The following is a 57,671-nucleotide window of genomic DNA, read 5'->3' on the forward strand; positions in this document are numbered from 1 at the left end:
CCCGAATGGAATGAACGGTGTCCAATTTTCAGGCTTTACATATTTTGCGCCTGCTACGATAAAGGCGATAATAACTGCTAATTTGATAAGGACCATAACATTATTAATGCGTGCGCTTTCGCGTATACCAAAACTTAAAAGCCCAGTAATGAGAAGTAAAATACAAACAGCTGGTAAATCAATGAGACCACCTTTTCCTGTACCAGGAGCCGAGGAAATAATGGTGGGAAGGTGTATATTGAACCCTTGAAGCAATGATTGTAAGTATCCAGACCAGCCAACAGCTACCGCTGCAACAGCGAGTAAATATTCGAGCATTAAACACCAACCAACGATAAAGGCGACAACTTCTCCGACTGTCATGTATGCGTAAGTATACACACTTCCTGAGACAGGAATAGAAGAAGCAAATTCGGCATAACAAAAGGCTACACAAGCACAAGTAAATGCAGCAATAAGGAATGATAACATAATACCAGGGCCAGAATGTTTTGCCGCTACGATACCTGTTAATACAAAAATCCCTGTCCCAATTACGGCGCCGATTCCTAAAAACGTTAAATCGAGTGCCGTTAATGTTCTATCTAGCTGTCGTGGTGATTCAGTACTAAGCGCTTTTTTTCGTAATAATGACTTCACTTTGGACTCTCCTCCCGTTTTTCATCTCCATAACTGCGAATAGTGTGAATCCATTGGAAAAGAGTACGTCAGTGAATAAAGGTACAGTTATGGTATGTAGTTTTTTGAAATTTCTGGATTAATTTTATTATAATTCAGAATATTTTGTCAAATAAAAATGTGACAAATAATATTCAAATGAATAGGGGAAACTACTTGCAGGAATGGACGAGGGTTAACAGAGTGACAAAAACACTCATTAAAGTTTCACTTTATCCCGCATTAACTGCCCGTAAATGCCCGATTGGTTTAACTAATAATCAGTGAGGATGGGGAAATTCCCCACTGATTAAAGTTTCACTTTATAAAGTAGGAGAAGATGTTATGTTATTTTATTTTGAACTTGTCGTCATTTTACTTTGTACGAAATTAGCTGGTGATATTAGCGTTAGACTTGGCCAGCCTTCTGTACTCGGTAAATTAATCGTTGGTATTATTATCGGTCCTGCTGTGCTAGGTATTATTAATAGTTCAGAACTTATTGATGAGCTTAGCGAAATCGGTGTTTTGCTACTTATGTTTATGGCAGGACTCGAAACTGATTTAGAAGAGTTAAATCGTAATTTAAAATCTGCATTCGCAGTAGCGATGGGAGGAATTATTTTCCCATTCCTTGGTGGGTATTTAGCAGGGCTTGCTTTTGGAATGTTACAGTCGCATGCGATCTTTTTAGGGTTATTACTTTGTGCCACATCGGTTAGTATTTCTGTTCAAACGCTAAGAGATTTAGGGAAAATGAATACGAGAGAAAGTACGACGATTTTAGGTGCAGCCGTATTTGATGATGTAATTGTCGTTATTTTATTAGCGTTTGTCATGAGTTTTTTAGGCACACAAGATGTAAATGTAACGCTAGTCATTGCAAAGAAAATTATCTTTTTTGTAAGTATTGTTTTCATCTCTTGGAAATTTGTTCCATGGATTATGAAAATGCTCGTACCACTTCGCGTAACAGAAGCATTAATTAGTGCAGCTCTTATTATTTGTTTCTCTTTTTCGTATTACAGTGAAATGATGGGGATTGCAGGTATTATTGGGGCATTTGCAGCAGGAATTGCGATTTCGCAAACAGAGTATAAGCATGAAGTGGAACATAAAATTGAACCGATTGCTTACGCGATATTCGTACCGGTTTTCTTCGTAAGTATTGGAATGGAAATTACATTTCAAGGTATCGGAAGCCAACTTTGGTTCATTATCATTATGACGCTCATCGCAATTTTCACAAAGTTAATCGGATCAGGTTTAGGAGCAAGATTAACAGGGTTTAACTTACAATCTTCTATCAGTATTGGTGCGGGAATGGTGTCGCGCGGGGAAGTAGCGCTTATCATTGCAGCAAATGGACTTGCGGCGAATTTGTTAGCGAAAGAAAATTTCACAGCGATTGTTATTGTTGTTATATTGACGACAATTATTACGCCGCCGCTTTTGAAGAAGTATTTTGTATAGAGAGGAAGGGCTTATCTGATGTAGGTAAGCTCTTTTTTTATTGCAAAATGCAGTGGTCATGTAGCATGAATGGATTGTAATTATGATAAAATCTATGTATGTGATATGACAAGGAGAGGGAAGTGTGAAGATTACAAAGGGGAAAGTTATAGGTGTAATCATACTTATTGCACTATGTATACCATTTACTGCATGGAAAGAGTCAAAAGTGAAAAATTTTCCAGTTTCTATTTTTTCTTCCTATGTAGAAGACGAAAACCCGAAAGACTATAAGTACACTGCTTTTGTACCTGACTTTGCAATTTGGATACATGGATGGGAAAAACAGCGATCTGAAGGTGAAATAACGTCATATAAAAAAGGGGATCGAACTGTAATTGTTCACCATCCACCTGGCAATGATGGTTTTTATCTATATGATACAAATGATATTAGAGAATATACGCAACCGTAAGAAGTGGAGGTTAAATAGTGAAAGCTTCAACACTACTATTTAAAATTGAAAGTAATATGGATCAATTTTCACCAGCTGAAAAGAAGGTTGCCATGTACATAATGGAGAATGCTGAGATTGTTCCGAATTTAACGACGAAAGAAGTGTCAACGAATGCAGGTGCAAGTGAGGCGAGTGTTGTTCGCTTTTGTAAATCGATTGGAATCGGAAGCTTTAAAGCATTTAAGATAGCGCTCGTTCGTGAATTAACGATTGCTGATTATAATATTAATGATTTTTCAGTGATGAATACGGAAGATGGACCGTACGATTTGTTTAATAAAGTTACATATGTGAATAAAGCTGCAATTGAGGCGAGCGTTACTGCGATAGATAAAAAGGAACTTGAGAAAGCTGCAGATCGTATTGTAAATGCGGATAAAATTATATTTTACGGAGTAGGCGGATCGGCTACTCCGGCGATGGACGGGGCTTATAAATTTACAAGGCTCGGATTTACAGCGATGATGCTATCTGATTTTCATATGATGTTGCCACTCGTCACGAATTTAAAAGAGGGAGATATATTTGTGGCGATTTCAACTTCTGGGCGGACGAAAGATGTGCTCGAAATGGCGCAATATGCGAAGAAGCGAGGGGCTACAGTTATTGCGATTACGAAGCTAGATCAATCATCTCCTTTATATAAAGCGGCAGATATTCGCCTTTGTATGCCGGATGTAGAGCAAGACCATCGCATTGCGAGTATTGCTTCGAGAATGACGCAACTGAATATGATTGATGCTTTATATGTGATTACTTTCAATCGAATTGGTAATAAAGTATTAGATCAATTTATGGAGACGAGAGAAGAAGCATTACGGTTACGGAAATTGAAGTAGAAGAAAAGATGGGGAGACTCATCTTTTTTATTATCTTTGACACAAATATGTCATGTTGTGAAATTTTATTTCATAAAATAAGAAAGAGTTATTGATTTTTAGTTTCTTAAAGTTATAATAAAAGTGTGAAATATAATTTCGAAGAGGGTGGCAATATGTTAGAGAATTTATCGACAGAACACCGTAATGAGAAAACGATGAATCTAGATGAGATGAGTATAAAAGAAGTGTTACAAAGTATGAATGAAGAAGATCGAACTGTTGCGTTAGCAGTTGAAAATGAAATAGAAGAAATTGAAAAGGTTGTACAAATTGTTACTAAGTCTTTTGAAGAAGAAGGCCGTTTAATTTATATTGGGGCTGGTACGAGTGGCCGTTTAGGCATTTTAGACGCAGTAGAATGTCCCCCGACATTTGGAACAGATGATAAAATGGTTCAAGGATTTATAGCAGGTGGATTGAAAGCGTTTACTAAGGCGGTGGAAGGTGCCGAAGATCGTGAAGAGTTAGCAAAAGAAGATTTAAAAAGTATTGGATTAAACGAGAAAGATACGGTTATTGGAATTGCAGCAAGTGGTAGAACACCCTATGTAATTGGCGGATTGAAATATGCAAGTAGCGTGGGAGCAAGTACAGCTAGTATTTCCTGTAATAAAAATGCTGAAATAAGTAAATATGCAAAACTAAATGTGGAAGTGGAAACAGGCGCAGAAATATTAACAGGCTCAACACGGTTGAAGGCTGGCACAGCGCAAAAGTTAGTACTCAATATGATTTCTACAGCGTCAATGATTGGTGTAGGAAAAGTATATAAAAACTTAATGGTAGATGTTCAATCTACGAATGAAAAGTTAGTAGAACGATCAAAACGAATTATTGTGGAAGCAACAGGAGTTAGTTATGAAGTAGCGGCAGAGTATTACGAAAAAGCAAATCGTAACGTGAAAGCTGCTATCGTTATGGTATTACTACAGTGTGAGTATGGGGAAGCAAAAGAAAAACTACAAGAAGCGAAAGGGTTTGTGAAGAAGGCATTATAAATAATAGGGAGGGGAATTCTATTATGAAGAAAGAAGAGAGACTAGCCAAAGAAATTTCAGAGCAACTTGGGGGAATCAAAAATATTCGTGGCATTGCTCATTGTATGACGAGGCTGCGATTAACGCTTCATGATGAAAGTAAAGTGAACATGGACCTTTTGAAAAAGGTTGAAGGCGTTATGGGCGTGATTGAAGATGACACACTTCAAGTTGTTGTTGGACCAGGGACAGTAAATAAAGTAGCAGCTGAAATGGAAGTTTTAACAGGATTACGAATTGGTGAAGTTGCAGATCATCACCTTGAAGATATCGGTCAAGAGATAAAGTCAGAGATGAAGAAGAAAAATAATACACCAGTGAAGAATTTTTTACGAAAAATAGGTAGCATTTTTATTCCGTTAATACCTGGTCTTGTTGCTTCGGGAATTATAAACGGAGTTGCTAACTTTGCAAAAAACGCAGGTGCTGATCCGAATGCAACATGGCTACAAATGTTACTACTCATTGGCGGCGGTATCTTTACATTCTTAGGAATTTTAGTCGGTTGGAATACAGCGAAAGAATTTGGCGGGACACCAGTTCTTGGGGCGATTGCGGGTATTTTAATTTTCAATCCGGCGATGGCAAATGTGAAATTGTTTGGTGAAGCAATGGTACCTGGGCGGGGCGGCTTGTTTGCAGTTATTTTTGCGGCGTGGCTTATGGTAGTAGTTGAGAAAAGAGTACGAAAAGCAGTGCCGAATGCAGTTGATATTATTGTAACACCGCTTATTACTGTATTAGCTGTAAGTATAGTAACGATGTTAGCGATTCAGCCAGCAGCGGGGTTCTTATCTGATGGTATTACGAGCGGTATTAACGCAATTTTAAATGTTGGTGGGGCATTTGCTGGAGCAGTGCTTGCCGGAACATTTTTACCTCTCGTTATGGTCGGATTACACCACGGTCTAACACCGATTCATATGGAGTTTATTAATCAAACTCACGTAACACCTTTATTACCAGTACTCGCGATGGCTGGCGCTGGGCAAGTAGGAGCAGCAATTGCGATTTATGTGAAAACAAAAAATAAACGCCTTCGTAATGTGATTAAAGGTGGATTACCAGTAGGATTTTTAGGAATTGGCGAACCGCTATTATACGGGGTTACATTGCCACTTGGGAAACCGTTTATTACTGCTTGTTTAGGAGCGGCTGTCGGTGGTGCATTCCAAGCTGTTATGAAAACGGCTTCACTCGGAATAGGTGTATCAGGATTATCATTAATTCCGTTAATTGCTGATAATAAATATTTATTATATTTCCTTGGATTAGTCGTTGCATATACGTTCGGATTCATCTTTACGTACTTCTTCGGCTTTAAAGAAGAAATGGCAGAAAACATATAGAGAAAGGGATTCCTTTCTCTTTTTTTTATATTAATAGAAGGAGAGATTCATATGATAGGAGTTTCAATTTATCTTTCAAAAGAGCGAGTAGAGAAACAAGAAGCATGGTTAAAACTAGTGAAAGAAAACGGATTTTCATCTGTTTTTACATCTCTTCACATTCCAGAAGATGATCCGAATACGTATAAGGAGTTAATTCAAATACTTGGGAAACAAGCCCTCGAAAATGAAATGGAATTAATGGTTGATGTCTCTCCAAAATCGTTAAACCATTTAGGGATGACGTATGCAAATGTGGAAGAGTTATTAGAATTTGGCATTACTGGTTTACGAATGGATTACGGTATTACGCCAAAAGAAATCGCACGTGTATCTCATAAGATGAAGGTAGCTTTAAATGCGAGTACGATTACAGAATCATTTTGGAAAGAGTTACTTGCGGAAAATATACGAGTAGATCGAGTAGAAGCGTGGCATAATTTTTATCCACGTCCAGAAACAGGACTAGCCAAATCATTCTTGCAAAAACAAAATAAATATTTACATGAGTGCGGAATAAAAACGATGGCGTTTATTCCGGGAGATGGTGAAAAACGCGGTCCGTTATATGAAGGTTTACCAACTTTAGAAAAGCACCGCTATATGCGGCCACTTGAAGCGTATTTAGAACTTGTGCAAGAGTGCGATGTTGATAAAGTGCTAATTGGAGATATAAGCGGGAGCCTAGAGAGTGTACAAGAAATCTCGAGTGCGAGTGGTGGGATTATTCCAGTGCGATATGAGTCATTTATAAATGCAAGTGAAGTATTAAAAGTGGTAGAGCAAGTGCATAAAAATAGGTTAGATCCGGCTCGTGATGTAATTCGTTCTGTAGAATCGCGCGAAGAAAATAAAGTTGCATTACAACCGATGAATACAATTTCAAGAAAACGAGGCAGTATTACAATTGATAATGAATTGTACGGTAGATATGCTGGTGAAATGCAAATAGTTATAAATGATTTACCTGAAGATAGGAAAGTGAATGTTGTTGGAATGGTGATGGAAGAAGATGTGTCTTTATTGTCTTATATAGGTGCTGGGAAAAATTTTCAACTTTTTTCTAAGTAATAGAGCGAAAGCTTGAATTAGCACTATTTTATAAAAAACATTATCTGCAAAAAGGATAATGTTTTTTGGTTTCTTTAAAAAAGCATTTGACGAATGAAAAGAAATACCGTATTGTTTTGTCTTGTGAATAAATGTTCACCATAACGAAACAAAAAGGGAGAGTTCAGAATGAATCAATATATTGGTAATTTAATTATTCGTATCGTATTAGGAGTTACTTTTTTTGCACACGGTTTAGCAAAGTTTCAATCAGGTATAGATAACGTAGCAGGATGGTTTACAAGCATCGGTTTACCAGGTGGTCTTGCATATGGCGTAGCAACAGTTGAATTAGTTGGTGGTATATTATTAATTATCGGTTTAGGCGTGAGGTATGTAGGATTGTTATTCGCTCTTATTTTGGCTGGAGCTATCGTAAAGGTAAATGGAGCAGCAGGCTTATTAGGAGATGGAAAGAATCCGGGATATGAATTAGATCTTGCATTATTATCAATGGGTGCGTATTTATTCGTTGTAAAAGCAGAAGGATATGTAGATCGCTTCTTAAAAGAGAAAGTAATGAAAACGAAGTAAATTTTATTTTTTTAGTGTTGACTTGACGACTTGGTGTAACTATAATGATTACATCAAGTCGATTAGTAATAAAATGATTCGTATATTTTTTTATTCTAGTTGTAACTAAGTTAGTTACAACTAGAATAAAGCTTAAAGAATAAAGGAATATAAAAGAGTAAATAAAAAGTGGAGGAAATAACATGTCAAAATTACATTTAGAGGTTTTTACAGGATCTGAGCAAGCATTTCAAGTTACATCCACAATTGTATACGGAGAAAAAGATGCAATTCTTATCGATGCACAATTTTTATTAAGTGATGCGCACCGTTTAGCAGCTCAAATTATTGAAACAGGAAAGAATTTAACTCATATTTATGTGACTCATTTCCATCCAGATCACTATTTTGGATTAAATGTATTACATGAAGCATTTCCAGAAGCGAAGATTGTTGCATTACGGAATACTGTTGAAGATATTCGTAACACATTTGAGAAGAAAGTGGAACAGTGGAAACCATCTATTGGGCATAATGTTCCTCATCAACCAATTGTTCCAGAGGAATTAACAGAAGAGAAATTGATTTTAGAGGGAAATGATTTAATCATTAAAGGTGGTTTGCAAGGTGATACACCGAATAATAGTTATGTATGGATTCCATCATTAAAAGCCGTTGTTACAGGCGATATCGTTTATAACAATACTTTCGTATGGACGTTAGAAACAGATGCTGAAGCTCGTCATAAATGGTTAGAAACATTAAGTGAACTTGAAAATCTTCATCCTGAAATTGTTGTAGCGGGTCATCGTGATTATGACGTACCAAATACAGGAGACGCGATTAAACATACTCGTAAATATTTAGTTGCATTTGATGAAGTTCTTGCAGGAAATCCTTCAAGTGAAGAAATTCAAACGGCAATAAAGGAGCGGTTCCCGCGCGTTAAAGCGTTAGAAATTGGACTTATTTTAGCGGCAAACGCGTTTGGGGCGAAAAAATAATGAAGCAAAAAACAAATTTAGAAATTATTCAAAGCACGTATGAAGGATCAGCTTCTTCGAATGCAAAACATTTAGCAGAAGCATTTTCTGAAAAAGTGGAATGGACAGAGGCAGAAGGTTTTCCGTACGGCGGAACGTATATAGGTACAGAAGCTATAATGGAAAATGTATTTAGTCGTTTAGGATCAGAATGGGATGATTATAAAGCGAGTGTAAAGACGTACCATGAAGTAAACGGAAAAGATGTGATTATTGCTGAAGGTGTTTACTCAGGAGTTTATAAAGAGACGGGAAAATCATTTGAGGCGGAATTTGTTCATGTGTGGCAGCTTAAAAATGGAAAAATCGTGAAATTTAAGCAATATGTGGACAGTTACATTGTACGAGAAGCGATGAAGGCTTAAAATGAAATAAGGAAACAAATGGAATCGACTATGTGCAGGCGATTCCATTTGTTTATGTAATTATTAGGGGGAATGGGGAGTACATAATATGAAAAAATGGATAATAGGGACAATTACAATGATTGTAATTGCGGTAGGAGCTGTATTCGGTGTTACTAAACTTCTTAATTATATAGAGGAGGAGGAGAAGAGCCTTAAAGTACAAAAAGTAATGGATCAACAGGAGAAGAAAGTAAAGGAAGAGAAGCCACAAGTTAGTGAAGATGAAATTATTTCTACAATGCATAGGATGGTACATCAAAAAGTGAAATCCTCTGAGAAATGGGGATTTATCGAAATGACAAATAAGGAAATTAGTAGTGCGAAGAACGCAGTAGAAAGCAGTACTAATTTTAAATATAAATCAAAGCTACTTTCTACTTTAGAGCGTTGGGAGAAAGGGGATTTTTCACAGACGGTTGAGGAGCATAACTTTTTGTGGGAAATTCAAGGTGGTGATACCGGAAAGGCAACAGAACGTTTATCGCCAGAAGAAGAAAAGCAGTATGTGAAAGAAATGAAAGGTAAATAAAAACATCGCCACTTTGGTGGCGATGTTTTTGATTAAGAATGTTTTCGCATTAAAGTTCTAGTTGGCTGAACAGCAACGGTTTTGAAATGAGAAAATAAATAACACCCTGTCACGACGATGATTGTACCGAAAATTTGAATCCATGTTAATTCTTCTCCAAGGAAAAGGAATGCTAAAATAGCTGTGAAAATTGGATTGAAATTTAGAAAAATCCCCGATGTAGTAGCGCCTAATTTCTGTACACCAATATTCCAAAACACCATACAAAGTACTGTTGAAATGAGTCCTGTATATAAAAGTGATGTTATGAAGGAAGAGTTGATATTGGAAACAGTGAAGCTACCTATGTTAAATGGAAGCAATAAAATGACACCAAAAATGCCAGAATATAATGTAGCCATTAGCGGTGTAACTGTTTTTGTCGCCCATTTACTACAAACAGAATAAATGCCCCAAATACAAACTGCTGCAATCATCCATAAATCCCCGCTATTAAAATGTAGTGAAAATAAAAGAGCAAAATTTCCTTTTAAAAGGACGAGCATAACCCCGAAAAATGAAAGAATCATAGAAAGAATTTGAAGTGTATTTACTTTTTCTTTTAGAAATAGCACAGAAAATAATGCAATTGAAATAGCGTTCAATGTAGAAATAAGACCTACATTCGTTGCGGATGTTTTTTCTAGTGCTAAAAATTGAAAAATGTTGAAAAGGGCGACGCCTGTAATTCCCATAATTACTAACGGGATTATAGCAGCACGCGGTGGAATAATTTTCTTCTCTTTAAACCATACGAGTGGTAATAAACAAACAATCGCAATCATCCATCTTAAACTTGTCAGTGTCATCGGAGACGCATGATTGACAAGTGATTTCCCAACGATAAAATTTCCTCCCCATAATAAGCTTGTTAATAATAGTAAAAAGACGTAAAAATAAGGCATACTAAAAACCCCTTTGTTGAAATAAGAATGAACTGTAAATAATTTTAGCATTTTTCTTTATTATCTAATATATTCTTTTGTATAATGGTAAAAACTCGATAAAATGTTTCGTTAGAAATCTTATTTACAGAAAAATATTCAGTTTTATATAAGTTATGAGATGTTTCTTCGAATAATCGTCGGTAAGAAAAAAGGGGGAATTTTGATGGAGTCATCTGTTATTAAAGTGCTTGATGATTTGGATGTGAAAATTTTAGATATATTGCAGAAGGAGTCACAAGTAAGTAATGCAGAACTAGCACGCCGTGTTAATTTATCTCCAGCTGCGATGCATGCACGAATAAAAAGGTTAGATGGGGAAGGTTTTATTGATAAGAAAGTAGCAATTTTAAATCAAGAAAAGCTTGGATTTGATTTATTATGTTTCATTTTTATGAGCACGAATATTCATCAGTATGAAAAGCTTGAAGTGTTAGAACGAGAATTAGAATCTATGCCTGAAGTGTTAGAATGTCACTGTTTAACAGGAGAGTATGATTATTTATTAAAAGTTGCAAATCGTGATCGTAAGGAACTGGAGCATTTTATTAGGAAACTAAATAAATTAGGGATTACACGTATACAGACGAGTTTAGCACTTCGTGAAATTAAATATTCGACGGTATTGCCGATACGAAATGAGGAACCGAGCATCGATTAAGTTGCTTGGTTTTTTGTTTGTGTAAAGTGAAACTTTAATCAGTGGGGGTTTTGTTCATCCACCACTGATTATTAGCCTTCACCAATCGGGCGTTTAGGGGCAGCCCGACTCCCACCTACCTTCTTTGCTTCAGCCGAATTTTGAGGTGGGAGTCTTACTGCCCGTTAATGCGGGATAAAATTCAGAAAAGTGATTGACGGAGAGAAAAGAGAGATGTATTATTATATGAAATTATGAATTAAAATTCATATAATGTTATAAATATTAACACTGGGGCAAGGGGATATAATATGAAAATCTTTAAAGCGGTTACAAGTGATGTGAAAGAAATTTATAATCTCATTGAAATGTATGCAAAAGAAGGAGTTGTTTTGCCGCGTTCTCTTTTGTCTCTCTATCAATATTTACAATGTTTATATGTTATGAAAGAAGGGGAGGAAGTCGTTGGAGTTGCTGGTTTGCATGTGTTAGGAGAGGACCTTGCAGAAGTACGATCGTTAGTAGTTTCGCATACATATGCAGGAAAAGGGATAGGGCGTAAGTTAGTGAATCATGTAATGAATGAGGCGGAAAAGATAAAAGTGAACAGGGTAATTTCTTTAACATATGAAACAGAATTTTTTCAAAAGTGCGGGTTTGATTTTGTGAATAGACAAGCATTGCCAGAAAAAGTGTGGATTGATTGTAGACATTGTCCAAAAGTTGATTATTGTGATGAGGTGGCGATGATACGGTATGTGGGGTGAAATTTTTAGAGAGAAAAAAGGCCCACTATTATTTAAGAAATAGTGGGTATCTATATTTTAATCAGAAATGAGATGTTGTTAAGAATTTGAATTCGTTTGTCTCACTGCAAAATTAAAAATGGGATTTTTAAGCTCATAGTTATAAGTAGAACCATCGACAAGCCCTACAACTTTATCGCTATCATAAAGGTCGAGCATAAATTGTGCCATTTGTTTTGCAGTGTGGAATTTTGGTACAACATTATCGTATTGGAATTCATCAATATCAAATGAACGTTTTGCGAATTCTGTTTCAGTTGCAGCAGGAGCTAAAACTTTTGCTTGTAGTTTTGCACCTTGTTCTTTCAGTTCGTGAGATAGTCCTTCTGTAAATGCACTTACATAAAATTTCGTAGCGCAATACGTAACAGCATTGGCAACAATCGTATATCCACCGCCTGATGAAACGTTAATAAGCTGTGTTCCTGCGGTCATTGAATAATCTCGAACGAAAAGGGAAGATAGTATTGTTAGTGCTTCTATATTTACATGCAACATCGTTTCTATCTTGTTTAAATTTTGTTCAGCAATTGAGGCGAAATTACCAAAACCTGCGTTGTTAATCCACGTTTCAATTTGAAAACTTTGTAGACCTTCATAAAATTTATAAACTTCTTCAGTGACTGATAAATCAGTTCTTCGAATGACAACATCCAATTCCGGATGCATTTCGTTAATTTTCAATTTTAATTCTTCTAATTCTGCTTGTCTTCGAGCTACAAGTATTAAGTTTTTTCCACGAGATGCAAAGGCTAAAGCGGATTCATAGCCAATTCCTGAACTAGCACCAGTAATAACAGTATATTTCATATAAAAGCCTCCTAAATTCAAATTAATTTATCATGGTTAGATTGTATTTGTTAGAGTATACTCTAAGTCAAATGTTTTTTATAATTTGGATAAGGCAGTAAAATATATGAGAGTAAATGGCGTGCGGAGGGAGAATGGTTATGTACACAATTAGCGAGGTAGCTAAATTATTAGGAGTGAGCACACATACATTACGTTATTATGAAAAGGAGAACATATTAATTGCAAATCGCGATGCAAATGGGAATAGATTGTATGAAGAGTCACATATAAAGTGGTTGCAGTTTGTAATGAAATTAAAACAAACACAAATGCCGATAGCGAAAATAAGAGAATATGCTAGATTATATTTAGAAGGAGAGCATACAACCGAAGCTCGTTTACAACTGTTAGAAAATCATAAAAAATCTATTCGAACTCAAAGAGAAAACTTAGAAATTACAGAGAAGATGCTCGAAAATAAAATTATTGCATACAAAGACTCGTTGAAAAGTAAATAGCGTACAAAATATTTCGTTCTTTGTTGCATGTTGAAAAGGGAGTACAGGTCTTTGTTTTGGAATTTATCTATGAGTATTTAATTATAATGTGCCGATAAATTAAAAAAGAGCAGTTAGCTAAAAGCAACTGCTCGATTCAAAGGGATCTCCAAGGGGGAATGGAGAAAATATTATGTTACTACCATTATTGACAGATTATTAAGAAATATACATGTGTATTTAAGAAATTTAAAATATTTTTTGGTTAATAGAATCCGGGTGTTGACACTTTATCAATTGGTCATGTAGAATGTTTATGAATGACATTCAGTCATTTTTTCTGTGAAAGGGTGTAGATAAGCAACTTTTATATGTAGTTAGCTTAATAACGGAACAAATATAAGGATAAATGAGGATGATATTGGTTTTTTAAATAGTAGTTAGAGTGAGATTATATTTTTTAAATTAAAAATGACTGACGGTCAGTCAGTAAATAATAGAAGGTGAGAGATATGAAAAATAAAGCTTGGTTATATGTCATATTAACATGTATCTTTGAAATTTTTTGGGTGTTTGGTTTTAATACAGCTCATACTTGGTGGCATTGGGTCATTATTGTAGGAGTTATCGCTGTTGATTTTTACTTCCTATCGAAAGCGTGCGAACATCTTGCAACAGGGACTGTATATGCTGTGTTTGCCGGAGCTGGTACGGTAGGTACTTTCCTAATGGATGTATTCCTTTTCGGCGGCAGTTTCAGTATAGGAAAACTATTCTTTATCGTGATGGTCGTAGCGGGCGTTATCGGTTTAAAATTAGCTGATAATAAAGAAGAAACCGCGGAAGAAATTGTGAAAGGAGCTGCTTAAAAATGGGTTGGATTTTCGTATTTTTTGCTGCAATTAGTGAAATAGTCGGTGTGATAGGCCTTAAAATGTATAGTAAAGATAAGACGTTAACAAATGGAGCGATTTATATAGGTGGATTTGCAACTTCCTTTGCATTCTTATACACATCTTTCTTGTTCTTACAAGTAAGTGTAGCTTATGCGGTTTGGATTGGCATTGGAACAGCAGGAGCTGTTTTATTAAATATGTTTCTGTTTGGTGAATCGAAAAGTAAGGCACGTTTGATTAGCGTAGCTCTTATCGTATGTGGAGTTACGGGATTAAAGGCTCTTTCATAAGAAAAGGATATTAAAGTTAAATCTCCTAACGATTTGTTGGGAGATTTTTATTATGAAAAGTGCACGATGATTGACAGTACAGCTAGTTATTTTATAAAATGAGTGACAGTCATTCAATACGCGTGTGAAAGGGTTTAGATGATGAATAAAAAAGAAAAAATTGTCTATGCAGCTATTGAAGTGTTTCAGGAAAAGGGCGTTGAAAAAACGAAGATTTCTGATATCGTGAAATTGGCTGGCATTGCACAAGGAACTTTCTATTTATATTTTCCTTCTAAGTTATCTGTTATGCCTGCAATAGCAGAAGTGATGGTTGAGAAGATGATACTTGCAGTGAAAGAAAAAGTACAGAACGATTCACCTTTTTCAAGTAAAGTTGAGCAAGTAATAGATGCAGTATTTACCTTTATAGCTGAATATCGTGAAATACAAGCATTAATGTATGCGGGCCTTGCATCAACTGAACATATAAAAGAATGGGAAGCTGTATATGAGCCTCTTTATATATGGCTAAGTGACTTTTTAAGTGAGGCAAAAGAATCAGGTGAAATTCGTGATTCGGTTCACGCAGAGCGAACAGCGAAGTTATTTATCGCTCTTGTTGAATCAGCAGCGGAACAAGTTTATTTATATGATCATAAAGATGATGAGCAAGTCGAGCTACAAAAGGCAGAAGTACTAGATTTTTTAACACATGCACTACATATAAAGAAGTAGTAAGATGAACCTGTCTGAAAAGGTAGGTTCATTTCTGCGGGAAACTGAATGATAGTCATTCACCCTGTGTTTATGTATGTGTGGAAGGATAGAGTGAAATTCTAATGAGTGGGGACATCTTTACTCAGTATGAGCCACAAATAGCAGGATAAAGAAAAAGCTTTTTGGGCATTATTTTTGAGAGGAACTACGGGAAGAGGTGTTAAAAATTGAAGAAACCGATAAAAGAACAAAAGATGGTATTGATCATTCTTTTGAGTAATATATTTATCGCTTTTTTAGGGATTGGATTAATCATTCCGGTTATGCCATCCTTTATGAATGATATGAATTTAACAGGAAAGACGATGGGTTATCTCGTTGCAGTGTTTGCGATGGCGCAGCTTATTACTTCACCTATTACGGGTCGTTGGGTCGACATTTACGGTAGGAAGAAAATGATAATCATTGGATTATTTATTTTTGGTGTTTCAGAGCTTCTTTTTGGATTAGGTACAGATGTGTGGATGCTTTATGCAGCGAGGGTGTTAGGCGGAATTAGTGCCGCGTTTATTATGCCGGGTGTTACGGCATATGTTGCTGATATTACTTCTATTCAAGAACGTCCAAAGGCGATGGGCTATCTTTCAGCAGCTATCAGCACCGGATTTATTATAGGGCCTGGAATCGGCGGGTTTATTGCAGAATACGGTATACGTGTGCCGTTCTTTGTGGCAGCAGTGATTGCCTTTGTTGCATGCGTGATTTCTATATTTATTTTGAAAGAGCCGTTAACGAAAGAAGAACTTGCAGAGATTTCTGCTAATACGAAAGAATCCAGCTTTATCGGAGATTTAAAGAAATCATTAAATCCAATGTATGCAATCGCATTTATTATTGTATTTGTACTCGCATTTGGATTATCAGCATATGAAACTGTTTTTAGTTTGTTTTCTGATCATAAATTTGGTTTTACACCGAAAGATATTGCTGCAATTATTACGATTAGCTCCATCTTTGGGGTAGTTGTGCAAGTATTTATGTTTGGCAAATTGGTTGACATGTTCGGTGAGAAAGTATTAATTCAAATATGTTTAATTGTAGGTGCAGTATTAGCATTCGTCTCAACTGTAGTCTTTAATTATTGGAGTGTACTTCTCGTTACTTGCTTTATTTTCCTAGCATTTGATTTACTTCGTCCAGCTTTAACGACGTTTTTATCAAAAGCAGCTGGAAAAGAGCAAGGATTCGTTGCTGGTATGAACTCAACGTATACGAGTTTAGGAAATATCGCAGGACCAGCGATGGGCGGAATATTATTTGATATAAACATTAATTATCCATATGCATTTTCAGGTGTTGTTTTAATCGTTGGTCTCGGCATTACATTTATGTGGAGAGAGAAACAGCTAGCTCAAAGTTTTGCGAAGTAATGTAGTGAATAACGAAAAGCCTCTTACTATTTTTATGGTAAGGGGCTTTTCGTTTATAAACTTAATCCAAACCGCTTTAATTCAATAAATATCCCCTCTAATTGCTTTCCTTTATCCGTTAACGTGTACTCTACGCGAGGTGGAACTTCTGGGTATACTTTTCTCGTTATAATCCCTTGTGCTTCCAATTCTTTTAGGCGAAGTGATAATGTTTTCGGACTAATCCCGTCCATTGATTTTTGTAAATCGCTAAATCTTAATGTTCCTTCGATAAGAAGATCGCGAATGATTAAAAACGTCCATTTTGTACTAATTACGTCAAGAGTTTTAGCGATAGGACAAGGTATACCAGGTAAACCTTTCGTTAATACAACTGGATCTATATTGCTCATGGAAATAGCCTCCATAAAAATTTTTTTAATGAATTTGCCTTATCGTATCACAAAACTATCTTTTTGGTAACTATATGAAAAAAATATCACTACTTCCATAAAGGAAGTTACTGCATATACAATAGCAATAAGAAATACAAAGGGTTTGTATGAAGAGGAGGTGATTTCCATGGTTATGAAAAAGCTGTTTATGTTACTTAGTTTTTTTGTCATTTGTATTGTGCTTGTAGCATGTAGTGGTGAGCAAAAAACTGAAATTCAGTTATTAAAGGAAATGCCGAAGCCAAAAGCAATGACAATTGATTCTTCATTAAGTAAAAAGGAAGCGACAGAAATCGTGCATGCAGCTCAGCGTTTTTATGCATTTTGGGATACAGGTAAAGAGGAGCTTATTCCGCAGACGGTTACTGAAAATTTTTTCGATAACACACTGCCGAAAGGTCGACCACAAGGCACTGAAGGATTAAAGCTTGCGGCGCAAAATTTTCGCAAAGTCGTTCCTGATATACATTGCGAGATTGAAGATTTATTAGTGGTTGGTGATAAAGTAACAGCTCGTCTTTCTTTTACAGGAACTCATAATGATAAGAAAATCAATTTTTTTGCAATTGATATTTTGCATGTGAAAGACGGAAAGATAACGGAAGATTGGCATTTAGAAGATAATCTTACGCTGAAGCAGCAACTCGGCTTAATAGCTGAAGAGTAAAATAAGGGAGAGAAAAGTGATGAAAAATATATTCATTATAAATGGGCATGAAAAATACGGTACGAAAGAAGGACGATTAAATAGAACGTTAGTTGATTATATGGTAACTGTGTTAAGTGAGAATCATTATGTGAAAACAACAACGATTCAAGATGGATACAGTATTAAGGAAGAGCAAGAAAAGTTTTTATGGGCTGATGTTGTAATTTATCAAACACCTATTTACTGGTTTAGTGTACCGGGATTATTTAAAACGTATATGGATGAAGTGTATGAATACGGTTTGTTCTTTAAAGGTGCAGATGAATACGGAACAGGTGGTTTATTAAAAGAGAAGCAGTATATGTTTTCTACAACTTGGAATGCACCTGAAAAAGCATTCGGAGATAAGACGAAGTTCTTTGAAGGAGAAAGTTTAGAATCAGCACTTAGTCATTTACATCGTGTGCAGAAGTTTCTTGGTATGAGTCCGTTAAAGAGTTTTGCTTGTTATGATGTGGTGAAAAATCCTACTGTTGAGAAGTATTTAGAGAACTTGAAGAACCATTTAGAAGAAGTCATTCAATAATTACAGTCATAATATGTAGGCTTATTCATTTATACAATTGGATTTACAATACTCGGAGTGAGCTATAGTTTATGGATCTTATTAATCGCAGGGATTTTCCAAACTGTAGGAGAGATGATGTATGTGCCAGTTCGTCAATCTATTATGGCAGATATGGTGCCGAATGAGGCAAGAGGCTCTTATATGGCGATTAACGGAATGGTCTTTCAAGTTGCGAAAATGAATGGTGCATTAGGTGTTATGCTAGGGTCATTTATTGCATCTTGGGGCATGAGCGCTCTATATTTCATCGTTGGTATGAGCAGTATTTTATTATTTATGAAGGCGATAGGGAAAGAGAAGTATCAGAATGAAGGAAATGTTTCTCAGATTGGATGAAACTATATAAAAGCGAACCAGTTATACTGGGACTCGCTTTTTATATAATTTTTAAAACGGATCAACTTCAGCTAAATCAGGATTGGCGTTAGGGTTTGTTAATAAGGTTTTCAGCTCACCTACTTCTGAGAGAGCGACGAGGATATAACCACTAATAAGGACGATGAGTCCGATGACTCGTAATGTTTGCAATTTAATGTCACGGCTATTTTCTTCTGAGTTGTTTTGGGGCGTTGCAGGCGGATTGTTGTTCATAATAGAGCTCCTATCTTTTTTATTTATATGTGCGAAATCATTATTTAACTTATGGATAAGAATTGTATAGTCATTTTCACTATATGAGAACTGCCTATGAAAAGTGATTAGAAATTTTGGGACGAGAAAAGAGGCTGTCTCAAAAAATCATTAAAGATGAAGAAATGTTTCATATGGTGTTAATTTTGTTTTTTACAAATAAAAAGGTTAACCAAAGTAGTTATTTAGCTACTTTGGTTAACCTCTAATAACTACCCTAATATACGCAATGATTCTTCAATAAACATTGGGATGTCCTCCGGTTGTCTACTTGTTACTAGCTGATTTTGGCATACAACCACTTCTTTATCATGAAAATTTCCACCGGCATTTTTCAAATCGACCTCAATGGATTTATATCCAGTCACATCGCGTCCTTCAAGTGCTTGTGCAGTGATGAGTAATTGGGGGCCGTGACAAATAGCAAAAACAGGTTTTTTCGCATCCATAAATGCTTTGCTGAAGCGAACAAAACGTTCATCTGCACGAAGTATATCTGGGGAAAATCCGCCTGGTATAAAGAGGGCATCAAAGTTCTCTGGAGAAACATCATCAATACTTTTATCAATTAAGACTTCACTTTTTCCTTGTTTACCGTGTACCGTTTTACCTTTTTCCATTTCAATAGTTGTTAATTCGTATCCCTTTTGATTAAAAGCTTCTACTGGCTCTGTGTATTCTGTGTCCTCGAAATAATCCGTTATTAAAATAGCAATTTTTTTACTCATTGCAATCAGCTCCTTATATTATATAATCGGTTCCAGAATCGTCCTTGAGCAACGCCTTTTATAAAGTGAAACCTTAATTCATATTTCTTCATTCCCTCCAGTTCCTTTGCCCTGTTAATTTAATAAATACCCTTTTTATTAGGACGTAAACATGTATTATCGTTTTTGTATGTAAAAATCATAAAATATCGGTTGTTTCAGTGATTCTTGTTTGAGGAAGAAAAATAAAAAAGCCAAGGAGGTAATTTATTTTCTCCTTGGCTTTTAAGATAATTCTTTTCGTTAAAACGAAGAAACGCGTTGCTTCGTTTTTGGTACAATAATAAATTTGATCCAGATTAACCCGATAATCATAATGATAAGACTATGTGAAAATTGCCCTGTAGCAATGAGTATAATACTTGAAAATACAATGAGTTGAATACTTAGCAATATAAAGATTAAGCGGAGAAATTGATTCATTCGTTTTTCAGTATCAATTGGATATAATGCTACAATAATATTTCCCGAAAAATATTTCCACAGAGAACGAAGCTGCATAGAAATCATATATAGGACGATATAAGCGATAGCACCTTTTACATATATATTCGGAATGAAATATAGAGCGAAAGCACCGATCAACCCTAAGCGAATATATATACCGAAATAATCATTACCGCGTAAAAATGCTAGTGTATGTAAATAGAAGAAAGTTGCTCGTTTTTTATGTAATAAAGGTTCAATCCAATTTGTAAGCCATTTTCTTTTATTTACTTGCTTATTCAGTTGCGGAACATCAGTGAAGATGCTAGCGAATTGATAGAAACGTATGTCCATTTTTTCTTCTTGCTCAATTATGTATTCCCACGGTATTCGCTTTGTGGGCTGTTTTTTTGTATATAGGAGTAGGAAGGCAAGAAGTAATAGTAAGCCTCCTAGCACAATGATATTTGCAGTATAAAACAGCATGTAAATGATCAGGGCGTTACAAGCAATGCGAATGATAAACCATATGCTTTTTTCATAACTATCACGCCACATCCAATGTATGTATATGTTCCAGCCCTTTAGAATCATTAAAATTATAAAGATTGTACATAAGAAAGGTACGGTTAGTTGTAATGATTGCATGGCAAGCGGTACGATAACAAGGAACGTAAATATAAGCGGGAAAAGCTGAATGATGTAATTATATAGAAGAGATTTTTTAAAATAAGATGTTAATTTCTCTTCTAATGCAAGTAAATAGACAGCGTCCGGTTTTTGAATAAATGTGCGAACTTGGCATCTCGTTACAATGAGTGTAAGTACGATCGTGATGAGTAATAAAGATATTCCTTTAGAAGGATCCGTTTTAAGAAACTTAGCGTAATAATATGCACCTACACATGAGACGAAGATGAAGCTATATAGTAAACCGTTAATCATACGTGCAAAGTATGTGATGGCATTTTGAATATGTTGTTGAAAGCGAGAGCTCCATAGTGATTCGATTGACATGTTTTTCACCTCTTTTTTCTATTATATATGTTTTATAAAGTAAAAAACGAGCAAATTGCGTTACGCAACTTGCTCGTTTTTCTTTTCTTTATTTTTTTTCTGATCACGATTCATTAATGGATAGAAGGCAAAGCCAATCCCGAATAAACCAATTCCGAGAAGAAATGTTTTTATATCGGATGCTCCTGTTTTAATAACCCATAGTGCATAGCAAAGTGCGATAACTGCAACTACACCATCCATAATTCTTGAACCCATTTCATTTTTATATGTTTCACCAGTTGCGACTAGTTTTAACTGGAAGATTGGTGAAACGAGATATGGAATGAGGTAGGCCAGTGTTGATACGGTAATAACGAATGTATAAGCTTCCGCAATTGTTCCTGATAATGTTGAGAATAAGAACACTTGCGACATAATGTTTGTTAATCGTAGTGAATGAATTGGACTTCCTTTTTTATTCGTTTTTGCGAAGAAGGAAGGGAAGAAACCTTCTTTTGCTGCTTGATAAGGTACTTCTGAGCTTAATAAAATCCAGCCTAATATTGAACCGAATAGGGAAGTAAGAGCAAGTAATGCCATAAGTTTCCCGCCGCCATGACCCATTGCAGCGTTTAATGCATCTGCTAATGGACGTTCAGAAGCTTGTAATTTATCAACGTGAAGTACACCCATTGTTAAAATTGTAATTCCTAAGTAAATTGCAACTGTGATAAGTAATCCTGTAACAGTTGCGCGTTTTACCGTTTTTGGAGAGGTAGCTCGGTTTGATAAAAGAACGGCTGATTCAATCCCGATAAATGCCCAAAGTGTTGTAAGAGCGGCTAAATTTACTTGTGAAAGGAGACCGTGTGATACGCCTTCTTTATCGATCATCGGTGTGTACCATTGTCCAAACTTTGAAGCTTCGAACGCAAACAACGTAACAATGATGAATAGAAGGAATCCAGTTACTTTCGTTGTTGTTGCTAAGAAGTTTAGTTTCCCAGCTCCGCTTACACCGTTTGTTAATATTAAATGAGTTCCCCAAAGTAAGACGGAACAAATAGTAAATGTAATGAGCTTTCCAACTTCAATATCGAACGAGCCGATTGAAAATAATAGTCGCGTATCTTTCATAATCGGGAAGAAGAGTGATAAATATCCCGCGAAAGATGTAATGATGGCAACGTTACTTGCCCAGTTTGCAACCCAATATCCCCATACCATGCTGAAACCAGCCATTTTCTTTCTTTTTGGTGTTGAGAATAAAGCATATGCATGACTTTGTGGTCCTGTCGTTAAATCAGGACGACGAATTGCTAAATTACCGAAAACAAGAGCTAGCATTAAAACACCAAACCCTGTTGTTAACCAAGCTAAAGTGACACCGAGTGGGCTTGCTGTTTGTGCTAACGTACTTGGCACCATGAAAATACCAGCGCCAACCATGTTACCGACAACGAAAGCTGTTAGTACCCAAAAGCCCCATTTTTTTTGTTGCATAGAAAATACCTCCAAAGTTAGTATAACCAAGTCAAGCGAGGAGATATGTATGTCTTCCTGATAAGGAAGAGAAGTTCCAAACAAAACAAAAAAAGCACGTAATCTGCCGCTACATGCTTTCTATCTTATAAGAAACCCACGACATACCTCTCGATAGCTCTCCACAAACGAAACGTTTGTGACAGTTCTGCACTTATTAAATGCAGACCCAGCAAGCGTGTATGGTGGACACGACTTACTTCGGCAATCATTCCTTTCTCATTTCTTCATCAATGCCACTACATCTCCTGAAATGATACTCTTAATGACTGCAACCTCTACCTCACCGAGATACGAATGAGGATTTATGTATTAAATTAACATGTTTAAGAGTAACAAATGTATTTTTATACGTCAATGGATATAGTAATAATCAGATTATAGAGAAGAATTCGTTATTAGGTTCTGGAGGGTTTTAACTAAAAAGCAGCTGACCTAAATATTAGATCAGCTGCTACATATAAGATTAAACTAAGTTTAATACAGTTACTTTTTGACGAGTCATAGACTCAAGGCTCTTACGAATACCTTGTGCGCCCATACCTGAACCTTTTACACCGATGAATGGGAAGTGGTCAGGGCCGCGCTCTGTGCGTCCGTTAATTTGAACAGAACCAGTGTCGATTTTGTTAGCAATTGCAAATGCTTTGTTAATGTCTTTTGTGAAGACACTTGCTTGCAGACCGAACTCTGATTTGTTAGCAATTTCAATCGCTTGTTCGTCAGAAGAAACACGGATGATTGGAAGGATTGGGCCAAATGGCTCTTCCCAAGCAACTTTCATTTCTTCTGTTACGTTGTCGATTAATGTTGGATAAATTAGGTTGCGCTCACGTTTGTTACCGATAACGATTGTTGCACCTTTTTCAGCAGCATCGTCAATTAAACCTTGAACGAAGTCAGCAGATTTGTCGTCGATTAATGGAACGATTGTGCTGTTTTGTTCTGGAGATCCAACTGATAGTTCAGCTACTTGCTCTTTTAATAAGCCAGCTAGTTCGTCTGCTACATTTTCATGTACAAGTACACGCTTAATAGCTGTACAACGTTGACCTGAGTAAGAGAATGCACCGCTTACGATATGCTTTGCAGCTTCTTGTAAGTCTGCATCTTCACAAACGATACCAGGATCTTTACCACCAAGTTCTAATACAAGTGGAATCATCGCAGCTTTTTTCGCTAAATGTTTACCTGTATTTGTACCACCTGTGAACGATACCATATTTACGCCAGGATGTTCTACTAAGTAGTCACCAATTACAGAACCGCGTCCTGTAGCTACGTTTACAAGACCTTTTGGAAGGCCAGCTTTGTGAAGTGCTTCAACCATTTTAACACCGCTAATTGCACCTTGAGTTGCTGGTTTGAAGATAACAGCGTTACCCATAATAAGTGCTGGTGCAAGTTTTGCAGCAGATAAGTTTACTGGGTAGTTAAATGGTGCAATTGCTAATACAACACCAAGTGGTGCGCGCTGAATAATCGCAAGTTTAGATTTAGATCCACCAGGGAAGCTATCACCCATCATGCTTTCACCGTGCATGTGAAGTGCTTCGTCAACTGTATAACGAATTAAGTCAGCTGTACGAACGACTTCTTTTTGCGCATCTTTATAGCCTTTACCGACTTCTTTCATAATGATATCGGCAATTTCATCTTGCATATTTACGAGCTCATCAGCCCATTTATATAAATATTTTGCGCGATCTTGTAGAGAAGCTTCAGCCCATGATTTTTGAGCTTCTTTTGCAGATGCAATTGCCTCATCTACTTCTCCTTGAGTAATTGCTTGTACTTGCCCAATTACTTCGTGTAAGTATGGAGATGGAATGTCGATTGTTTGACCTGAAGAGCTTTCTCTCCATTCTCCGTTTAAATAAAATTTGTACGTATTGCTAGTTGTCATGATTAGTCCTCCTAAAATAGCAACTTGTAAGAGTGAGTATAAGGTGATTGTAGGTGGTTTGATAATATTTTTCAAATGAAATGTTTGTGAAAACGATTTCTTACTATTTTTTTATTTTGTATGCCCTTTCTTACAGAAGATTCTCTTATTTCAAACTGAATTGTAAGTAGAATGCATCACTTTTATTTTTTGTGATAAAAGATTATTTTATTCTAAAGCGAAAAAAACAATTGACAGAATACTCAATAAAGTTGTAAGATTATAAATGGAAAATAAATGAAGGGGGTGTGCGTAATGATTGTAATCGTAAATGTAATGGGCTTAGCTCTGTTAAATGGCGGAAAACATTCATATCATTACGCAACCCGTGCGGATATATAGGACCTTTTTGTCTTATGAGAAGCGTACGTTGCGTATATCGTAACGTACGCTTTTATGCATTCTATTGCATATCGTCAAGCGGCGGTATGCTTTTTTTTGTTTGTTTTCCTTGTTACTATAAAAAACCAGAATTTGGAAGGTGGAAAAATGTGATGAAATTGTATGGCTTACGAAATGTAAATGTGATGGGTTTGGATAGCGGATAAAGAAATGTGAATCAAACGGGAACGAGAAAGGAGAGGTTATATTGTTTTCAGTATTACTAAAGTTAAGCTGGTTTTTTAGAGAGCATTGGAAAAGGTATAGTATTGCAATTGGGGTACTTTTAATTGTAAACGTGATAGAGGTAATTCCACCGAAAGTGTTAGGAATTACAATTGATAATATTAAAACGGGAGCCTTAACGAACGAGGCGATTATGCAATATATTCTTATTTTACTTGGGGTAACGATTGGTGGGTATGTACTTACTTTCATTTGGCAGCACCAACTATTTGGCGGTGCGTTCGTACTTGAGAAAACGATGCGTTCAAAATTTATGGGGCATTTACTTAAGATGACACCGACGTTTTATCAAAAAAATCGTACTGGCGATTTAATGGCGAGAGCGACAAATGATTTAAAAGCAATCTCCATGACAGCTGGTTTTGGTATATTAACGCTCGTTGATTCTAGTCTATATATGCTTACAATCGTTTGTATGATGGGCTTTTCAATTAGTTGGCAGTTAACATTTGCTGCGCTTATACCGCTTCCGATTATGGCGTATGCGATGAATAGATACGGAAAGAAGTTGCATGAAAGATTTACAGTCGCGCAAGATGCGTTCGGGGATATGAACGATAAAGTACTTGAATCAATTGCGGGTGTACGCGTTATTCGTGCGTATGTACAGGAGAATGCTGATCAAGAAAGGTTTCATCATTTAGGAGATGACGTATACGAGAAAAATATGAGAGTAGCAAGAATCGATGCATTATTCCAGCCAACTGTAAAAATGCTCGTCGGTCTTAGTTATTTAATTGGTTTAGTGTACGGTGCATATCTCGTATTCCAATCAAAGGTGACACTTGGTGAGCTCGTTTCTTTTAACGTCTATTTAGGGATGATGATTTGGCCGATGTTTGCAATTGGTGAATTGATTAATGTTATGCAAAGAGGAAATGCGTCGCTCGACCGTGTAAATGAAACGTTAGCTTATGAACCGGATGTAAAGAATCCGAAAGATCCAAAGGTTGTACAAGAGCCAGATTACATTGAATTTGATAATGTTACTTTTTCATATCCTTCATCAATTGAAACAAATTTAAAAAATGTTTCGTTCTCATTAAAACAAGGAGAGACACTTGGAGTTGTTGGGAAAACAGGAAGCGGGAAAACGACGCTCGTTCGTCAGCTTCTTCGTCAATATCCACTCGGGGAAGGGGATATTGCGGTTTCTGATGTGAAGCTAGATAAAATTACGAATGATAACGTACTTGGCTGGATTGGGTATGTACCTCAGGAACACATTTTGTTCTCAAAAACAGCGAAGGAAAATATTTTATTCGGAAATAGAGAAGCGACTGAAGAAGAACTTGAAAAAGCGATTGAAATAGCTGCGTTTAAAAAGGATTTAGAGTTTTTACCGGAAGGTTTAGAAACGCTCGTTGGAGAGAAAGGTGTTTCTTTATCAGGTGGGCAAAAGCAAAGGATTTCGATTGCGAGGGCTGTTATTCAAAATCCGGAAATTTTAATTTTGGACGATTCTTTATCAGCTGTTGATGCTCGTACTGAAGCGGCAATTATTGAAAACATACGAACAGAAAGAAGCGGGAAGACGACGATTATAACGACGCATCGTTTGTCAGCAGTGCAGCATGCTGATTGGATTCTCGTTATGGATAACGGTGAGGTTATTGAAGAAGGCTCGCATGAAGCGCTCGTTCGAAATGGGGGCTGGTATGCAGAGCAGTTCGAAAGACAACAAGGTGAAAGTGAAAGTACGGATAGTGGGGTGAAAATATGAGTGTTTCAAAACGATTGTTTCAATACGCGATGAAAGTAAAAGGGCCGATTTTTGCAGCGATGGCGATGCTATTTGTTTTCGTTATTGCAGAACTCGCGGGTCCTTTCGTCGCAAAAACGATGATCGATGAGCATATCGTTGGAATAGAGAGACCCTGGTATGAAACAGAAAAGAGTGAGGATGCTGTTTTATATAATGGCGCCTTTTATAAGCGAAGTGATCGCTTTGAACAAGGTGAGCAAAAAGGGAAAGAAGTCCGAGTGATTCAAGTTGGTTTTCAGTACTATTTTGTACCGAATAAAATAACGCTTGAAGGAACTCGTTCTGTTAAGGGTGATGTGCTTACAGTACAAAGTGGTAAGGCAGTGCAGGTTTATAAAACGAAAGCCTTAACGAAAGAGGAAGTATTTGCGTTTTATAAACCAGAAATAAATCGGTTACTACTACTTGGCGGTGGATATTTCGCTTTATTAGTAGTCGTATCATTATTTGCTTACGGAAAGCAGTTCTTCTTACAGAAGGCGGCAAACAAAATTATTCAAATTATGAGGGAAGACGTCTTTTCCCATATTCAAACGTTGCCAATTCGTTATTTTGACCATTTACCAGCAGGGAAAATTGTATCGCGTGTAACGAATGATACAGAAGCGATTCGTGATTTATATGTAACAGTGCTTGCGACATTCGTCTCTAGTATCATCTATATTATCGGGATTTTCGCTGCGCTATTTTTACTTGATGTAAAACTGGCGGCACTATGCTTACTCATCATCCCAATTTTAATTGTTTGGGCGATTATGTATAGAAAGTATGCGTCTGTATACAATCATAAAATGCGTTCGCGTTTATCGGATATTAACGGAACAGTGAATGAATCAATTCAAGGGATGCCAATTATTCAAGCATTTCGTCAAGAACATGAAACGAAGAAGGAATTTGAAGAGTTAAATGGTGATTATTTTAAATATCAAAATAAAATTTTAAATTTAAATGCAGCAACTTCGCATAATTTAGTGTCTGTATTAAGAAACATCGCTTTTACAGGTGTAATTTGGTATTTCGGTGGTGCTTCATTAAGTGCTTCTGGCCTCCTTTCTCTAGGGATACTGTATGCTTTCGTCGATTATTTAACGAGATTGTTCTCGCCAATTACGAACATGGTGAACCAACTGGCTAACTTAGAGCAATCGCGTGTTGCATCAGAGCGCGTCTTTGAATTGCTAGAGGAAAAGGGAGAGGCAGTAGAAGAAGAACGTATGCCTCGCTTAACCGGAAATGTGAAATTCGATAATGTTTCGTTTTCTTACAATGGAAAAGATGAAGTATTAAAAAATATTTCTTTTGAAGCGAAACAAGGGGAGACAGTGGCACTTGTCGGTCATACTGGATCAGGAAAAAGTTCCATTATGAATGTGCTCTTTCAGTTTTATGAATTTCAAAAAGGGAAGCTTACGATTGATGGTCATGATGTAACAGAGATGCCGAAACAAGCAACACGTGAACATATGGGAATTGTATTGCAAGATCCGTTTTTATTTAGCGGGACAGTGGCATCCAATGTAAGCTTAGAAAATGAAAAAATTTCAAAAGATCGCATCGTAAAGGCGTTACGTGATGTTGGTGCGGAAAGGTTTGCGAACAATATAGATGAAAAAATTACGGAGAAAGGAAGTACACTTTCAACCGGAGAACGTCAGCTTATATCGTTTGCTAGGGCACTTGCTTTTGATCCTGCTATTTTAATTTTAGATGAAGCGACTTCCAGTATTGATACAGAAACAGAAGCGATGATTCAACAAGCGCTAGAAGTTGTGAAAAAAGGACGAACGACGTTTATTATCGCTCATCGTCTTTCAACAATTAAGAGCGCTGATCAAATTATTGTGCTTGATAGAGGAACGATTTTGGAAAAAGGTTCCCATGATGAATTAATGAAAAAGCGCGGGCGTTATTACGATATGTATAAAACGCAAATGGAAGGAAACCAGAGTGCTTAATTTTTAGAAGAACTTGCGATTTTCGCAAGTTCTTTTTTGATAGGATTGTCCGCTTAGAAGTTAATATATTTCACCGGCTGAAAAACTTATAAATAAGTAGGTATTGTTTTACCTTTTTCTTTATAAATGCTATATTAAAAAATGTTACTTATTTTTTGTATGTAGCGCTATTTTTCCATTTTGTTTGATTATGAAGAAAAAGGTTAAACTAAATAAGAACATTTTCATTGAAAAATTGTTCGAAATTGCATACAATCAATATAGTTTTTAAATTCCTATCAGAATACTTGGAGGACTACTATCATGAAAAAATTATTTTCAGTGCTTGCAGTAACTACATTAGCGATTGGGATTGTAGCGGGCTGCGGTAAAGAAGAGAAAAAAGATACAGCTAATCAAGATGCATTACAGAAGATAAAACAAAGCGGTGAGCTTGTAATTGGTACAGAAGGTACATATCCACCATTTACGTTCCACGATACAAACGATAAATTAACTGGGTTTGACGTTGAATTAGCAGAAGAAGTTGCAAAACGTTTAGGTGTAAAGCCTGTATTTAAAGAAACACAATGGGATAGCTTACTTGCAGGAATAGATGCAAAACGTTTCGACATGGTTGCGAACGAAGTTGGTATTCGTGAGGATCGCCAAAAGAAATATGACTTCTCTAGTCCATATATTTCTTCTTCAGCAGCATTAGTTATTGCGAAAGATAAAGATAAACCTGCTACATTTGCTGATGTAAAAGGATTAAAAGCAGCACAATCTTTAACAAGTAACTACGCAGATATTGCTAAGAAAAATGGTGCGGAAATCACAGGTGTAGAAGGATTTAGCCAAGCAGCAGAATTATTAAGTTCTGGCCGCGTTGATTTCACAATCAATGATAAATTATCAGTGTTAAACTATTTAGAAACGAAAAAAGATGCAAAAATTAAAATTGTAGATACAGAAAAAGAAGCGTCACAAAGTGGATTCTTATTCCGTAAAGGTAGCGACAAACTTGTACAAGAAGTAAATAAAGCGTTAGAGGATATGAAAAAAGATGGTACGTACGATAAAATAACGAAAAAATGGTTCGGTGAAAATGTATCTAAGTAGCGCATTGATGTCAGATCGATTGTCTACTTGGATAGATATTATGCAGACTTCCTTCGCGCCTATGCTGAAGGAAGCTGTCTTTACGACAATTCCGTTAACGCTTATTACATTTATTATCGGTATTATACTTGCGACGTTAACAGCGCTCGCACGTATTTCAGGTAGTCGTATTTTACAATGGATTGCTCGTATCTATGTATCTATCATTCGCGGAACGCCACTTCTTGTACAGTTATTTATTATTTTCTATGGTCTTCCAACTCTTAATATTGAAGTTGAGCCATATACAGCAGCAGTTATTGGATTTTCATTAAATGTAGGTGCATATGCATCTGAAATTATTCGTGCTTCTATCCTTTCAATCCCGAAAGGACAGTGGGAAGCAGCTTACACAATTGGGATGACATACCCGCAAGCATTAAAACGTGTTATTTTACCACAAGCAACACGCGTATCAATTCCGCCGCTTTCGAATACATTTATTAGTTTAGTGAAGGATACTTCATTAGCGTCGTTAATTTTAGTAACAGAAATGTTCCGAAAAGCGCAGGAAATTGCGGCAATGAACTATGAGTTTTTAATTGTTTATTTTGAAGCAGGTCTAATTTATTGGGTAATTTGCTTCTTATTATCTATCGTGCAACAAATATTAGAAAAACGTTCAGAACGTTATACTCTAAAATAACCCTTTCATAAAAGGAGTTTTTGTTTTTATGATTTCAATTCAACATTTACAAAAAAGTTTCGGAGATAATACCGTATTAAAACATATAGACCTATCAGTTGAGAAGGGCGAAGTGGTTGTTATTATCGGGCCATCTGGATCTGGTAAAACGACATTCTTGCGTTGTCTCAACGTGTTAGAAACGCCGAACGCTGGTAACATTCGCATCGGCAATAAAGAGCTCGATTTCTCTCAAAAAGTATCGAAGAAAGATATTGTAAATCTTCGTACGCAAACAGGTATGGTTTTCCAACACCATAATCTATTTCCTCATTTAACAGCAATTCACAATGTAATGGAAGGGCTCGTTACAGTGAAAAAGATGGGGAAAGAAGAAGCGAAGAAAAAAGCAAACTATTTCCTTGAAAAAGTTGGTCTTGCGGATAAAGTAGACTTATATCCGTTCCAATTATCAGGTGGACAACAACAGCGCGTTGGAATCGCTCGTGCGCTTGCGATGGAGCCGGAAGTTTTACTATTTGATGAGCCAACGTCAGCACTTGATCCTGAGCTAGTTCAAGAAGTTTTAAAGGTTATGAAAGAACTTGCTAAAGAAGGAATGACGATGATCATTGTAACGCATGAAATGCGCTTTGCTCATCAAATTGCGAACCGTGTTATTTTCATGGATGGCGGTGTCGTTGTCGAACAAGGTACACCGGAAGATGTATTTACAAATCCAAAAGAAGAACGAACGAAGAAGTTTTTACAAATGTTGCAATAAATTAAGGAAGGTCTCAAGGCATATGCCTTGAGACCTTTTTGCCATATATATTTATTTTTGGAATCCGCCAAGGCTTTGCTCAGCCATTGCAACTAGACGTTTTGTAATTTCTCCACCAACAGAACCGTTAGCGCGAGCCGTAGAATCTGCTCCTAATTGTACACCAAATTCTTGAGCGATTTCGTACTTCATTTGATCGATTGCTGCTGTTGCACCTGGTACTACTAATTGATTGTAAGAACTTTGGTTTGCCATAGGAATATATCCTCCTTAGAGTTATAAAAATTTTTTTGGTTGGACTAGCTGGATTTGAACCAGATTATCGCCCCGTTTGGCGCTAATCCATCGGTAATTAAGTTTGTACTCATAGTATGGATGTTACCTAGAAAGATATACAAAAAAATAATTTGTAAATTTTGTAAAAAATATTTCATCATTTCGTAAATTATGAAATAAGAGTAATCGTTGTATTTTTAAGAAAGAAGGCTAAACTAAGAGCGAAATCATATGCGTTTTTTTCTTTGTATAACCAGCTTGGCTTACTTAACTTATGATTTGTTAAAGTGAGACAGATTCCAGTTTAGTAAAATGAAAATTAAATTGGGAGCAACTACATAGTTCTGTTTTAACCCAGGATGGGGCAGAAAAAGGAACTGACCGCGTCTATGCACGGCTAGATGCTCTCTTCAATCTAAAAAAAGGGCTTTTTAATTGTTTTTAAACGATAACGTATGGAGGAATCATGATGGGAATTTGCCCGCTTTGCAACGCGCTAGAATCACAAACATATTCTTGTCAAAATTGCCAAGGTATACTCCAAGATTATGGGAAAACTGTAGATTACATAGACGATTACAGTGCATATATGGATCAAGAATTATTAAGTGCAGTAGACGGTTTAACACATAATAATTCACAGGAGTATTGCAATCATGTTTTTTATTGCGGAGTATGTAATGTGGAAACAGAAGTTGTAGTGAAGCTCGTTTAAAACAAAAACTTCCACCTTATGAAGGAGGTGGAAGTTTTTGTTTTTGTATTTGTGAGTTAATCATAGGGGAAGGGATGTTTTCGGTATGTGACGAAGGATCTGATTTTATTTGTGACATTTTTTCTTTCTTGTCGCGCAAAGAGTGTTCAGTTAAATAGATGGCATATTCATAAAATAATTGGCGCGTAAGTTCACTTTGTTCTTTTAACTTTTCATCTTGGAATACAGTTCGCCCCGGTTTAGAATTTGCTTCAAATAGCCACGGGTTTTCCGTGGTGTCTAAACCAATGTCAAAACCAATTTCTCCAATGTTCCCGGTTACTTGCCCATCAAGTGCATAACTGATTTGTAAGGCTGTTTGTTTTAGTTTATTTTCAATTTGAACTTGTTTTGTTGAATCAGGAAATAGTTCCTGAAGTAATTTCGTATCACCGCCGCTATTTACATGAGTTGTTAAGCTACCTTTGCCGGCGATTTTTGCGACGATTGCACTGACTACCCAATTACCAAAATGGTTTTTATTTGTATGAATGCGAAAATCGACGGGTTGCCCTTCGAAGCGGAGCAGTGAGATACCTTGTTGTACGATAAACTTTTTTAAATCATGTCCTTTTAACACATGGTTAAGAAGGGCTTCTAATGATTGATACTTTCTTAGTTTGTTTTGTTCATTTTCACGATAACGACAATAGTAGCAATTATCAGTTTGAGAATAGAGTATTTGATGAATATTTCTTCCGAAGCTACCGTGTATTGGTTTCATATAAATGTACTTATACGTACCGAGAAGTCGTTCTACTTGTTCAAAATGTTGAAATACTTCTGTATTTGGTAAGAATGGTTTAATTGAATCTTCTTTCATTAAAAGTTGATGCACTTCCCATTTATTGAAAAATCCCGGATTAAACCACGGAATCGCATAGTCGCTTTCTAAACGTTTTTTTGCTCTTACGATAGGTTTGTAATTTTCTGCTTGCCGATTTGGTAATCGGTCGTAAATGACATTTGGTAAAGGGACTTTGTTTTTTACCCATTTTCCTTCTTGAAAGAAGTACCCTTCAATTGTTTCCTCTTCCCAGTTTATATGTTGAATGCCAAAGACAAATACAAATGGCTGCAATGTGAATGGTGGTGTTAATAACTCACTGAGAGAGATGGAACGACTTCCTAAAGGAGAATTAGAATCATCGTTAAAGCCAGTTGTGAAAATCCCGATTAATGGGCCGAAAACAATGGTTTGATTGTGTAAGAAGGCATGGATTGTTGCTGAATGCGGTAGTAAAAGATCGGCTGCAATCTGTTCGCCAATAATAATTTCTCGCGTGAATGAATAATGAATTTTAATATTCTCACATGTAATATAACGTAAGCCAAAGAAAAAGGATGTAATTGGTGGTGTAATAGAAAAAACGTAAGGTAAAGTAATACTATTTGGATGCTCATCTGAAATACTTAATGTATATATGTGCTCTTTCAACGGGGATTTCCTCCTTTCGTTATGGTGTAAATCGGCTAAACTTTAATGGACCATGAAAAATTTGTTCAGCCAGTTCGTCGTTGTACCTAGTATAAACATCGTAAGAAGGCATCGTATTGACGTACATAAGCCAAATGGCACCTTTTTGATCCATAATGGTAGAAAGCTCTAGTTCAAATAATGAAGAATAGGACTGATCGAGTGTTTTAAACACTTCATTTACAACATCATGTAAAGCATCTTTTAATAATTGAACGCCAGTTGGAGAAAGTAAATATTTAATTTTAGAAAATGGATGTAACATAGAACGTTCTGTTGCTGAAAGTAAAAATTGTGCTGGGAATGAAGATTTTTGTATAAATTGACCGAGCACTTGCCAATTCTGTTCTTTATTTTTTTGCATAATGGTTCGAATATGAATCGGATATGATAGTTGATTTGGAGGTTGTAACATTGGATGAATCATATAACGGAATGAGTGTATGTTCGATTTGCACCATGATATAAATTTATCTGTTCGTTTGAATTGAGTAGAAGTATGATGTTGTTCATTTATTGTATCGATATGAAATGTTTTATTTTTGTAAGTGGCCCGATATAAATTTTCATTGGAGTGTATATTGATTGGTCTTATAATAATATCTCTTGTTTCTAGTAGTAATTTAAAAATTCCTTGTACTGTTCCTTTTATTATTTTTGGTACGTAAGGGGAAAGACGTTTATTAGTAAGAAAAAGATTGTGTAAATCGCTTGGGTTAATAAGTGTGTTGTTTAAAAAAGTAGTGGAAGAACGTTTGTGTAATGAATGAATAATCGCATTTGCTTGTTGGAATTCCTCATCCTCTTTGAAATGACAACGATCATATATATATGAAGGAATGGGAAAGGTTTGATCTATCCAATTTCCTGTATCTGTATCGTAAATAAGACCAGAAACAAGATCTGTCTTTGAATCAATGCTAAACGGTGTGAATTGGGCAACGACGTTATGATAAAGACGAGCTCGCTTAGCGATTTCGGTGTAATACGTTTGCTCGTGATGGAGCCCGGAAGTTAAAAGACCAAGAACCAACGAAATCACTCCTTTAGTAATAAGATGTTTGCATTATAGGCGAAGCTATATATTGCAAATACGTTTTTATACCATTATACTTTTGTCCGTATGATGATATGCTATAGTTTTGGAGAAGTGAAAGGTTGATTGTGATGAATATATGGTTAAATATGTTAATAACGACAGGGCTCGGGGCAATTATTGGAGGATACACAAATCATTTAGCGATAAAAATGTTATTTCGTCCTCATCGTCCTATTTATATTGGGAAGTTTCAAGTTCCATTTACGCCAGGGTTAATTCCGAAGCGCCGCGATGAGCTTGCTGTTCAATTAGGTAAAATGGTTGTAGACCATTTGTTAACACCAGAAGGAATCGGAAAAAAACTAACAAATAAAGAGTTTCAAACCAGTTTAATTCGCTGGACACAAGTGGAAGTTGATAAAGTAATTACAAATGAACAGTCGTTACGGGATATGTTAGAAAAATGGAATTTAGAACATGTAGAAGAAGAGGCGATCGGGAAAATCGAACATGTTATTACAGAAAAAATTCATGCATTTTTAGCAGAGTACTATACATATACATGGGAACAGGCGTTACCTCATTCTGTTCATGAAAAAGTAGAGAATGCGATTCCGAATGTAGCATCTTTTATTTTAAAAAGAGGAATTAGCTTTTTGGAAAGTGAAGAAGGAAAGGAACGCCTTTCAAAAATGATTGATGACTTTTTCGCTTCTCGCGGGACGCTGCTTAACTTAGTTGGTATGTTTTTAGGGAATGTAAGTTTAGTTGATCGCGTGCAGCCGGAAGTCATTAAGTTTTTAGGACAAGATGGAACAGAGCGTCTGTTAACTGATGTACTGCAAAAAGAGTGGGAAAAGTTAAAAGGAAGAGACGTAAAAGAATTAGAAACGTTCGTAGAGAAAGAAATGATTGTGAACTCCATATTGTCAGCGGTTAAAGTAGAGGAAACAGTGAGTAGATTTTTAAATCAGTCTGTTCAGCAAGTATGTGAGCCAGTGCGAGAAACAATCGTTGGAAAAGTGGTCCCTAGCGCAGTAGAGAAAGGCTTGAAGTGGGGGACAGAAAATGTGGGAAGTATATTGGGAAATCTACAGCTTGCGGAAATTGTCCAGCAAGAAGTATCTACATTTTCAACAGAGAGACTAGAAGATCTCGTATTGTCCATTACAAAAAATGAGTTAAAAATGATTACATATTTAGGGGCGTTATTAGGAGGAACAATTGGATTTATTCAAGGGTTGTTACTCTTGTTCCTTAAGTAATAAAGATGGGTGCATAGAAATAAAAGTGAAATTTCTTCCCATCTCTTGCATAGTTTGATATGGTAGGAAGAGGTGCGTATGTAAATGCACTTAAAAGGCAGTGCGAGCGAAAAGCGCTAGCCTTCTAAAGGAGGAAAAATAAAATGACAAAAAACATTCATGATGTTGCATATGAATTACAAAAAACAATCGCTGAAAACGAAAATTTCCAAACATTAAAAGCAAGCTACGCAGCAGTACAAGGAGATGCAGAGTCAAAGAACTTATTCGAAGAGTTCCGCACGATGCAACTTGGCTTACAACAAAAAATGATGCAAGGCCAAGAAATCACTGAAGAAGACAACCAAAAAGCACAAGAAGTTGTAGCTCGCATTCAACAAGATGCAAAAATTACAAAGTTAATGGAAACTGAGCAACGTTTAAACATCGTTATCACTGACGTTAACAAAATTATCATGAAGCCACTTGAAGAATTATATAGCGCGCAACAAGCGTAATGATAGAAGACGCTCCTAGTATGGGGGCGTTTTTTTTGTGTAGGAAATTTGATAGTCCTTCCACAAAAAAATCCCCTTCAAAATAGCCATGTGTTAGTGACTGTTTTGAAGGGGATATATGATGTATCTTTCAATTTCTCTTTTACATATATAATTACTTGTTGAAATACTCAGTTCTAATATTTTTTTCTTTCAAAAACTTTTCAATTTCTTTTTGCTTCCTACCATTAACTTTCTCAAAGCGTTTTGTAAAAGAAAAATCAGTTTTGAATAAGTTACCATCTTGCGCGAGTTTGTCTAATTCGTCCTCTAGTTCTACTAAAAGTGCCGTAGATGCTGAAATAAAGTCATGAATTTCCTTCGAAGGCTTTTTGTAATCATCAGGGATCGTATTGTTACTAATAAAATCATGGAAATTCGCATCATTTTGTTGCGCTAAATCTACTAGTTGCTTTAATTTCTCTCGGTCGGATTCCGTGACATTCTCGTCAGACATAGATGATGAAAGTGGAACGATGTTTTCGTCTAACTCTCCGCTATAATCTAAATAAATTTTTATATTTTGTTTCATTTCGTCTTCGTTAATCGTTTCATTCTTTTTTGAGGAAGTGAATATAGTTTCTGGAATTTTTATCGTTACATCTTTAATAGATTGCACATCGTTTTCTTCCTTAGGTTGTGCACTGTTTGAACAAGCTGATAGAAATAAAATTGTAAGTAACATGAGTAGATATAAAGTATACTTCTTCATTTTAATCTCCTTTTATATTCATTATTATCTTTGTAAAATAGCTATATTCCATTTCAAATACTTTACTAAAGTTGCGTATAGATGTTTTACCATTTGGTAAGATATGACGGATATGAGTAAACCGCTGCAAAAAGCGATGAACACATTGTAAACATCGGAATAACTAATTTGATGAAACCCTTTAAAAAATCCTAACCCTATTAATAAAATAGGTGAAATGATTAATAATGGAGTGGCAATGATAAGGGCTAGAAGAATCGGTAATAAAAAGAGTAGTACGAAAAAGGCGATAATGATAAAGGCAAAGTTTAAAACACTTAAGCTCATAACAGAAAATAGTGCGGTTATCATATTTTTGAAGCTTCGTTTATTGTCCGCGTTTTGTATTGCATAGGAAACATTAAGTTCTTTAGCAATAGTTTTAGGGTCTCCTAGTTTCCTGGAAATTTCTTCTTCAGATTTCCCATCCTGTTTAGCACTGATAAAATGAGTTTCATACTCTGAAATAATATCTTTCTTTTCTAAACTAGGCATATTCCGCAGGGAAGAACTAAGTTGTTCCAAAAATTCACTTTTGTTCATAACAATCACTTTCCTTTATAAAATGATGAATTACAGCTGAGAATCCTATCTTTTGAAAAGGGGGATACGAATTACAAAGTTCGTTCCAATTACTGGGTATTCCAATATTTACAAATATATCATTTAGTAGTGTTCTTTGCAAGGTACTATAATCTTATTAATACTGTGATTAGATGGAATTTTTTCGTGCATTTTTAGAGGAGATATAAAAATATTATTTTAGGATAAACAAAGGGTTATAAGCGTATTCCTTAGAGGTTGTCAAAAAACTGTCAAATTCATATCGTTGGAAAAATAATGCATTTGTACTATAATGATAAACGAGATATATTACACTATGTTAATTAATGTGGTGAAGTATATAAAATTAAAATCTTTATTACACACATTATGAAATAAAGGGATGATTAGTTTGAGTACAGGTGTAAAAGCAAACGACGTGAAAACAAAAACAAAAGGAGCAGATCTTGTTGTTGATTGTTTAATTAAACAAGGTGTTACACATGTTTTCGGTATTCCAGGAGCGAAGATTGACTCTGTATTTGATGTACTGCAAGAAAGAGGACCAGAGTTAATTGTTTGTCGTCATGAACAAAATGCAGCATTTATGGCAGCTGCTATTGGTAGATTAACAGGGAAACCGGGCGTATGTCTTGTAACTTCAGGACCAGGGACATCAAATTTAGCGACAGGTCTTGTTACTGCGAATGCGGAGAGTGATCCCGTTGTTGCTTTAGCTGGTGCAGTTCCGCGTACAGATCGATTAAAACGTACGCATCAATCTATGGATAATGCTGCATTATTCGAACCAATCACTAAATATAGCGTAGAAGTCGAGCATCCTGATAATGTACCAGAAGCACTTACTAATGCATTTCGAAGTGCTACTTCTACAAATCCAGGAGCAACACTTGTAAGTCTTCCGCAAGACGTTATGACTGCGGAAACGACAGTAGAATCTATCGGTGCGCTTTCTAAGCCACAGCTTGGAATCGCTCCCGCAAATGAAATTACATATGTAGTAGAAAAAATAAAATCAGCGGAATTACCAGTTATTTTACTCGGTATGAGAGCAAGCACCAATGAAGTAACGAAAGCAGTTCGTGAGTTAATTGCTGGTACAGAACTTCCTGTTGTTGAAACATATCAAGCAGCTGGTGCAATTTCGCGTGAGTTAGAAGATCATTTCTTCGGCCGTGTTGGATTATTCCGTAACCAACCAGGTGATATTTTACTAGAAGAAGCAGACCTTGTTATTTCGATCGGTTATGACCCAATCGAGTATGATCCGAAATTCTGGAATAAACTTGGCGATAGAACAATTATTCACCTTGATGATCACCAAGCAGATATCGACCATGATTACCAACCAGAGCGTGAATTAATTGGCGATATCGCTTTAACTGTAAATAGCATTGCGGAGAAATTACCGAAGCTTGTATTAAATACGAAATCAGAAGCAGTTTTAGAACGATTACGCTCGAAATTATCAGAGCAAGCAGAAGTTCCAAATCGTGCTTCAGAAGGTGTTACGCATCCACTTCAAGTCATTCGTACACTTCGTTCTTTAATTAGTGACGATACAACCGTTACATGTGACATCGGTTCCCATTCTATTTGGATGGCAAGATGTTTCCGTTCTTATGAACCACGTAGACTATTATTTAGTAACGGTATGCAAACGTTAGGTGTTGCACTTCCTTGGGCAATTGCCGCTACTTTAGTTGAGCCGGGTAAAAAAGTTGTTTCAGTGTCAGGTGATGGTGGTTTCTTATTCTCTTCGATGGAGTTAGAAACAGCGGTACGTTTAAATGCACCGGTTGTACATCTCGTTTGGAGAGACGGTACATATGATATGGTTGCGTTCCAACAAATGATGAAATACGGTAGAACATCAGCTACAGAGTTTGGCGATGTTGATCTTGTGAAATATGCAGAAAGTTTCGGAGCAATAGGTCTTCGTGTCAATACATCAAACGAATTAGAAGGTGTATTGAGAGAAGCGTTAGAAGCAGAAGGTCCTGTCATTATTGATATTCCAATTGACTACCGTGACAACATTAAATTAAGCGAAAAATTATTACCAAACCAATTAAACTGATGGGGGCATGAGTGAGATGACTGTTGCGCAATTAATTGATATTGATGCAAAAAGAACGAAAATGAGTAATGAAGTATATCAAACATCTACAATGCTTGCGCTATTAGATGGTATATATGATGGTGTGATTAGCTTTGAGGAATTGAAAGAACGTGGTGATTTTGGCATCGGCACATTTGATCAATTAGATGGTGAAATGATCGCGTTTGATAACGAATTTTACCATTTACGTTCAGATGGCTCCGCAGAAAAAGTAGAGCCAGAGGAAACAACACCGTTTGCGACTGTAACGTTTTTTGAAAAAGAAATGAGTTATACGGTAGAGCATCCGATGAATCGTGAAGAAGTGGAAGCATTATTACATGAGTTAATGCCAAGTAAAAACTTATTTTACGGTATTCGAATGGATGGAACGTTCCGTGAAGTAAGAACGAGAACTGTTCCAAGACAAGAAAAACCGTATACGCCGCTCGTTGAAGTGACGAAATCACAACCGATCTTTTCATTTAAACATACAGAAGGTACGCTAGCTGGATTTTGGACACCAGATTACGCGCAAGGTATTGGTGTAGCTGGTTTCCACTTACATTACATTGATGATGAAAGAAGCGGTGGCGGACATGTTTTCGACTATGTTGTAGAAAACTGTACGATCCAAATTTGTCAAAAAGCTCATATGCATTTAGCACTTCCTGAAACAGCTGATTTTATGGCGGCGGAATTATCAAGAGAAAACTTAGAGAATGATATTGCGACCGCGGAAGGTGCGGAGTAAAAAGGAATCGGAATTATGTATTCTCTATATAAAGAACCGAAGTCTTGTTCAGGCTTCGGTTTTTTTCATTGATTTGCAATCTTCGAGTGAAATTCCCCTATCCAATTTCACTGCACCGCCTCATTATGTTTCTTTTGTAAAATGAAAACTCAATTTTGAAGCAAAAGAAATATAAATTTCTCTCCAAACATATACATCAAAAGGATAGGGGGATATGATGGAAAACTCCATTACTATTAGTTTATGCATGATTGTAAAAGATGAAGAACAAACTATATCAAAATGCTTAGAATCGGTTAAAAGTGTTGTGGATGAAATTATTATTGTAGATACAGGTTCAACAGATGGTACAAAAGAAATTGTGAAGAAGTACGACGCGAAAGTTTATGATTTTCAATGGATTGAAGATTTTTCAGCGGCACGAAATTTTGCGTTTTCTAAAGCTACAAAAGAATATATTCTTTGGCTAGACGCAGATGACATAATAGATACGAAAGATATAAAGAAATTGTTGCAGTTAAAACATACGTTAGATCGTAGTACGGATGCAGTATCTATGAAATATTATTTAACTTTTGATATAGAAGGAAATCCAACACATTCTTTAAGGAGATATCGATTAGTCAACAGAAGTAAAAATTTTCAATGGTATGGATTTGTTCATGAATATTTAGAGGTGTATGGAAATCTTATAAATAGTGACGTAGGGGTAAGTCATAAAAAAGAAAAAGCATATACTAATCGTAATTTGAAAATATATGAAAAACATCTTGAGAGTGGAAAAGAGTTTAGCCCCCGCGATGTGTACTATTATGCAAATGAATGTAAGGATCACAGATTATTTGATAAGGCTGTTAAGGGGTATTCTAGGTTTTTAGATGAAGAAAAGGGTTGGGTTGAAGATAACATTCAAGCATGTTTAAAAAGAGCCGAATGTTATTTAGAATTGGGGGACTTAAAAAAATCTATACAGTCTTGTTTGCAATCATTTACGTATGACACGCCTAGAGGAGAACTTTGTTGCCACTTAGGACGTGTATTTTTGCAACAAGGGGAATATTCTAAAGCGATATATTGGTACCATGCAGCAATTGACGGGCCCAGGCCAAAGGATTCTCCGTTTGTCCGAGAAGAGTGTCATACATGGTTGCCGCATATTCAACTATGTATTTGTTATGATCGAATAAAAGAATATGAAAAGGCAATTTATCATAACGAACAAGCTGCACTGTTCATACCTAATAATCCGAGCATTGAATATAATAGAAAATATTTTGATAGTTTATCGGAAAAATAATATTTAATAATACTAGATATCATTTTGGCTGCTGAGAGGAGTTTGATTCATGCTCACAAGTATAATTATATTGACTCATAATCAATTACAGTATACAAAAGAATGCATCCAAAGTATTAGAACTTATACAGTGGAACAAGAGTATGAGTTAATAGTTGTGGACAATGCGTCAACAGATGGTACTGTAGAATGGTTACAAAAACAATCGGATATTATGCTAGTGGAAAATGCGGAGAATATGGGGTTTCCAAAGGGATGCAATCAGGGGATTAAAGAGGCAAAAGGTGATAATATTCTATTATTAAATAATGATGTGGTCGTAACTGAAAATTGGCTAAGCAACTTAATTCGGTGTTTATATGAAAGTAAGGATACTGGAGCGGTAGGGCCCATAACTAATAATGCCGCTTACTATACTGCTATACCAACTTTTTATAAAGATATTGAAGGAATGCAGAAGTTTGCAACTTTATATAATCAAAGTGATAAAAATAAATGGGAAGAACGTATGAAATTAATCGGATTCTGTATGCTTATAAAAAAATCAGTGTTAGATGAAGTTGGATTATTAGATGAACGATTTACACCGGGGAATTATGAAGATGATGATTTGTCACTAAGAATGTTTGAAAAAGGATATAAACTGTATTTATGTAAAGATACATTTATTCATCACTACGGAAGTGTCTCATGGAAAGAAGATAGTATGAAATTTTCTGTAGTTTTACATGCAAATAATATAAAATTGTATGAAAAATGGGGATTTTATGGTGAAAGTTTATACATTCATTATGATTTACTAGCAATTGTAGATCGATTTGCGCCTGATCAAGTGAATATTCTTCATATAGGAGCTGGATGTGGTGCAACTTTATTAGAAATGAAAAGGCGTTACCCGGCAGTTCCCATATTTGGAGCAGAAATTAATGAAAAAGCAGCAGCTCTTGCAAATAGGGTAGCTCCTACAACTTCTGCTGAGTATGACAAGTTACATGAGGTATTTACAGATGAGAAATTCCAGTACATTTTGTTATCACATCCTATTGAGCCAGCGAAATTACCGCAGGTCATACAATCTATGTCACAACTTTTAACGCCAACAGGAACTTTCATTATGTCGAAATTCAATTTGGATAATTATTATGCATTAAAAAAATAATGCTTTTAAGATTTTCTCTTTGGAGATGAGCTGTATTTGGCAATGTTGGAGGAACAACGGTTTCTTTTATAGAAACAAAACCGAAATCCGAGCCCGGATTTCGGCTTTTCGACGTGTGATGAATTACGAAAAAAGAGCTATCCTATAAGTTGGTTTCACTTACTTATAGGATAGCTTCTTTATTTTGAAACAAACGGATGCTTTTCATAATAAAACCGCCATGGATAGTGAACGGCTTCTTCTGCATAATCAATATTAATACGAGGGCCAGCTATTACGTTATGTGTGGATGATAAATGGTCTTCTTCAGAAACTAATTCAATATGTAACGTATCACTTTGTAATGATACCCCGCGCTCTTCTAAAGTGATTCCGAGCGCGCGGCATAGTTTTCCGGGGCCATTTGTTAAGTTTTTATACTGAGCTTTCGTAATGTCAGTTTTGTTGTAGCGCGCTAGTTTCATGTCTTCGATTCCATCTACAGGTTCAAGGGCACGAATGAGAACTCCTTGCGGGGTGCTGATTGGTGCTGTAATTACGTTAAAGCAATGATACATGCCGTGAATTAAATATACGTAAGCATGTCCTGGTGCGCCGAACATTACTTCTGTTCGATTAGTCCGTCTGCCTCCGTAACTATGAGCGGCCTTATCATCTGGACCTTTGTATGCTTCTACTTCTACAATAATTCCGCTCCGCTTTATGCCGTCTACAATATGAACGAGTTTATGTCCGAGTAACTTCTTTGCGACCACTAACGTATCGCCTTCATAAAAAGAAGGTGGTGCCTGCATTGTACTATCTCCTTTGCCAGTTGTATATGTATATAGTAAACCAAATTTTCAGTAGTAATTCTAACTCGTTCTATTTACTACATTTATTTCATAAATTATGGATAGAGTACAACAGCGAAGAGGGGGAGTGCGACATGATTTATCGCTTACTAGCTCTTAATATAGATGGGACACTACTATACAACAACGGAAAAATCGCAAAAGGGTTACGGGAGACAATTGACTTTGTGAAAAGAAAAGATGTATACGTTACATTGTTTACGAATCGTAATTTTCAATCTGCTCATAAAATAGCGAAGGCGTTAAAATTAGATTCTATATTAGTTACACATGGTGGTGCTTTCGTTTCAGCGACGTTAGATAAGCCGTTCGTTCAAAGGAGATTATCTGAAGAGAAAACCTTTAATATTGTGCAAGTGTTAGAGCATTTTGATTGTAATGTTCGCATTTCTCATGAACGATATTCAATTGGGAATCGTGAGAGAAATACACCAAACTTAATTGCGCGTACTGTATTATCAAGCGCAGATCCATTATTTTATCCGGTTCAATTTGTAGATTCGCTAGGGGATGCACTGCGTGATCATCCAGTAGCTGCACCAAAAATTGATATTGTTTTCCATACGAAAGGTGAAAAAGAAAGAGGGATGAATACGTTAAAAAAGGCATTTCAAGATGTAGAGTACGTCGAGTGTGATGAAAGACATATAGAAATTCTCCCTCAAAATGTATCAAAACTACGTGGTTTACAATTACTTGGGGAGCATTTAAATATTAACCTTAGTGAAATGGTTGCGATTGGAGATAGCGTAGAAGACTTAGAGGTAATTGAAAATGTTGGGCTTGGGGTAGCGATGGGGAACGCTCCTGTAGAATTAAAGCAAGCGGCGGACTGGATTACACGTTCTAATACTGAGAACGGCGTAGAGTACATGATTAAAGAGCATTTTCGTAAGCAATTCCCGCTTCCTTTTTTAAAGAATCATAAACATACACCGAAACGATGAAAGAAAAACGTAGCTTTTTGGCTACGTTTTTTTGTTGAACTTATTAAAATGAATGAAAGCATTTTAAAATGTGAATTGTGTATGAAGTCTATACAATTCACTTGAATACTCTAGGGAAATGTTGTAAAGTGGATGATGTTGCCAAAGTAGTTACACCACGTGAAATATTCTTCAGATTAATTTTATTGGGATCCCGTACGTAAAAACATTTCCGCATGATAGTTTAGTTCATGTATTATTTCAAAAATGAATTGTAGCAATTTTATTAATTAGTTGTAGAATTTCTTTGTTTTATTTAAATGGATTATTTTAAGTTAATGTGAGTAAGACTTGGTACATATAAAATGTGCTTCTTTTTGTGGTTTTAAAAAGTTTAAAAGGGGGAATGAATTTCTTGAGGAAATCATTTAATCAAAAAGTAAAGAAAATAAGTAGTAGTTTAATAGTTGTATTACTAGTATGTATGAATTTTTTAATCCATTTACCATTTAAAGCAGAGGCGGCTACAACAGAATTAAAAGGTTTAGGTGACGTATCTTATTACAACGCCATCATTTTTGGAGATCATAGTGCAACGAGTGCGGATATTGAGGGTGCGATGGCTGTTCAAAAGAACATGAACGCATCAAGTTATACAGTCGTAGCGGCTGCAACTGGAGCAAACAACTTAGCTGGAGCAACATGGAAAGATGAAGGATATCCATCATTATTACTAGGTGGTCAATTTACGAAAGCGGGAGCAGGACAAGTAATCATTCAAGATGGAACAGTGGCGATGACAAAAGATGGTGACCCAGAAGGTGCAATGAAGTCATCTTATGACCGTATCTCTTATAAAGAGCAAGCAGAGATTGATGCCAAGTTCAAAGAATTTAGAAAAGACGTTGATGGTGTAATTGGAGATGCGAGTCAATTACATACTGATAAACCAAAACCTAATATGAGTTTTGGCATCGGAGAGGATGTAAACAATCCTAATATTTATGTTTCTTCAGGCTTAACAGGAAAGAAAACATTTGATGTAAGAGATGTTTATCTTCCGAATGTAAATAACAAAGACTTTATTGTTATTTATTCAGACGCAGAAGAAGTGAATTTTGGTAGCGGTGCAATTTTGTACGATACGAAAAATACTGGGATGGCAACAGACTTAATTAATACATCACAAGCATATGATCCTAATTCACCTTTTACTGAGTTAGCTAGTAAAGTAATTTGGGCGTTTCCGAATGCTACAAAAATATCAACAAAAGGATATGGCGTAGTAGGAAGTGTATTTGCTCCAAATGCTGTTGTAGAGACAAAGGGTGGTTCTATTAATGGACAAGCCTATGTTGGGGGATTACACCAAAGAGATGGGTTTGAGGTTCACAATTTTAAATTTAACTGGCCGAAATGGAAAAATCCATCAGTTGAAAAAGGAAATTTACAAATTAAAAAAGTTGATGCAAACGATGAAAACATTGTTTTAAAAGATGCAAAATTTGATGTTATAGACAAAGACAATAATGTTGTAGCTACTGTTACAACGAATGAAAAGGGTATTGCTGAAGTCAAGGATTTACCACTTGGTGACTATTTTGTAAAAGAAATAAGTGCACCAGAAGGATATATAAAAGTTGATACACCAGTAAAAGTAACAACTAATGGTACAAACGTAATTGAAATTGTTATGAAGAATACGAAAAAAGTAGAGAATGGTCAATTTAAATTGTTGAAAAAAGATAGTGAATCTGGTCAACTTCTACCAGGTGCAAAATTTGATGTTATAGATAAAGATGGAAATGTTGTTGAAACAATTATTACAGATGGTAAAGGTGCAGCTTTATCAAAACAACTTCCAGTTGGAACATATACATTAAAAGAAGTTGAAGCACCAAAAGGTTATGAGATATCATCTAGCTCAGTTCGTGTTGATGTAGAGGCTAATAAAGTAGTTACTGTAGATGTGTTGAATAAAAAGATCGTTGAAAAAGTAACAGGTCAATTTGAAATCGTAAAAGTAGATGCGAAAGATAAAACGAAGCTACTATCGGACGCAGAGTTTGAAGTGTATAAGGATGGTAAAAAAATAGATACATTACGAACAGATAAAACAGGTAAAGTAATCTCTAAGAAATTAGAACCAGGAAAATATACATTAAAAGAAACGAAAGCACCACAAGGATATAAGTTGTTAAAAGAAGAAATTGAAGTCGTTGTGGAAGCAAACAAAGTAGTACAAGTACAAGTAGAAAATGCGAAAGAACTAGGAAGCTTACAAGTAATCAAAAAGGATGCAGAGAGTGGAAAAGTTCTAGAAGGCGCAGAATTCAGACTGAAAAACGAAAATGGTCAAGTAGTTGGAGCAGCGAAAACAACGAATAAAGATGGTGTTGTGACATTCGAAAACTTAGTGCCAGGTAAGTATACGTTAGAAGAAACGAAAGCGCCAGAAGGCTACAAAGCGGTAGAAGTTACAGTAAAAGTAAATGTTGTAGCAAATGAAGTAGCAAAACAAGAAGTATTGAATGAAAAAGTGAAAGAAAAAATCACAGGTCAAGTAGAAATTACAAAGATAGATGCTAATGATACAGATAAACAATTAGAAGGTGCAGTGTTTGAAATTCTGAAAGATGGAATAAAAATAGACACATTAACATCAGATAAAAATGGTAAAGCAACTTCGAAGAAACTGGAACCAGGAGATTACGTTTTAAAAGAAGTCCAGGCTCCAGAAGGATATAATTTATCTGATAAGGGAATTGAATTTACGATTTCTAATGAGAAAGTAGAAGTTATAAAGCTTCAAATTACCAATGAAAAAGAAACAGGAAAAGGTCCAGAGAAACCAGGTGGAGAGACAGAAACACCAGGTGGAGAGACAGAAAAGCCAGGTGAAGGAACAGAAAAGCCAGGTGAAGGAACAGAAACACCAGGTGGAGAAACAGAAACACCAGGTGAAGGAACAGAAAAGCCAGGTGAAGGAATAGAAAAGCCAGGTGAAGGAACAGAAACACCAGGTGGAGGAATAGAAAAACCAGGTGGGGAAACAGGAACACCAGGTGAAGGAATAGAAAAGCCAGGTGAAGGAACAGAAAGCCCAGGCGAAGAAGTAGAAAAGCCTAACTTACCAGAAAAAGAACAAGGTGGTTCTAATAATCAAAAACTTCCAGCTACAGGGCATAATACGGATTACCTTCCATTTATAGGTGTAATTCTGGTGTTATTAGGAATACGTTTAAGATTTATGACTAAAAATAGTTAATAGATGTATAAAAGGCAAAAGAGATAATATTATCTCTTTTGCCTTTTAGGTTAATACAGAAGGATTAAAGTAAAAACATCTATATTTAGTTATAAATGTTTTTAAGCTTCAATCACGTTAAGCATTCTGTTTATAAATGCAGCTGCGTGAGCACGTTGTGATGGTCCTTTTGGTACGAATTGATTAAATTCGTTACCTTTTACAATTCCATATCCATACACTCTTTGTACTTCTTCTTTAGCGTAAATTAAGTTTTGGTCTACGAATGGTAGTTCAACTGGTTTTGCGAAAATACCAGCGTGTTTTAGAGAACGATCAATCATAATAACAGCTTCTTCGCGTGTAATTGTAGTATTTGGATCAAAGGTATTATCACCACGTCCGCGGATTATGCCTGCGTTTGCTGCACGATTAATACCGTCTCTTAAAGATGGATGTACTTGTTCTAAGTCTGTGAAATTAGCATTTCCACTTGGTAATTGTAAAGCACGAGTAATTAATGTAGCAAATTCAGCACGCGTTACAAGACGTTCTGGGAAGTACTTGCCGTTCCCTTCTCCTTGCATAATGCCTCTAGCTGCTAATTGACGAATGTCTTGTTCATACCATCCACCTGTAATGTCATCAGTTATTGGATCTTTTCGGTTTTCCTTATAGTATGTTTCAGTTCCTTTTAAGAAAGCATCCCATTGTCCGCGTTGAATCATATACGCAGGGCAATTTTTTCCTGACCAAAATTGGTGTTTTTGGACCTTATCTAGAGAAATATTTAATTCGTTCATTAAATAAGCTGCTAATTTACGGGCATTCTCTACCGCTTTTTCATAGTTTCCATCTTGATTAACGGCAATTTCAATTCCGATAGATTCATAGTTTCCAGTTTTATTTCCAGCATGCCATCCAACTTCATTTACTGGAAGATGTTGATAAATTTCTTTATCATCTACTGTGAAATGCCAAGATGCGGCGCGATCAGCTGTTCCGCGTGCTTGACTATCTAAGAATTTTGCGTGATTTAGAGCATTGGCACCTTTCGCTGGATTAGCCGTTTCGTGAATCGTAATATATTTAGGGACCATCGCGTAGCCAGGGCGAATATCGTCATTTCCTTTTGGGACAATCATTTCTTTAAATGTAACGCCATAAATATTGTTTGTTTGTAGAGTAGCTGGAGCTCTCAATAAACTACTTTTAGCAGAACGACCGTTTTTTAATAATGAAGCTTTTGTACCTTCAAATGTAGCAGAAGGTGCATAAATCCATTTTGATGTTTCATTTATTTGGACTTTAAACCAATTTCCTGCTTGTTCAGTAGGAATAATTACTTGAGGCTGTAGTTTACCCTCTTCTTTAAACGTTTGGAATGGTAATGAATGTATGGAAGCTTCTTCTTTCACAATTAATTTTTGATTAGATAGTTTATGAATCTCTTGAACTTCTAAGCTATTATCATTGTTATTTATCCACCCAGCGCCAGCTGGAGTTGTTATGTAGTATGCATTCCCTTTTTTCTTTGTCGCCGTTACGACTTGTTCTGTAATCTCGATATTCGATTTGTTTTTTAAATCATTCGCGGTATATAATGAATGTTTTTTTGATGTGTATAGTAGGAATTGGCCAGTAACCTCGATATCTTCTTCATGAGTACTATGCTCTTTCACATGCTCTTTGATACTTTTAAAAACTTGATCCTCCGTATATACTTCGGCGGATTTTTCAGCACTCTCTGCAAATGAATAAGTAGGTGCAAGAACAGTTTGTAATGCAAGAGAGAGAGTTAAAACACTATAAAATTTCTTTTTCATATTTTTTTTAACACATTAGATTATGGAATCTAGTGTTAACATTCCTCCTTTATATATTGTATTTTCACTATGTATAGATTTTCGTACTAATAAATTTTAACAAGAGAAAATCATGATGTCTATATACATGAGCGATATTCATAAAAAGAATTATTTGAAAAAATGTAAGAGAAACAGGTAAAACCTTCTGTATTGACCTTCAAACGCCCTTCAAGTAAACTAAAGAGAGTTTGCAAATGAAAAGGTGATAATGTTGTTAATTTCAATTAAAACGTTACAAGATGATCGTTTTTTACGTCCGCTACAAAATATTGGCGGTTTATTTTTTGAAGAGAGCACGATAGGGTTTGAGAAAGAAGAAGCAAATCTTATCGTTGATATACAGATAGAAGGTAATGTGACAGCATCGGCTCGTTTAACAGATGTTGCAACCGGAAATGTATATGAAGAAACATTCGCAAAAGATTTATCTGCTTTCACAGAAGAAAAAGAACGTATGAAGCAAGTGAAACATGTTGTTTCTTACGTATATCTTTCTGTACTTCAACAGCTAACTGGACTTGAACAGAGCTGGGGAATATTAACTGGGGTACGCCCAACGAAACTTCTTCACAAACTGCTTCAAAATGGTATGTCAAAAGAAGAAGCGCATAAAGAACTTCGTGAAAGTTATTTAATTCATGAAGAGAAAATTGAACTTCTTCAGCGTATTGTTGATTGCCAATTAGCGGTTGTTCCGGATTTATACCGTTTGAAAGAAGAAGTAAGTATTTACATCGGTATTCCGTTTTGTCCTACAAAATGTGCGTACTGTACGTTCCCAGCTTATGCAATTAACGGACGCCAAGGATCAGTTGATTCGTTCTTAGGCGGGTTACATTATGAAGTTCGTGAAATTGGTAAGTTTTTAAAAGAAAAAGGTGTTACAGTTACGACGATTTATTACGGCGGCGGTACACCGACGAGTATTACAGCAGAAGAGATGGATATGTTGTATGAAGAAATGTACCAAGCTTTCCCTGATGTGAAAGATGTACGTGAAGTAACAGTTGAGGCAGGTCGCCCAGATACAATCACACCAGCAAAGCTAGAAGTGTTAAATAAATGGAACATTGACCGTATTAGTATTAATCCGCAGTCATACCATCAAGAGACACTAAAGGCAATTGGACGTCATCACACTGTAGAAGAAACGATTGAGAAGTATCATTTAGCACGTGAAATGGGAATGAACAATATTAATATGGATTTAATTATTGGTCTTCCTGGTGAAGGATTAGACATCTTCAAGCATACGTTAGATGAAACAGAAAAGTTAATGCCAGAATCGTTAACAGTTCATACGTTATCATTTAAACGTGCTTCTGAAATGACGCAAAACAAACGTAAATATAAAGTAGCAGGTCGCGAAGAAATTACTGCGATGATGCATGAGGCGGAAAAGTGGACGAAGAACCATAATTACGTACCATACTATTTATATCGTCAAAAAAATATTTTAGGTAACTTAGAAAACGTTGGGTATGCAATACCGACGCAAGAAAGTATCTACAATATTGTTATTATGGAAGAAGTACAATCGATTATCGGACTTGGTTGCGGGGCATCAAGTAAATTTGTTCACCCACAAACAGGAGCAATTACACACTTTGCGAATCCGAAAGATCCGAAATCATATAACGATGGCTTCGTGAAATATACAGAAGATAAACTGAAAATTTTAGAAGAGCTATTCGTGTAAGAAGAAGGGGGTTGTTCCGGTTTGGAACAGCCTCTTTTTATATTGTCAGTTTTTGTCGGTAAGTCGATATATTCGAAAAATAGCTGATATAAATTGAGTTGCGTTCGATATATTCAAAAAATCGCCGATATAATTTCATTTACCATCAAACGGTCTATATGTAAAACTATGTCGATAATAATCAGAAAAATTAGTCAGATTATTAGAGGACAATGTCTACTTATAGACGAAATGATAGATTTATGAAAGAGAAAAGGGGGAAATTGTTGGCATGTACATGACGATAGGGAGAATTTTTGATTTGGCAGTTGGCAAATATCCGAATAAAGAGGCGTTAGTAGAACCAGAAAAAAATATTCGTTGGACATATAAACAGTGGGATGAGCAAATAAATAAAACGGCGCAAGCTCTATTGAAAGAAGGAGTAAGAAAGGGAGATTGTGTATCTGTTTACCTATATAACTGTCGTGAATTTGTAAACGTTTACTTAGCCTGTGCGAAAATTGGCGCGATCTTCAATCCAATTAATTTCCGCTTAAAAGCAAAAGAATTATCGTATATCCTCCAAGATGCAGCCTCGAAAGTAGTTGTCTTTGAAAAAGCAGTCGAATCAACAGTTACTATGATTGAACGAGATTTTCCAAATTCGTCTTTTTGGTACGTGGAAGACGATGCACCTTCCTATGCTAGTTCTTACCATGAAAAAGTAAATGAAGCATCAGCTGAGAAAGTAGATATTGTAGTCGATGAAATGGATTTTTGTTCTATGCTTTATACGAGCGGAACGACGGGTCATCCGAAAGGCGTACTACATCGCCATCGTGATATGGCTGAGCATAGTATGATTTGTACGTATTTCATAAAATATAACAGGGATAGCGCCGGGCTTGTGGTAGCACCTTTATATCATTGCGGCGAGTTAAATGCTGGAATCATACCGCGCATTCAAGTTGGCGGAAAGAATGTTATTATACATCATTTTGATACGGATAGAGTATTACATACCATTCAAGAAGAGAAGATTACGACGTTTTTTGCAGCACCGACGATGTGGAATATGTTACTGCAAAAAGATCTAACTAAGTATGATTTAACTTCAATGAAAATCGGTGTATACGGTGGAGCTGCAATGGCACCGGCGCTAGTGAAGGAATGTAAAGAGCGCCTTTATATTGATCTTGTTCAAATTTACGGAATGACAGAAATGGGACCAGTTGTTGCGTTTCTCGTAGAAGAAGATCAAATTACGAAAGCAGGTTCAGCAGGAACACCGTGCTTTAGCCATGAAATTCGAATTGTGAAACCGAACGAAGATGGACCAGCAGAGCCAGATGATACGTTGCCTCCTTATGAAGTAGGGGAAATTATTTTGCGCGGTCCAACTATGATGGCTGGTTATCATAATAGAGAAGAAGCAAATGCAAAATCGATGTATAAAGGCTGGTATCATTCTGGTGATTTAGGATACTTCGATAAAGACGGTTATTTATTCGTTGCAGACCGCGTTGATGATATGGTAATTAGCGGTGGCGTAAATATTTATCCTCGCGAAATTGAAGATTTCCTTCATAGTCACCCTGGTGTATTAGATGTTGCGGTACTTGGTGAGCCCGATGAACTATGGGGAGAGCGTGTCGTTGCGGTTGTTGTAAAGAAAGATGAAGCGATTACAGAAGAAGATTTGGAAATATATTGTAAAGAAAGTGATGAATTAGCAGACTATAAACGTCCGCGTCATTACTTATTTGTAGATGAACTTCCACGTAATGCGAGCGGGAAGTTGCAGAAGTTTGTGCTGAGGGAGTCGTTAAAAGGGGCAAAAAAATAGAAAGTGGGGACACCCACTTTCTATTTTTATTTACGTGAAAATCCTTCTTCATCAAGGTATTCCGCAGCTTCTGGATAAGAGTTGAATGTACCGTCTAAGTTTACGCCAGCGTAAACGTTCCACATGTCATCCTCTTGAATAAGAGTTAGGACATGACCGTCTTCGTTACGCCATTCTTCTTCCGCAGCAGGTTCCATTGGTGCTACAATTTCCTCTTGCTCCTGTGATAGACGTTCAATTACTTTTTCAATTAATGAACGCAGTTCTTCTTCTGAAAACTCACGGATGTTAATCATGCCTTTATCATCTGTTTTATAACCTTTAATGAAATTTGCATATACAAATCCGTTTCCATTTGGGTGTAAATGATATACAACGTTCTTTTTATCTAAACGACTTTCTTCAAAGTGGAAGTTTACACGTTTTAATGATACGTTCTTTCTTTCTAGTTCTGGGAAAGATTCAATAATCGATAATTTTTCTTCAAAAGTTAGCATAGTGCCTCCAAGTATATAGTAAAAGATTTAATTTGTTCATTATAGCATAGTTGTAATTGTTTCCAAAGGTAAGGGGGAAACTTTTATTTGGATGCGTTTACTTCACGATACTGTAAAGAGTTTCTTATAAACAGGCTAACGGATGAGTATTTTTAGGTGTACAATGGAACGTGGACTTTATCCCGCATTAACGGGCAGTAAGACCCCCACCTCAAATTTCGGCGAATGCGAGGAAGTTAGGTGGGAGATCAACTGCCCGTAAACGCCCGATTGGTGCGGGCTAATAATCAGTGGGGATGAAAAAACTCCCCACTGATTAAAGTTTCACTTTATATGAAGGTGGTTATTTATATGTTTCAAAAAATAGCAAAGGAATGTTTAGCAGGATTTACTGTTGCGATTGTTGCGTTGCCGCTAGCAATTGCATTTGGTATTGCCGCGACAGGGACGTCTGAGGGAGCACTTGTTGGATTGTATGGTGCGATTTTTGCAGGTTTATTCGCAGCGTTATTTAGCGGGACACCTGGGCAAGTAACGGGGCCAACTGGACCAATTACTGTTATCGCAACAGGAGTTATTGCGACGCACGGCTTAGAGGCAAGTTTTATTGCCTTTATGATGGCAGGGTTATTTCAAATTTTATTCGGTGTATGTAAGCTCGGTTCTTACGTTCGATATATTCCGTATCCTGTCGTTTCAGGATTTATGAATGGTATTGCATTAATCATTATTTTAGGTGAAATAAAGCACGTACAAAATAGTTTTCTACTTGTTGTGTTAACGATTATTGTAATGATTGTTTCTGGCAAATGGATTAAGGCGATTCCGTCTAGTTTAGTAGCACTAGTCGGTGTGACAGCTTTGCTTCCTTTATTTTCTTCTCTACTCGAAGGACTTACAGTAAAGTTACCGATTATCGGAAATCTTTCATTAAACAAAGTAATTGAAAAGATTGGAACCATTCCAGAAGCGATGCCTACGCTTCATATTCCATCTTTAAGTGGAACAGGAATAGCAACACTTATTTTACCAGCGCTTAGTATTGCTTTATTAGGATCGATTGACTCGTTGTTAACATCGGTCGTAATGGATAATGTGACAGGTACACGTCATAAAAGTAATAAAGAGCTCATTGGACAAGGTATCGGTAATATGATGAGCGGATTGTTTGGTGGATTAGCAGGTGCAGGTGCGACTGTAAGGTCTATCGTGAATATAAGAAGTGGTGGTAAAACAGCACTTTCGGCATGTATGCATAGTGTTATATTATTTATTTTTATTATGGGTCTTGGTTCGGTCGTACAATACATTCCGCTTGCTGTATTATCAGGTATTTTAATTTTAACTGGTATTGGAATGTTCGATTGGGAAAGCATGAAAAAGATGCATGTCGCTCCTAAAGGTGATGTCGTTGTTATGCTCGTAACGATGATTGTAACGGTGAAGTTCGATTTAATGATTGCTGTTGCATTCGGTATTATTCTTTCGTTCATCATATATATGGTGAAGTGTAAAGAACGTAAAACTTCTATCGTAAAAGAAAGAGAAGAAACGTACACGATTCAAGGGCCGCTCTCTTTCCTATCAGTAGATCGTATTTTCTCTACTTTACAAGATGTGAAGTCACCGGTTGTTTTACGTATGAAAGATGTGCGTTATATGGATGTATCAGGAGCTATGGCATTATTAAATTTTGTTGAGCAATCAAATAAAGTAGGAGCAAGTGTAAAGCTTGAGCAAGTACATCCGAGTATTGAAAAAACAATCGTAGTAATGGCGAACGATGAACAGAAAGAGCAATTGAAAATCTTAAGTGTTTAGATGGTAATTAGAATATCTCACAATCTTACATACATTATAATGTAGAGTTGTGGGATATTCTTATAATGTTTTTAGTAATATGTATCGCATTGATAGAGAAGAAGAGCTTTTTTGAGTAACAGAAACAGTGATAATATGTACATATATAATGGAAATAATCAGAAAATTAATTGTGGAGAAATAGGCGTGAACTGGTTCTCTTTTCTATTTTGAAAAAAAAACCAAGTATTCAACCTATAATAAATTTGTTATGATAATCAATGGGATAAAGTGAATCCCTATCGTTTAAAACAATATGTTTGAGAGTATATGTATAAAAGAAAAGAGAAAAAATATGAATAAAACATTTGTAAAAGGAGCAGCAATTTTAACCATTACAACTTTTTTGTCGAAATTGCTTGGTAGTTTTTTTCAAATTCCATTACAAAATATTGCAGGAGATGAAGTGCTCGGTATTTTCCGCCTTGTTTTTCCTGTATATATGATTGCTCTTACATTATCGGTAGCCGGAGTTCCGCTTGCAATTTCGAAATTAATTGCAGAGTTGAACGAAAAAAATAAGCAAAAGGAAATTGCGAAATTATTTAAATCAGCGTCAATTATAGGGATAGCATTTGGCGTTTTCGGCTGTTTAGTCATTGTATTATTTTCTATTGAAATTGCAAATATGCTTGGTGGACAAGAAACTAGAATGCCGTTGCTTATTACTTCATTAGCATTACTCATTGCGCCATACATGGCGGTTTATAGAGGGTATTTTCAAGGTTTCGGTGATATGAAACCAACAGGGGTATCACAAGTCATTGAGCAATTTGTACGTGTGTTTTTTATGCTAATAATTGCTTACATACTAGTATCATGGGATAAGAGTAATACTGTTATTACTAGTGGTGCGATGGTTGGCTCTTTTCTTGGAGTCATTAGTTCGCTTATATATTTGCGTATAAAATATAATAGAAGTCCATACTACAATAAAAGCAATTCCTATTCGCTCCGAGATTTAAGAGAACACGGCAAAAAGATATTGCGGGTATCGATCCCAATCGCTATCGGAGCTTTATCAATGCCACTTTTAAATTTAGTAGACTCGCTTACAATACCGCATGTATTACAAGGATCATCAACAGAAATTCAAGAACAATTTGGAATATACAGTCGCGGTTTTGCATTCACGCAAATAATTGTTATTTTTGCAAGTGCAATTGTATTTCCGTTAATACCACTCTTAACTTCCGCATTGGCCAAAAGAGATATAAATTTGGCGAAAATAACAATTCAAAATACAAATCGACTAGCGCATGTTTTGACAGCACCGTTAACAATATGGTTGATGGCATTAACAGTACCGTTAAATATCGGATTGTTCACAGACGTAAAAGGCAGTAGTATGTTAACAGTTATGATTGGCAGTTCGTATTTTACTGCGGTTATGGTATTATCAATAGGTGTTTTACAGGGGATTAATCGTTCTGCAC

The 57,671-nt window shown here is 36.1% G+C and carries 54 protein-coding genes, 1 pseudogene and 1 riboswitch (2 of these 56 cut by a window edge); of the genes and pseudogenes, 38 read left to right on the plus strand and 17 right to left on the minus strand.

Going from position 1 to position 57,671, the window contains the following annotated elements; translation table 11 throughout:
• Positions 1-639 carry the 5' portion of a branched-chain amino acid transporter BcaP gene (bcaP, locus tag JFT95_RS02525; RefSeq protein WP_002029953.1) on the minus strand. It extends 765 nt beyond the left edge of the window, so only the first 639 of its 1,404 coding nucleotides appear in the window; its start codon is at positions 637-639; the stop codon falls past the left edge of the window.
• A 363-nt stretch (positions 640-1,002) separates the two neighbouring features.
• On the opposite strand from bcaP, the gene JFT95_RS02530 reads away from it, so the two are divergent.
• The 10 genes from JFT95_RS02530 (at position 1,003) to JFT95_RS02575 (ending at position 9,534) form a co-directional block, all read left to right on the plus strand.
• Positions 1,003-2,130 (plus strand): cation:proton antiporter, encoded by a 1,128-nt coding sequence (locus JFT95_RS02530; protein WP_242487598.1) that lies wholly within the window; start codon positions 1,003-1,005, stop codon positions 2,128-2,130.
• A 124-nt stretch (positions 2,131-2,254) separates the two neighbouring features.
• A complete protein-coding gene (locus JFT95_RS02535) occupies positions 2,255-2,584 on the plus strand; it encodes a hypothetical protein (RefSeq protein ID WP_000704964.1) in 330 nt (109 codons plus the stop codon).
• A 17-nt stretch (positions 2,585-2,601) separates the two neighbouring features.
• A complete protein-coding gene (locus JFT95_RS02540) occupies positions 2,602-3,465 on the plus strand; it encodes a MurR/RpiR family transcriptional regulator (RefSeq protein ID WP_002029960.1) in 864 nt (287 codons plus the stop codon).
• A gap of 155 nt (positions 3,466-3,620) precedes the next feature.
• A complete protein-coding gene (gene murQ / locus JFT95_RS02545; RefSeq protein ID WP_201051291.1) occupies positions 3,621-4,505 on the plus strand; it encodes an N-acetylmuramic acid 6-phosphate etherase in 885 nt (294 codons plus the stop codon).
• 23 nt (positions 4,506-4,528) lie between these two features.
• Entirely contained in the window at positions 4,529-5,893 is a 1,365-nt protein-coding gene (locus JFT95_RS02550; protein ID WP_201051292.1) for a PTS transporter subunit EIIC, read from the plus strand.
• Between the two features lie 51 nt (positions 5,894-5,944).
• Positions 5,945-7,003, plus strand: a complete 1,059-nt coding sequence (locus JFT95_RS02555; protein ID WP_088038558.1) for a DUF871 domain-containing protein — start codon at positions 5,945-5,947, stop codon at positions 7,001-7,003.
• A gap of 168 nt (positions 7,004-7,171) precedes the next feature.
• Positions 7,172-7,576: a DoxX family protein gene (locus JFT95_RS02560; RefSeq protein ID WP_001077751.1), complete on the plus strand. Its 405-nt coding sequence runs from the start codon at positions 7,172-7,174 to the stop codon at positions 7,574-7,576.
• 182 nt (positions 7,577-7,758) lie between these two features.
• The gene (locus JFT95_RS02565) at positions 7,759-8,559 is read left to right on the plus strand and encodes an MBL fold metallo-hydrolase (RefSeq protein WP_098635812.1); all 801 of its coding nucleotides are present in this window, start codon (positions 7,759-7,761) and stop codon (positions 8,557-8,559) included.
• Positions 8,559-8,963 (plus strand): nuclear transport factor 2 family protein, encoded by a 405-nt coding sequence (locus tag JFT95_RS02570; RefSeq protein ID WP_088038561.1) that lies wholly within the window; start codon positions 8,559-8,561, stop codon positions 8,961-8,963. The genes JFT95_RS02565 and JFT95_RS02570 overlap by 1 nt, the downstream gene beginning before the upstream one ends.
• An 88-nt stretch (positions 8,964-9,051) precedes the next feature.
• Positions 9,052-9,534 carry a PRK06770 family protein gene (locus tag JFT95_RS02575; RefSeq protein WP_002087394.1) on the plus strand — a complete coding sequence of 161 codons (483 nt, stop codon included), beginning with the start codon at positions 9,052-9,054 and terminating at the stop codon, positions 9,532-9,534.
• Positions 9,535-9,566: 32 nt separating this feature from the next.
• On the opposite strand, the gene JFT95_RS02580 is transcribed toward JFT95_RS02575, so the two are convergent.
• Positions 9,567-10,478 (minus strand): DMT family transporter, encoded by a 912-nt coding sequence (locus tag JFT95_RS02580; RefSeq protein WP_201051293.1) that lies wholly within the window; start codon positions 10,476-10,478, stop codon positions 9,567-9,569.
• Between the two features lie 205 nt (positions 10,479-10,683).
• Between JFT95_RS02580 and JFT95_RS02585 the strand changes: the two genes are divergently transcribed.
• Together JFT95_RS02585 and JFT95_RS02590 are read left to right on the plus strand one after the other, a co-directional pair.
• Positions 10,684-11,178 carry an Lrp/AsnC family transcriptional regulator gene (locus JFT95_RS02585; RefSeq protein WP_201051294.1) on the plus strand — a complete coding sequence of 165 codons (495 nt, stop codon included), beginning with the start codon at positions 10,684-10,686 and terminating at the stop codon, positions 11,176-11,178.
• Positions 11,179-11,468: 290 nt separating this feature from the next.
• Positions 11,469-11,924 (plus strand): N-acetyltransferase, encoded by a 456-nt coding sequence (locus tag JFT95_RS02590; protein ID WP_201051296.1) that lies wholly within the window; start codon positions 11,469-11,471, stop codon positions 11,922-11,924.
• Between the two features lie 78 nt (positions 11,925-12,002).
• Here JFT95_RS02590 and JFT95_RS02595 read toward each other — a convergent pair whose 3' ends face one another.
• Positions 12,003-12,773, minus strand: coding sequence for an SDR family NAD(P)-dependent oxidoreductase (locus tag JFT95_RS02595; RefSeq protein ID WP_201051297.1), 771 nt, complete (start codon positions 12,771-12,773; stop codon positions 12,003-12,005).
• A gap of 140 nt (positions 12,774-12,913) precedes the next feature.
• On the opposite strand from JFT95_RS02595, the gene JFT95_RS02600 reads away from it, so the two are divergent.
• The 5 genes from JFT95_RS02600 to JFT95_RS02620 all read left to right on the plus strand — a co-directional run bounded on the left by JFT95_RS02600 (position 12,914) and on the right by JFT95_RS02620 (position 16,567).
• A complete protein-coding gene (locus JFT95_RS02600; protein WP_002087388.1) occupies positions 12,914-13,273 on the plus strand; it encodes a MerR family transcriptional regulator in 360 nt (119 codons plus the stop codon).
• Positions 13,274-13,764: 491 nt separating this feature from the next.
• Complete coding sequence (locus JFT95_RS02605; protein ID WP_088038567.1) at positions 13,765-14,121, plus strand: DMT family transporter; 357 nt, start codon at positions 13,765-13,767, stop codon at positions 14,119-14,121.
• 2 nt (positions 14,122-14,123) lie between these two features.
• Complete coding sequence (locus JFT95_RS02610) at positions 14,124-14,438, plus strand: DMT family transporter (protein WP_002063959.1); 315 nt, start codon at positions 14,124-14,126, stop codon at positions 14,436-14,438.
• Positions 14,439-14,576: 138 nt separating this feature from the next.
• A complete protein-coding gene (locus JFT95_RS02615) occupies positions 14,577-15,155 on the plus strand; it encodes a TetR/AcrR family transcriptional regulator (RefSeq protein ID WP_002063960.1) in 579 nt (192 codons plus the stop codon).
• A gap of 209 nt (positions 15,156-15,364) precedes the next feature.
• The gene (locus JFT95_RS02620) at positions 15,365-16,567 is read left to right on the plus strand and encodes an MFS transporter (protein ID WP_002029989.1); all 1,203 of its coding nucleotides are present in this window, start codon (positions 15,365-15,367) and stop codon (positions 16,565-16,567) included.
• Positions 16,568-16,620: 53 nt separating this feature from the next.
• Here JFT95_RS02620 and JFT95_RS02625 read toward each other — a convergent pair whose 3' ends face one another.
• Positions 16,621-16,959 carry a winged helix-turn-helix transcriptional regulator gene (locus JFT95_RS02625; protein WP_002166316.1) on the minus strand — a complete coding sequence of 113 codons (339 nt, stop codon included), beginning with the start codon at positions 16,957-16,959 and terminating at the stop codon, positions 16,621-16,623.
• 169 nt (positions 16,960-17,128) lie between these two features.
• Between JFT95_RS02625 and JFT95_RS02630 the strand changes: the two genes are divergently transcribed.
• The 3 genes and pseudogenes from JFT95_RS02630 to JFT95_RS02640 all read left to right on the plus strand — a co-directional run.
• Positions 17,129-17,668, plus strand: a complete 540-nt coding sequence (locus JFT95_RS02630) for an ester cyclase (protein WP_033708820.1) — start codon at positions 17,129-17,131, stop codon at positions 17,666-17,668.
• Positions 17,669-17,687: 19 nt separating this feature from the next.
• Positions 17,688-18,236 (plus strand): NAD(P)H-dependent oxidoreductase, encoded by a 549-nt coding sequence (locus tag JFT95_RS02635; protein WP_012260382.1) that lies wholly within the window; start codon positions 17,688-17,690, stop codon positions 18,234-18,236.
• A 12-nt stretch (positions 18,237-18,248) separates the two neighbouring features.
• Positions 18,249-18,614, plus strand: a pseudogene (locus JFT95_RS02640) (MFS transporter); the annotation flags it as partial.
• Positions 18,615-18,665: 51 nt separating this feature from the next.
• On the opposite strand, the gene JFT95_RS02645 reads toward JFT95_RS02640, so the two are convergent.
• From JFT95_RS02645 to gapN, 5 genes are all read right to left on the minus strand, one after another.
• On the minus strand, positions 18,666-18,869 hold the full coding sequence (locus tag JFT95_RS02645; RefSeq protein WP_002010828.1) for a hypothetical protein: 204 nt from the start codon (positions 18,867-18,869) through the stop codon (positions 18,666-18,668).
• A 251-nt stretch (positions 18,870-19,120) separates the two neighbouring features.
• Positions 19,121-19,636 (minus strand): type 1 glutamine amidotransferase domain-containing protein, encoded by a 516-nt coding sequence (locus JFT95_RS02650; RefSeq protein WP_201051298.1) that lies wholly within the window; start codon positions 19,634-19,636, stop codon positions 19,121-19,123.
• Positions 19,637-19,918: 282 nt separating this feature from the next.
• Complete coding sequence (locus JFT95_RS02655; protein ID WP_201051299.1) at positions 19,919-21,118, minus strand: ABC transporter permease; 1,200 nt, start codon at positions 21,116-21,118, stop codon at positions 19,919-19,921.
• Between the two features lie 60 nt (positions 21,119-21,178).
• The gene (locus JFT95_RS02660) at positions 21,179-22,603 is read right to left on the minus strand and encodes an amino acid permease (protein ID WP_201051300.1); all 1,425 of its coding nucleotides are present in this window, start codon (positions 22,601-22,603) and stop codon (positions 21,179-21,181) included.
• A 146-nt stretch (positions 22,604-22,749) separates the two neighbouring features.
• Positions 22,750-22,931, minus strand: a riboswitch (Lysine riboswitch).
• 177 nt (positions 22,932-23,108) lie between these two features.
• A complete protein-coding gene (gapN, locus tag JFT95_RS02665) occupies positions 23,109-24,548 on the minus strand; it encodes an NADP-dependent glyceraldehyde-3-phosphate dehydrogenase (protein WP_002010835.1) in 1,440 nt (479 codons plus the stop codon).
• Between the two features lie 628 nt (positions 24,549-25,176).
• On the opposite strand from gapN, the gene JFT95_RS02670 reads away from it, so the two are divergent.
• The 5 genes from JFT95_RS02670 (at position 25,177) to JFT95_RS02690 (ending at position 31,483) form a co-directional block, all read left to right on the plus strand.
• Complete coding sequence (locus tag JFT95_RS02670) at positions 25,177-26,937, plus strand: ABC transporter ATP-binding protein (RefSeq protein WP_098635804.1); 1,761 nt, start codon at positions 25,177-25,179, stop codon at positions 26,935-26,937.
• Positions 26,934-28,934 carry an ABC transporter ATP-binding protein gene (locus JFT95_RS02675; protein ID WP_201051301.1) on the plus strand — a complete coding sequence of 667 codons (2,001 nt, stop codon included), beginning with the start codon at positions 26,934-26,936 and terminating at the stop codon, positions 28,932-28,934. Before JFT95_RS02670 ends, JFT95_RS02675 begins: the two co-directional genes overlap by 4 nt.
• Positions 28,935-29,237: 303 nt before the next feature.
• Entirely contained in the window at positions 29,238-30,035 is a 798-nt protein-coding gene (locus JFT95_RS02680) for an amino acid ABC transporter substrate-binding protein (RefSeq protein ID WP_002030008.1), read from the plus strand.
• Positions 30,022-30,720, plus strand: coding sequence for an amino acid ABC transporter permease (locus JFT95_RS02685; protein ID WP_033706449.1), 699 nt, complete (start codon positions 30,022-30,024; stop codon positions 30,718-30,720). Before JFT95_RS02680 ends, JFT95_RS02685 begins: the two co-directional genes overlap by 14 nt.
• Positions 30,721-30,748: 28 nt before the next feature.
• Positions 30,749-31,483, plus strand: coding sequence for an amino acid ABC transporter ATP-binding protein (locus tag JFT95_RS02690; protein ID WP_201051302.1), 735 nt, complete (start codon positions 30,749-30,751; stop codon positions 31,481-31,483).
• A gap of 51 nt (positions 31,484-31,534) precedes the next feature.
• Here JFT95_RS02690 and sasP read toward each other — a convergent pair whose 3' ends face one another.
• Positions 31,535-31,738, minus strand: coding sequence for a small acid-soluble spore protein, SasP family (sasP, locus tag JFT95_RS02695; protein ID WP_000013349.1), 204 nt, complete (start codon positions 31,736-31,738; stop codon positions 31,535-31,537).
• A gap of 490 nt (positions 31,739-32,228) precedes the next feature.
• Here sasP and JFT95_RS02700 point away from each other — a divergent pair, with 490 nt between their 5' ends.
• Complete coding sequence (locus JFT95_RS02700) at positions 32,229-32,474, plus strand: hypothetical protein (RefSeq protein ID WP_002087367.1); 246 nt, start codon at positions 32,229-32,231, stop codon at positions 32,472-32,474.
• Positions 32,475-32,490: 16 nt separating this feature from the next.
• Here JFT95_RS02700 and JFT95_RS02705 read toward each other — a convergent pair whose 3' ends face one another.
• Positions 32,491-33,951: a YheC/YheD family endospore coat-associated protein gene (locus tag JFT95_RS02705; RefSeq protein WP_002030012.1), complete on the minus strand. Its 1,461-nt coding sequence runs from the start codon at positions 33,949-33,951 to the stop codon at positions 32,491-32,493.
• A 19-nt stretch (positions 33,952-33,970) separates the two neighbouring features.
• The gene (locus JFT95_RS02710) at positions 33,971-35,023 is read right to left on the minus strand and encodes a YheC/YheD family protein (protein WP_002140521.1); all 1,053 of its coding nucleotides are present in this window, start codon (positions 35,021-35,023) and stop codon (positions 33,971-33,973) included.
• Positions 35,024-35,148: 125 nt separating this feature from the next.
• On the opposite strand from JFT95_RS02710, the gene JFT95_RS02715 reads away from it, so the two are divergent.
• Positions 35,149-36,294: a DUF445 domain-containing protein gene (locus tag JFT95_RS02715; RefSeq protein WP_002140522.1), complete on the plus strand. Its 1,146-nt coding sequence runs from the start codon at positions 35,149-35,151 to the stop codon at positions 36,292-36,294.
• A gap of 143 nt (positions 36,295-36,437) precedes the next feature.
• Entirely contained in the window at positions 36,438-36,791 is a 354-nt protein-coding gene (locus JFT95_RS02720) for a YlbF/YmcA family competence regulator (protein WP_201051303.1), read from the plus strand.
• A gap of 154 nt (positions 36,792-36,945) precedes the next feature.
• On the opposite strand, the gene JFT95_RS02725 is transcribed toward JFT95_RS02720, so the two are convergent.
• Positions 36,946-37,542, minus strand: a complete 597-nt coding sequence (locus JFT95_RS02725) for an NDxxF motif lipoprotein (protein WP_201051305.1) — start codon at positions 37,540-37,542, stop codon at positions 36,946-36,948.
• A gap of 24 nt (positions 37,543-37,566) precedes the next feature.
• Positions 37,567-38,124: an HAAS signaling domain-containing protein gene (locus tag JFT95_RS02730; protein WP_002188462.1), complete on the minus strand. Its 558-nt coding sequence runs from the start codon at positions 38,122-38,124 to the stop codon at positions 37,567-37,569.
• A 412-nt stretch (positions 38,125-38,536) separates the two neighbouring features.
• Here JFT95_RS02730 and alsS point away from each other — a divergent pair, with 412 nt between their 5' ends.
• The 4 genes from alsS (at position 38,537) to JFT95_RS02750 (ending at position 43,456) form a co-directional block, all read left to right on the plus strand.
• On the plus strand, positions 38,537-40,225 hold the full coding sequence (gene alsS / locus JFT95_RS02735) for an acetolactate synthase AlsS (protein WP_201051308.1): 1,689 nt from the start codon (positions 38,537-38,539) through the stop codon (positions 40,223-40,225).
• Positions 40,226-40,241: 16 nt separating this feature from the next.
• Complete coding sequence (gene alsD, locus JFT95_RS02740; RefSeq protein ID WP_201051310.1) at positions 40,242-41,000, plus strand: alpha-acetolactate decarboxylase; 759 nt, start codon at positions 40,242-40,244, stop codon at positions 40,998-41,000.
• Between the two features lie 217 nt (positions 41,001-41,217).
• Complete coding sequence (locus tag JFT95_RS02745; RefSeq protein WP_201051312.1) at positions 41,218-42,297, plus strand: glycosyltransferase; 1,080 nt, start codon at positions 41,218-41,220, stop codon at positions 42,295-42,297.
• 49 nt (positions 42,298-42,346) lie between these two features.
• Entirely contained in the window at positions 42,347-43,456 is a 1,110-nt protein-coding gene (locus JFT95_RS02750; RefSeq protein ID WP_002169077.1) for a glycosyltransferase, read from the plus strand.
• A gap of 179 nt (positions 43,457-43,635) precedes the next feature.
• On the opposite strand, the gene JFT95_RS02755 is transcribed toward JFT95_RS02750, so the two are convergent.
• Positions 43,636-44,250, minus strand: coding sequence for a DNA-3-methyladenine glycosylase (locus JFT95_RS02755; RefSeq protein WP_201051314.1), 615 nt, complete (start codon positions 44,248-44,250; stop codon positions 43,636-43,638).
• Positions 44,251-44,384: 134 nt separating this feature from the next.
• Between JFT95_RS02755 and JFT95_RS02760 the strand changes: the two genes are divergently transcribed.
• Positions 44,385-45,257 carry a Cof-type HAD-IIB family hydrolase gene (locus JFT95_RS02760; protein ID WP_012260392.1) on the plus strand — a complete coding sequence of 291 codons (873 nt, stop codon included), beginning with the start codon at positions 44,385-44,387 and terminating at the stop codon, positions 45,255-45,257.
• Positions 45,258-45,651: 394 nt separating this feature from the next.
• Entirely contained in the window at positions 45,652-48,504 is a 2,853-nt protein-coding gene (locus JFT95_RS02765; RefSeq protein ID WP_201051315.1) for a SpaA isopeptide-forming pilin-related protein, read from the plus strand.
• 101 nt (positions 48,505-48,605) lie between these two features.
• Here the strand turns inward: JFT95_RS02765 and JFT95_RS02770 are convergent, their stop codons facing one another.
• Positions 48,606-50,309, minus strand: coding sequence for an S-layer homology domain-containing protein (locus JFT95_RS02770; RefSeq protein ID WP_201051316.1), 1,704 nt, complete (start codon positions 50,307-50,309; stop codon positions 48,606-48,608).
• A 250-nt stretch (positions 50,310-50,559) separates the two neighbouring features.
• Between JFT95_RS02770 and JFT95_RS02775 the strand changes: the two genes are divergently transcribed.
• A complete protein-coding gene (locus JFT95_RS02775; protein ID WP_201051317.1) occupies positions 50,560-52,050 on the plus strand; it encodes a coproporphyrinogen III oxidase in 1,491 nt (496 codons plus the stop codon).
• 271 nt (positions 52,051-52,321) lie between these two features.
• The gene (locus JFT95_RS02780) at positions 52,322-53,878 is read left to right on the plus strand and encodes a fatty acid--CoA ligase (protein WP_201051318.1); all 1,557 of its coding nucleotides are present in this window, start codon (positions 52,322-52,324) and stop codon (positions 53,876-53,878) included.
• A 26-nt stretch (positions 53,879-53,904) separates the two neighbouring features.
• Here the strand turns inward: JFT95_RS02780 and JFT95_RS02785 are convergent, their stop codons facing one another.
• A complete protein-coding gene (locus JFT95_RS02785) occupies positions 53,905-54,375 on the minus strand; it encodes a hypothetical protein (protein ID WP_201051320.1) in 471 nt (156 codons plus the stop codon).
• 351 nt (positions 54,376-54,726) lie between these two features.
• Between JFT95_RS02785 and JFT95_RS02790 the strand changes: the two genes are divergently transcribed.
• Positions 54,727-56,196 carry a SulP family inorganic anion transporter gene (locus JFT95_RS02790; protein ID WP_201051322.1) on the plus strand — a complete coding sequence of 490 codons (1,470 nt, stop codon included), beginning with the start codon at positions 54,727-54,729 and terminating at the stop codon, positions 56,194-56,196.
• Positions 56,197-56,530: 334 nt separating this feature from the next.
• Positions 56,531-57,671: the 5' portion of a putative polysaccharide biosynthesis protein gene (locus JFT95_RS02795; protein ID WP_201051324.1), read on the plus strand. The gene runs 380 nt beyond the window's last position; only the first 1,141 of its 1,521 coding nucleotides appear in the window; the start codon lies at positions 56,531-56,533; its stop codon lies beyond the right edge, outside the window.

Origin of the sequence: Bacillus sp. TH17 (assembly GCF_016651125.1) — a bacterium.
GTDB classification, from domain to species: Bacteria; Bacillota; Bacilli; order Bacillales; family Bacillaceae_G; genus Bacillus_A; species Bacillus_A mycoides.

What these genes read in the sequence shown, in the direction of transcription:
- JFT95_RS02530 (WP_242487598.1), top strand. Translation starts at nt 1,003, where the DNA reads ATGTTATTTTATTTTGAACTTGTCGTCATTTTACTTTGTACGAAATTA.
- JFT95_RS02635 (WP_012260382.1), top strand. Translation starts at nt 17,688, where the DNA reads ATGAAAAATATATTCATTATAAATGGGCATGAAAAATACGGTACGAAA.
- JFT95_RS02690 (WP_201051302.1), top strand. Translation starts at nt 30,749, where the DNA reads ATGATTTCAATTCAACATTTACAAAAAAGTTTCGGAGATAATACCGTA.
- JFT95_RS02775 (WP_201051317.1), top strand. Translation starts at nt 50,560, where the DNA reads ATGTTGTTAATTTCAATTAAAACGTTACAAGATGATCGTTTTTTACGT.
- JFT95_RS02770 (WP_201051316.1), bottom strand. Translation starts at nt 50,309, where the DNA reads ATGAAAAAGAAATTTTATAGTGTTTTAACTCTCTCTCTTGCATTACAA.
- JFT95_RS02760 (WP_012260392.1), top strand. Translation starts at nt 44,385, where the DNA reads ATGATTTATCGCTTACTAGCTCTTAATATAGATGGGACACTACTATAC.
- JFT95_RS02550 (WP_201051292.1), top strand. Translation starts at nt 4,529, where the DNA reads ATGAAGAAAGAAGAGAGACTAGCCAAAGAAATTTCAGAGCAACTTGGG.
- JFT95_RS02780 (WP_201051318.1), top strand. Translation starts at nt 52,322, where the DNA reads ATGTACATGACGATAGGGAGAATTTTTGATTTGGCAGTTGGCAAATAT.
- JFT95_RS02570 (WP_088038561.1), top strand. Translation starts at nt 8,559, where the DNA reads ATGAAGCAAAAAACAAATTTAGAAATTATTCAAAGCACGTATGAAGGA.
- JFT95_RS02785 (WP_201051320.1), bottom strand. Translation starts at nt 54,375, where the DNA reads ATGCTAACTTTTGAAGAAAAATTATCGATTATTGAATCTTTCCCAGAA.
- JFT95_RS02575 (WP_002087394.1), top strand. Translation starts at nt 9,052, where the DNA reads ATGAAAAAATGGATAATAGGGACAATTACAATGATTGTAATTGCGGTA.
- JFT95_RS02655 (WP_201051299.1), bottom strand. Translation starts at nt 21,118, where the DNA reads ATGTCAATCGAATCACTATGGAGCTCTCGCTTTCAACAACATATTCAA.
- JFT95_RS02755 (WP_201051314.1), bottom strand. Translation starts at nt 44,250, where the DNA reads ATGCAGGCACCACCTTCTTTTTATGAAGGCGATACGTTAGTGGTCGCA.
- JFT95_RS02685 (WP_033706449.1), top strand. Translation starts at nt 30,022, where the DNA reads ATGTATCTAAGTAGCGCATTGATGTCAGATCGATTGTCTACTTGGATA.
- JFT95_RS02595 (WP_201051297.1), bottom strand. Translation starts at nt 12,773, where the DNA reads ATGAAATATACTGTTATTACTGGTGCTAGTTCAGGAATTGGCTATGAA.
- JFT95_RS02750 (WP_002169077.1), top strand. Translation starts at nt 42,347, where the DNA reads ATGCTCACAAGTATAATTATATTGACTCATAATCAATTACAGTATACA.
- JFT95_RS02645 (WP_002010828.1), bottom strand. Translation starts at nt 18,869, where the DNA reads ATGAACAACAATCCGCCTGCAACGCCCCAAAACAACTCAGAAGAAAAT.
- gapN (WP_002010835.1), bottom strand. Translation starts at nt 24,548, where the DNA reads ATGACAACTAGCAATACGTACAAATTTTATTTAAACGGAGAATGGAGA.
- JFT95_RS02630 (WP_033708820.1), top strand. Translation starts at nt 17,129, where the DNA reads ATGGTTATGAAAAAGCTGTTTATGTTACTTAGTTTTTTTGTCATTTGT.
- JFT95_RS02660 (WP_201051300.1), bottom strand. Translation starts at nt 22,603, where the DNA reads ATGCAACAAAAAAAATGGGGCTTTTGGGTACTAACAGCTTTCGTTGTC.
- JFT95_RS02700 (WP_002087367.1), top strand. Translation starts at nt 32,229, where the DNA reads ATGGGAATTTGCCCGCTTTGCAACGCGCTAGAATCACAAACATATTCT.
- JFT95_RS02555 (WP_088038558.1), top strand. Translation starts at nt 5,945, where the DNA reads ATGATAGGAGTTTCAATTTATCTTTCAAAAGAGCGAGTAGAGAAACAA.
- JFT95_RS02650 (WP_201051298.1), bottom strand. Translation starts at nt 19,636, where the DNA reads ATGAGTAAAAAAATTGCTATTTTAATAACGGATTATTTCGAGGACACA.
- JFT95_RS02745 (WP_201051312.1), top strand. Translation starts at nt 41,218, where the DNA reads ATGGAAAACTCCATTACTATTAGTTTATGCATGATTGTAAAAGATGAA.
- JFT95_RS02560 (WP_001077751.1), top strand. Translation starts at nt 7,172, where the DNA reads ATGAATCAATATATTGGTAATTTAATTATTCGTATCGTATTAGGAGTT.
- murQ (WP_201051291.1), top strand. Translation starts at nt 3,621, where the DNA reads ATGTTAGAGAATTTATCGACAGAACACCGTAATGAGAAAACGATGAAT.
- JFT95_RS02610 (WP_002063959.1), top strand. Translation starts at nt 14,124, where the DNA reads ATGGGTTGGATTTTCGTATTTTTTGCTGCAATTAGTGAAATAGTCGGT.
- JFT95_RS02680 (WP_002030008.1), top strand. Translation starts at nt 29,238, where the DNA reads ATGAAAAAATTATTTTCAGTGCTTGCAGTAACTACATTAGCGATTGGG.
- JFT95_RS02585 (WP_201051294.1), top strand. Translation starts at nt 10,684, where the DNA reads ATGGAGTCATCTGTTATTAAAGTGCTTGATGATTTGGATGTGAAAATT.
- JFT95_RS02605 (WP_088038567.1), top strand. Translation starts at nt 13,765, where the DNA reads ATGAAAAATAAAGCTTGGTTATATGTCATATTAACATGTATCTTTGAA.
- JFT95_RS02565 (WP_098635812.1), top strand. Translation starts at nt 7,759, where the DNA reads ATGTCAAAATTACATTTAGAGGTTTTTACAGGATCTGAGCAAGCATTT.
- JFT95_RS02590 (WP_201051296.1), top strand. Translation starts at nt 11,469, where the DNA reads ATGAAAATCTTTAAAGCGGTTACAAGTGATGTGAAAGAAATTTATAAT.
- JFT95_RS02730 (WP_002188462.1), bottom strand. Translation starts at nt 38,124, where the DNA reads ATGAACAAAAGTGAATTTTTGGAACAACTTAGTTCTTCCCTGCGGAAT.
- JFT95_RS02675 (WP_201051301.1), top strand. Translation starts at nt 26,934, where the DNA reads ATGAGTGTTTCAAAACGATTGTTTCAATACGCGATGAAAGTAAAAGGG.
- JFT95_RS02580 (WP_201051293.1), bottom strand. Translation starts at nt 10,478, where the DNA reads ATGCCTTATTTTTACGTCTTTTTACTATTATTAACAAGCTTATTATGG.
- alsD (WP_201051310.1), top strand. Translation starts at nt 40,242, where the DNA reads ATGACTGTTGCGCAATTAATTGATATTGATGCAAAAAGAACGAAAATG.
- JFT95_RS02725 (WP_201051305.1), bottom strand. Translation starts at nt 37,542, where the DNA reads ATGAAGAAGTATACTTTATATCTACTCATGTTACTTACAATTTTATTT.
- sasP (WP_000013349.1), bottom strand. Translation starts at nt 31,738, where the DNA reads ATGGCAAACCAAAGTTCTTACAATCAATTAGTAGTACCAGGTGCAACA.
- JFT95_RS02790 (WP_201051322.1), top strand. Translation starts at nt 54,727, where the DNA reads ATGTTTCAAAAAATAGCAAAGGAATGTTTAGCAGGATTTACTGTTGCG.
- JFT95_RS02615 (WP_002063960.1), top strand. Translation starts at nt 14,577, where the DNA reads ATGATGAATAAAAAAGAAAAAATTGTCTATGCAGCTATTGAAGTGTTT.
- JFT95_RS02600 (WP_002087388.1), top strand. Translation starts at nt 12,914, where the DNA reads ATGTACACAATTAGCGAGGTAGCTAAATTATTAGGAGTGAGCACACAT.
- JFT95_RS02720 (WP_201051303.1), top strand. Translation starts at nt 36,438, where the DNA reads ATGACAAAAAACATTCATGATGTTGCATATGAATTACAAAAAACAATC.
- JFT95_RS02625 (WP_002166316.1), bottom strand. Translation starts at nt 16,959, where the DNA reads ATGAGCAATATAGATCCAGTTGTATTAACGAAAGGTTTACCTGGTATA.